The sequence below is a fragment of the Psychrobacillus sp. FSL K6-1415 genome (genome assembly GCF_038003185.1).
GTDB lineage: Bacteria > Bacillota > Bacilli > Bacillales_A > Planococcaceae > Psychrobacillus > Psychrobacillus psychrodurans.
The window spans coordinates 2,075,961-2,133,631 of sequence record NZ_JBBOOQ010000001.1 but is presented as its reverse complement, the minus strand read 5'-3'; the positions used below and the strand labels follow the sequence as shown (position 1 = coordinate 2,133,631).

Sequence of the window (57,671 nt, the reverse complement as noted above, 5' to 3'; positions counted from 1 at the left end):
TTGAATCCATTCCAGAAGATACCACTAATCGTGAAAAGATGGTGAAAGGCGCACATGAAACTACATATAATGAACAATTCGTAACCTATCTCGATGAGGACGAAAATGGAGATATGAAAAATAAAATAGCGTATATGACCTACTACGAACCATGGGATTGGAATGTTGGAATAGCCGTTTATGAAGATGAATTCTATGCCCAATTAAATAAATTGAAATATATTCTAATTGCCATCACGATAACCATTACAATACTAAGTCTATTGTCTTTTTATTTCCTAACAAAAAAGAAAATTAAATTCTTAGTGGACGTAAAATCTGCAGCATTAAATATTGCAAATGGTCAACTACAAAATAGTCAATTACATGAATCTAAGGATGAGATTGGTCAATTAGGTTACGCGTTCAATCAAATGTCATCACAGCTAAGACAACTCATAAGTGGTTTACAAAGTACTAGCGATAATTTATTGGAATCAGCTACTGAGCTATCTGCTGTATCTGAAGAAACGTCTGCAAGTAGTGAAGAAGTTGGAAAAGCCATTTCTGAAATTTCAAATGGTACACTAACACAGTTTAATGATTTAGAAAACACAAACCAACGGATAAATCATTTACAACAATCTATTAATACTATGAATGAACAGAGCCATGTAATAAAAGAGTTATCCATTAACTCTGAAAAAGCGACTCAGCAAGGCAGAGAGATTGTGCAACAACTTCAAAATTCTAATGAAGAATCTCTTAAAGCTTCTAGTCACATTAATACAGGAATAACAAGCCTTTCCTCTCGAGTGAAAGAGATTTCTCGTATCACTGACACAATTGAAAGCATTGCAGCTGAAACAAATTTGTTAGCACTAAATGCTAGTATCGAAGCTGCCAGAGCAGGGGAACATGGAAAAGGGTTTGCTGTAGTGGCTAGCGAAGTACGAAAACTTGCAGAACAATCTAATAAGGCTACACACCAGATTCAAGAAATGATCACTGGTATCGCAGAAGAAACACAAAAGACTGTACATGCCATGTCACAAACTACCCTGCATTCAGAGCAATTGAATCAAGTTGTTAACAAAACCGAAAAAGAATTCAGTAATATCGCAGCTTCAATTTTCCAAACTATACAAGCGGTAGATACATTAAATACCGAATTAGAACAAGTAACTGAAGAAAATAATAATATTACTATTGCTATCCGAAATGCCACAGGCGTATCGCAACAAACTGCTGCGACTGTCGAAGAAATCCATGCGTCCGTAGATGAGCAAATAAATGCAATTGCCAATGTAGCTAATTCTGCCGAACATCTTACGCACCTCAATCACCAATTAAATAGTATGCTCAATAAGTATTCGAAATAATGAACGGATGTTAAGAAGCTCTTTCCCAAAAAAATATTGAACAAAATTGTTATTGAAGAAATCAATAGCAAGTCCAATTTTGCGACTTTCTCATAGTGAGTTAGTCGCTTTTTTTATTATCAAGATTATTTAAGAAGTGTTCTATAGCAAGAATCACCATTTAAAGACAGTTAATGTTTAAATAAAATCACAATCAAGCTGGTTAATTGAGGTCCAATACTTATAGAACTTTACATTTTTATCTGATTGCACCACTAAAGATTATAGATGCAGCCAGATCGATATATGAACCCGATGAAACCAAAATTTTGTTAGATCAAAGTAGTTTAAGTAGATATAAAGATTTATCATTATTTTATATAAGTTTACTTTACTTTTATATAAACAAAGTTTATAATTTATTTCAAGAGGTGATGGTCATGAAGAAAGATTTTGGTGATTCAATAACAAATAAGGTTTATGAATATCGAGTACTTGCCAGAATGTCTCAGCAAGAATTAGCTGAGAAAGTTGGGGTTTCCAAACAAACCATCTTCGTAATGGAAAAAGGAAATTATATACCGACTATGCTGTTAGCCTTTCGAATTGCCCAATTTTTTAATGTGGATGTAAACGATATTTTTACTTACGTGAAAGGAAGTGATCAAAATGCAAATTAATTTCTCAGATATTTCTAACGCAATTTTTTATCCTTTAAAGTCCTGGGCTGAACAATCTACGGGAAATTGGAATTTACTCATTGGATTTGGTTTTTTACTACTCATGAGTAGTGCGATTTTTGCTTATGTATTTTATAAGAAAATTGGGAAAGAAGACGAACGGACGAATAGCATCTTTTTGAAAAGCAGTTACTGTATGCTGTGGACAATTATTCTATGTGACCTGATTTTTCCTAAAGATTATATGTGGACCATTTTTTTCTTGTTCAAATATGCGCTTACATTTTTAGCTGGTGGAATTTACCTAGCAATACAATATAAAAAAGATTTTTAGTAGTGCTATTTACACGATTTTAACACCCAAATTGTTCTTTTTCCAAAACACTTATGAAGATTTATCATTTTAAAAGGCTGGGACAGAACCTCAAAACAGCATTTTTCTCTGTGAGAAAAATGCTGTTTTTTGCTGTGCACAAAATTGATTTCCATTCCAGGGACGCTTTCCACGGGCATGGCCTGAGCCTGTAGTCTCAGGCGTCACGCTATTCCCGTAGGAGTCGCCCCTCCATTCCAATCAGTTTTATTAAATATCCATTATTTAGTAAAGGTTTCTCCTTGTCCAATAAAATTTCTGCTTCTGTCCCAATCTCTTTGTATGCGTGGTGAAACTAAGATATTCAGTTATGCGATCAGATAATAGGTATTCAATATCCTTCAAAAAATTCATCATATGTTAATTTACGGTTAAAAAATAGGCTCTTTTTTATACCACTGATGATTTGGGAATATAACTGATAATACAGTTGCAGCGATTGCACTTGGAAGTAAAATAAAAGCAAAAAATTGAAGCATCATCATCCCACTTACATCAAAGTGACTGTGGATTGGTCCTAAAATTTGCATTGCTGTCATTATAGCAACGTGGAATCCTATGGAAGTCCATATGTTTCCTGAAACCGCCCTTAGATAACCCAGTATCAGAGCAAATCCGGGAATGAATTGAAGCTGCTCGAATGAATAAATCGCCCCTATTAAATAGGCGAATAATGAAAAAAGTAATGACTGAATAATAAGTGTTATCCAATGAGGAAAATGTACATTTAAATAGCGATAAATATATCCTCTAAAAATAAGTTCTTCAGGCAACGCTTCAATCAAGAATACAGTAATGAATAAAATCAAGATACTAATCAATAAATTTTCTAAATCGGAAAATAATGTTACTTCAACCCATCCTAGTGTTAAACAAATAATTAAACCAACGGATGCAGGTACAACCCAAAGAAAAAATCCAAGTGTAAATAAAAAAATATTCGTTTTGAATGTTCCTTGTCCAATTGATTTCCAAGGTATTTTATCAACTTTAAGTGCTATTTGGATGAGGATAAAGGTTAATGCAGAAGTAATTACAGCAATAAAAAAATGATTTGTTCGACTATATCTTTCCGCTATAAACGTATCACTAAGGTAGGTTATAAAATTCCAAATAGTGATGCCTATTATCACTACTACTAAAATTCTTATCCACACGTTTTTCATATTAAATGTCTCCATTTCACCCATATACTCACTCTCATCTTTTTATATTTCAATTAAAAACACCGTTATTTAAGTACATATCTTTAATACATTTTCCTTATTTTAGCATATTTATTACACTAAGTATTCACCAATCTGGTCCGATAAACGAATAGCAACACTTGCGTTTTCAAACAACATTATTGTTATTTATCAGTAATATTTACTTATGTTTCTCTACATCACTATTTAAAGGTTGTTCTCTATGAAGAATGTCTTTTTGCGGCAGCAGAAACAAAAAATTGTATTTAGTGGAAATTTACGAATTGACTATATGGAATATAATGCTATAATTCAATTGTAAATCGTAAATAGTAATCATTACTATTTACGATTATATTACTCTATAAGGAAGGATCATTGGAAATAGTATAGGAGCAAACGATTGAAAATATGACTCGACTTAAAAAATAGGATCATATACTGACAACCACTGGAATCCGCTAGAAGGTGGAAGTAATTTAAGTTAGATCATGTTAACTCATTAAAACGCGATAATTCAAATTAATAAGGCTGAAGGGGAGAAATATGTTGTTAATGAAAAAGTTTAATTTAGTGTGTTTAATAGTATTGGTTATATCTATTTTGGCGGCTTGCTCAGCTGAAAGTTCTAATAATGAGAAAACGGGTGATGCTGCTAATAATGAAAACGAGATAATTTATGCATCTGCTAAAGATATTAATGACATGAACCCGCATTTGTACTCAGGCTCAATGCCGGCTCAAGGGATGGTCTATGAATCCTTGGTTGAAAACACGGAAGACGGGATTAAACCTTTACTCGCTGAATCTTGGGAAGTTTCAGAGGATGGGAAAGTATACACGTTCTTTTTAAGACAAGATGTGAAATTTCATGATGGGGTGCTGTTTAACGCAGAGGCAGTGAAGAAAAATATTGAGGCTGTACAAAATAATGCAGAGAAGCATGCCTGGATTAAGTTATCTACAAAAATTGAAAGTGTGAATGTAGTAGATGAGTTCACAGTTGAATTAGAACTGTCCGAAACATACTATCCAACTTTGGCTGAATTGTCTATGACAAGACCTTATGTATTCATATCACCCAAAGATTTTAAAAATGGGGAAACGAAAGATGGCGTAAGTGGCTATAACGGTACTGGTCCATATATGCTCACAGAACATAAAATCGATGAATTTGCCACTTTTGAAGCAAATGAAGACTACTGGAATGGAACACCTGAAATAAAAAAAATTACCTCAAAAGTACTTCCTGCTGGGGAAACGACATTGCTAGCATTACAAAAAGGAGAAGTCAATTTTGTATTTACAGATGATCGTGGAGCAGATAGTCTCGCTATCGAACCCATGAATCAATTAGTTGATTCCGGAGAATATCAACTTATAAGAAGTGAACCAATGAACACTAAAATGATAGTAGCCAATAGCAGTAAACATGATAATCCAATAAGTGAAATAGCGGTTCGTGAAGCCATATGGTACTCAATTGATAGAGAAACAATTAGTAAGGATATCTTTAATGGTACAGAGTCAGTGGCCAATACACTATTTTCACCAAATGTAAACTATGCCAATGTTGACTTAAAGGAGCGAGGCTATGATGTAGAAAAAGCCAAAGAAATTCTAGAAAAAGGTGGATGGAAACTAGAAAATGGAGATGAAGTTAGAACCAAAGAAGGAAAAAAATTAGTTATGAAGCTCTATTATGATAGCAATTCTTCCTCTCAAAAAACACAGGCTGAATTTATACAAGCTTCTATAGAAGAGATTGGCCTTCATCTGCAGATTATAGGGGAAGAGTCAACTTCATTAGCTAATAGAAGATCTACCGGCGACTATGATTTATTATTCAATCAAACCTGGGGTCTAGCGTATGACCCACAAAGTACAATCTCAGCTTTTACTTCTGAGGCATCTTATTTGCACACGACAAAAGGCATTGAACATGCAGATGAACTTTACAAGAAAATTGAACAAATTATGGTTTCTACAAATGAAGAAACTAGAAAATCATTGTACGCTGATATTTTGACAATTGTTCATGAAGAAGCAGTTTTTATCCCTATTTCAAATGGAAGTGTCACTGTAGTAGCCCCACAAAATTTAAAAGGAATATCATTCAAGCAAACTCAATTTGAGCTTCCATTTGAGTTGATGAACTTTAAGTAAAAATATTAATAATAGAGGGGATTTCTCCCTCTCAGCTTGACGACAAAAATATTTTTATAAACTGCTATGAGTAATAATAAATATCTTTAAAAAGGTTACTTTATCTAAATAAAAGTATATATAGTAGAAACCTTTAAGGAGTTGTTTATAAGGCAAGGACCACCACGAAGACTCCGGTGGGAACAGCTTGAGCAGAAGACCCCGCAGGAAAGACATTGGTCGAACTTTGTTTGACCAATGTCTTTGCGAAGAGTAACCGCAGAAGCATATGTTTTCCCAGGGACGAGGAGGCTGAAGCCAAGCCCACGGAAAGCGAAGTGGTGGTCCTTGCCGATTTTAGTATACAACTCTATGCACCAAAAATTGAGTTTGTCTACAGTCTGAGAGGGGATTTCCCTCTCTTTTACTAGCAAAAAAAGAATAAATGTTTAAAGTTTAATAGTTCAATGGAAAGGAGATTTGCTATGGGAAGTTACATTTTTAAAAGGATCCTCGTATCCGTCCCTTTACTTTTAATCATTTCGTTTTTGACGTTTGTCTTAATTAATCTCTCTCCCTTAGATCCAGCTGAAGTGGTATTACAAGCGCAAGGTGTTCCAGAGATAACAGAAGAATTATTAGAACAAACAAAAGAAGAGTTGGGGCTAGATAAGCCATTTATCTTACGTTATCTTGATTGGTTCATTTCCTCCTTACAGTTGGACTTTGGAGATTCATACATTAATGGTAAACCTGTATGGTCACTGATAGGTCCAGCATTTTTAAATACCTTAAAGTTAACGTTAATTTCATCTATTGCCATTATCTTTATGTCCATATTATTAGGAGTTACTTGTGCGTTAAAGGAAGGGCAAGTAATCGATAAATCAATAAGAGGATTATCGTTTGTTTTAACAGCAATGCCGTCCTACTGGTTAGCGACAATTATGATTTGGTATGTCTCCGTTAAATTAGACTTATTACCAACAAGTGGAATGGATTCGTATAGCAGTTATATCTTACCGGTTATTGTTATCACGATAAGTTATGCTGGTATATATTTTAGAAATATTAGATCATCCATGTTAAACAATTTAAATGAGGATTATGTCTTGTATGGAAGGGCATCCGGTTTGCCTGAGATGAAAATTATCATGCATATATTAAGGAATTCATTGCAAGTATCCATTTCAATATTTGGTATGGCAATACCTATCATATTGGGAAGTACAGTCGTTATAGAAAATGTTTTTGCGTGGCCAGGATTAGGAAGTCTAAGTGTGAAAGCAATTCTAGGTAGAGACTTTCCTATTATTCAAGCATATGTGCTTATATTAGCAGCTGCCTTTGTTTTGTTTAATACAATCTCCGATATTATTAATGCGTTTATGAATCCTAAGTTAAGGAATGATCTTTAAATGAGAATACTGAGAAACTTAAGTAGAGATAGGTTAGCTACGATTTCCTTATTAATAATTGCTGTCACAATAATTGCTGGTATTTTCGCACCATTATTTGCACCATTTGATCCTAATGAAATCAACATGAGTCTTAGATACGCTTCACCTTCATGGGAACACTTATTAGGTAATGACCATCTAGGAAGATGTATTTTATCCAGAATTATATATGGAATTCGACCAAGTGTATTATGGGTTTTAGTTGTTCTGTTTATATCTGTTTTAGTTGGTGCCATTCTAGGTTTTCTAGCTGGTTACTTTAGAGGGAAAATCGATGCAATAATTATGAGAATATGTGACACGATGCTTTCTTTTCCTGGATACGTTATGGCGCTTGCGGTTATTGGAATATTGGGGGTTGGCCTTGAAAATATCCTAATTGCATTTGCTTTGATAAAATGGGCTTGGTTTGCTCGAGTTATTAGAACTTCTGTTATGCAGTATGCCGAATTGGATTATGTGAAGTTTTCTAAAGCAACGGGTATTAGTGATTTTAAAATAATTTTCAAACATATAGTTCCGGTTACCTTCTCTGATATCGCAGTGATTTCGAGCGGATCTATAGGATCAATGATCTTGCAAATTTCTGGTTTTTCATTTTTAGGTTTAGGAATTCAAGCCCCAAATCCAGAATGGGGAATGATGTTGAATGAAGCGAGGGAAGTTATGTTCACAAGACCGGAATTAATGTTGGCTCCTGGATTAGCGATTGTCATTGTGGTATCGGCATTCAATTTTTTATCTGACTCACTTCAAGTTGCTCTAGACCCCAAATTAGTAATCTCTAAAAATAAGTACAAAGAAAATTCTCCTTTTTCTACTGTAAAGGTTCGAGAAAAAGAGGTAGCAAATTAGATGAAGAATATACTAGAGGTTAAAAACTTAATGGTATGGGATATAGTTTCTGGGAAAAAGATCATTCAAAATAGTTCATTCGATTTAAAAGCAGGAAGCTGCTTAGCGATTGTAGGAGAAAGTGGTAGTGGTAAGTCTGTAACTTGTAGGGCAATAATGAGATTAAACAGCACCTCACTTCAACAATCGGGGGATATACTTTTTAAAGGGGAGAACTTAAACCAACTATCCACAAAGGAGTTGAGAAAAAAAAGGGGAAAAAACCTTTGCATGATTCTGCAAAATGGGATGACTGCATTCGATCCCTCCTGTGTAATCGGTGTACATTTGAGGGAAACACTTGCTGAACATTTCGATTGGAGTAAAAACGAAGAGGAAGTAAGAATGAAAAGTGCCATGGAAAGTGTCATGTTAATAAATCCAACAGAAATTATGAACAAGTATCCACATCAGTTATCGGGGGGGATGCTACAACGAATTATGATTGCGTTGGCCATTGTGCTAGAGCCAGATATCATTATCGCTGATGAACCGACAACAGCACTAGATACCATCTCACAATTTGAAGTAGTTGACCAATTTATTAACTTACGTGAAAGAATTGGTTGTTCCATGATTTTTATTTCCCATGATTTAGGTGTTGTAAGGAAAATTGCTGATGAAGTATTAGTGATGAAGGATGGAAAAATCATTGAAAGAGGAAATACTGAAGAAATATTTTCAGGAGCAAAACATGAATATACAAAATACTTAGTTTCTACAAGAATGGCTCTGAGTAATAACTTTAAGAGGATTATGGGGGAGGGACAATAGTTGCTGAAAGTTGATAAAGTGCAAAAATCCTATAAAAAAAACGGGTTATTTTCTTCGGAAAGGCAGATTATTTTAAAGAATGTTAGCCTCGAATGTAGAAGTGGAGAGTGTCTTGGTATCATTGGAGAAAGTGGCAGTGGTAAATCAACTTTAGGGCGTTTGATGTTGGGAATTGAAAAGCCAGATTGTGGGACGGTTTTGATTGATGGTATGAATGTAGAAGACAGAAGAGTGAGATTAGGTAATATAAGCGCTGTTTTTCAAGACTACAAATCTTCCATTAACCCTTTTTTTACTGTTGAAGAGGCGATCTTGGAGCCATTGAAGATTCAAAACAAGAGTAAAAGGGAGAATATAGACAAGATTACTACTCTATTAAATCAAGTTGGACTGCCTTCGTCTTATCGAAACAAATATTCTCATGAGTTATCAGGAGGAGAGATTCAAAGAGTTTGTATTGCAAGAGCTATCTCAACAGAACCAAAATGTATTTTATTAGATGAAGCAATCAGTTCATTAGATGTATCTGTTCAAATACAAGTGCTTGAATTGCTCAAGGATTTAAAAAGAATCTACAATATGAGTTATGTTTTTATCACTCATGATATACAGGCTGCTGCTTATATTTGCGACAGAGTCATTATTTTTAAGGATGGACAAATAGAAGAAATCGTGGCAATTGAACATTTGAAGGACGTTAAATCTGTCTATGCAAGAAAATTACTAAAGTCGTTGATAACGTTTTAACCAGGTAAAGCCATAAGTACATAATTTTTAATAGTTTGGAGGAGAAAAACTTGTGAGTGGAGCTATGTCTTGGCCATTTATACGATTATATTTGCTGGTACTACTTTATTTTAGTGCCAATTCTATACTAAATGTTATTATTCCTTTACAAGGGGGGAGCTTAGGAGCAACTAATACAACAATTGGTTTGATCATGGGGGCGTATTTGTTTACTACCATGTTTTTTAGACCATGGGCAGGTCATTTTATTCAAAAACATGGACCCATAAAAGTGTTGAGAGTTATTCTTATTATTAATGGATTTGCATTAATATTATATACATTAACTGGGCTTGGTGGGTTTTTGATTGCTCGTATGTTACAAGGAGTCTCAACAGCTTTTTTTTCAATGGCATTACAGATCGGAATTATTGATGCACTACCAGAAAAAGATCGTTCACAGGGAATATCACTTTATTCTTTATTTTCTTATATACCAGGTATTATTGGACCTTTATTGGCATTAGGAATTTGGCAGGGAGGAATGGAGTACTTTGCAGTAGTGATGGTAACAATTGCTATCATAACTGGAGTATTTGGATACAGCACTAAAATGAATAATTCCGAAACCCGACCTACAAAAATGGCTGAGCAGGGTGGAAGTATGTTTAATTCATTTAGTCAGCTAGTAAAAAATCCACATTTATATAAATGTAGTGTTCTTATGTTAGTTGTTTCCATTATATTTGGAGCGGTTACTATTTTTACGCCACTATATGCTGAACAAGTAAAAAACGGCAATGCCGGTATATTTCTAATGCTAATGGCAGGGACTGTTGTCTTTTCACGGTTTTCCTTAAGAAAAAAAATTCCTTCTGACGGAAAATGGCATTCATCTTTTATAATGGGAACAATACTTCTTTTAGCAATTGGAGCACAATGCGTAAGTTTTGCAATAAATGGTGGGGTACTCTTTTTCTATTTAGGTGCTGTTTTAATAGGTATAGCTCATGCAATTCTCTACCCAACATTAACCACATTTTTAAGCTTTGTCCTGCCCAAGGCAAATCGCAATATATTACTAGGTTTATTTATTGCGATGGCAGATTTAGGTGTCTCCTTAGGTGGTCTCATTATGGGACCACTCTCAGACCTTTATTCCTATTCAACTACATATATGATTTGCTCGATTTTAGGTGTGTTAATGCTCTTCGTTGCCTATGATCGGCGAAAGATGTTTATCGGATAAATCTATATAGACTAAGCTGCTTAAAAATTATCATTATCCATATAAATTGTAATAGTTAGTTTTTGTGTGTTGAAATTTTCTCCAGGGGTCACTTTATCCATTATAAAAGGAATAAGTATTTATCAAATATTTATGCACTATGTAATATCCATATTATATTGGGAAATTGAAAGAAAGTCATAAATTCATTGAATACGTAGGTGTTTCTGTATTAATCAGAGACACTTTTTTAGTTAAGAGTAGCATAGTTAAATATAAGAATTTGACACAAACTCGCAGTAAAAGGAAATAAAAAACGAACACCCATTGATGTTCGTTGATAGTAATTATTTTTCAGTGGCTGTATTACCCATTGCAATTGAAATTCTGTTCCAACTGTTGATTTGATTGATGATTAGAATAAGGTCAACATATTGTTTCTCGTCATAATGTTCTCGTACCCGCTGATAAAGTTCATCTGGAACACGTTTTGTCGGTATTAATGTCACGTGCTCCGTCAATTCTAAAGCCACTTTCTCTGCTTTAGTGTAGAATTCACACTCTTCCCATGCACTAACACAGTATAATCGCTGTTCTGTTTCACCCATTTTTCGGGCATCGGTTGTATGCATGTTTAAACAAAAAGCACATCCGTTAATTTGAGAAGCACGAATTTTAATTAGCTCACGAATTTTTCGTTCGATCGCAGTTGTTTTCGTATATTTCTCCATTTCCATCATAATATCCATACCTGCTGGTGCAATTTCAGAATAAGGTAACCTTTGTGCCATAAAGCAAGACCCCTTTACATTTTAGATAAGGCTATTATACCCTAAAAAGAACGTTTGTACTATTTTTTGTACTTTTGACATTAATATAAGAAGAAATCCAATTGTAAAGTGTATTAGTGTTACCTTGTCGTACGTTCTTAATGTGAATTAAATTGGCATAAAAGCGGATTAACTGGATCTACGTCAAGATTCTGGACACAAAAAGATTAAGTTTTTTCTGCACAACCACCATTCATGGAGTGTTCCACATCCCAAGTAGATCGTCAAAGTGAAAAGAGCCTTTGACAATCTACTTGGGACGTGGAGAGATTAACCAATGGATGTTGTGCATGAAAAATGTGGAGGGGGATTGGCTTTTACCCTTAAGACTCAGGCTGCTGCGCGACACATTATTTCATACGCCTCTGGCGTTACAAAGCCGATGCTTCCATGAATTCGTTTACGATTATACCAGCCTTCTATATATTGAAATAGGGAGATTCTCGCATTCTCAAAATCTTCATATCGTTTCCGATAGACCTCTTCTTTTTTGAGTGTGGCATGAAAGGACTCGATGCATGCATTGTCATAAGGGCATCCTTTACGACTGAATGATGCAATCATTTCATATTTTTTTAACTGTTCTTGAAATGCCTCACTTGTATATTGGGTACCTAGATCCGTATGGATGATTAATCCCGGTGAAGGATTTTGGGAATCGACGGCACTTTTTAAAGCATCCAACACGATTTCTGTGGTCATCGTATGGGAAAACTTGTAGCCTACTATTTTCTTTGAATGCAAATCGAGGACAGACGCTAGATAACACCAGCCATCTCGAAGTGTATGGATATACGTGATATCTGCCACCCATTTTTCATTGATTGTGGTTGTTGTAAAATCTTGCTTCAACACATTTTCTCGTTCTTCCACTGGTGTCTGTGTGCTTGCTGGACGGTATCTCTTCACAATGTTTGACTGGATGCCTGCTTGTTTCATCAGACGTTGGACTCTTTTTATACTGCAAGAATAGCCTTCTTTTAAAAGTACTCGATGTATTTTGGGGGCGCCATAGATACCTTTGCTTCCTTTATGAATGGCTATTATACGATCCAATATTGCCTCATTGGCCACGTGGTAGCAGTTCGGTTTCTTATGAAATGAATGATAATAAGTACTTTTAGGCATCTTTAAAATGCGACACATCACTTGTACTGGATGATGCCCGCTTTCATTTGTAATGTAGTTGATCAGTTCTTCGTCCTCTATTTTCTCGCGAATATGGTCATAGCCTTTTTTAGGATTTCAAGCTCCTGTTTTAACCGGAGGTTTTCTTTTTGAATCATTTCTACATCGGATACAGTTAATTCCTTTGTCCCTTCGATTGTAGAGAACTGTTTAATCCATTTATAGATGGTTACTTCTGAAACACCATATTCGCTAGATAGTTGGCTGACCGGGGTACCTGAGCTGTGAAGCTCCACTACTGTTTGTTTAAATTCTTGGTTATACCGCTTTTTACTCATAATACAGACACGACCTTTCGTTAGTTCAATTTTAGTGACTTAACCAAGATGTGTCCATACATCTATTCTACATTCAAACCTTTAATTAATCTGGGAAGAAGTGAAGCTTCAGTTTACATTACCTATAAAGGTAGATGTATAAATGAATTTTCCACCAAACCTATAATTTGGTGGATTGTCGGAACCACTATATGGGGAGCCGAGGGAATTAGCCTCTCACGGATCGTCTATAAATAACACAATACGGCAACTTGCTGGAGCAATCGGTACAGCAATTATTATGACGGTTTATTCAATTCAATTATTGAATGTTTCTTTAGAATCTAAGCAAAGTTATATTAATGCCGCAAGTAGCACGTACTTCTATATGTTTGTTCTTTCAATAATTGCATTCATAATCACCTGGTTTACGCCGAAAAAGACAAATTAACTTAAATTACGAAAATAATAGTGACTCAAATATGTGAAAAATAAAAAGACTTAAATCCTATTTAGTTGGATTTAAGCCTTTTATTTGTATGATACAGTACTATTATTTGTTACGTTCGCGATTACCTCTTTTATACCACCATAAGCAAAGGACAAACCAACTATATCCAAGCATCCAACCAGCTAAAACATCAGAAGCAAAGTGACGTCCCTCTGTTATGCGAGAGAGCCCAATTAATAAAGTTAATATAATGGCTGAAATCCAAACGATGATTGAAGCCTTTTTCGAAATGATTGCAGTTTGATTGATTAAATAGGTGATTGTTAAAAGATACAATAAACCATGCACTGCATGTCCAGAAGGAAAACTAAAAGTGGAAAACTGATCTACAATCTCAGGACGTGGTCGTTCTATTACACGTTTTAAAAATTGGTATAAACCATATCCAGCACCAACAGAAAAAATGACAAAAACCGTCAATCTATAGTCACGTTTACGAAACCAAATAATGATTAAAACAATTATGGTGACAGCAAATATGAACTTAGTTTCACCTAAATAGTGAAACATTGTAATGAATTTATTGCCATAAAGTGAATCCGAGGCTATCCTGTCGAAGGATTGTATGAATGATGTCTCATAGGTCATCCATATAATACAGAATACAACGAAAGTACACACAGCTATAACATATTTAGACTTGTTCATATTAATATTCCTTCCATAAAATATACTTTTAAACAATTTAGCTCTCCACAAGAATTAAATAAAGTGACAATGCATATTATCATTTTTCCCATTATCATAAAATATAAATTAGTATGGCTAAGCTTGAATGAAAAATACAAATTATATTATAGATTAGTTTTAAAATACAAAAACAGTAGGAAGCTGATACTTTCTACTGTTTTGTTCTGTTATTTAGCTTTTTTTATTAACCTTTTTGGAAATTCAATTGATTTATTTTCGCTAACAAATGTCGAACCTAAAAGCAATGCACCACCTACTATTTGAATAAAGGTCATTTGCTCTTGCAAGACAATAGCAGAGATTAATAATGATGTGATTGGATCAGCATAGCTTAGTGCAGCAATGCTTTGTCCTTTTAAATTCTGCATACCAGAGAAGAATAATAAGAATCCAATACCAGTGTGTATAATCCCTAAGATTAATATAAATGGTATTGAAGAACTTGATACTCCCAAAATTCCGAATCCCTCCGTAAAGAAAACGTATGGAATGAGAATTATTGTCGCTGTTCCAAGTTGAAGGAACGTGGTTTCTAAGCCATCCATTTTCTTTATGAACTTATTCAGTAACATTAAAGACGCATAGAATACAGCTGCTAGTAATCCATAGCCAATTCCAATTAGATCATCTAATCCAGCTGTACTTAAACCACCATTACCAACAATGAATAACATACCTAGCATTGCTATACCAATGCAAATTAGTTTCTTAGCTGATAATTTTTCCTTAAGTACTAGTGGTGAAAGAATCAGGACAATAACAGGTGCAAAATAGTAACTTAATGCAGCGTTAGAAATGGTCGTATGCTTGTATGATTCGAACAGGAAAATCCAATTTCCGCTAAGTGCAATACTAGAAAGTACTAAAACTAGAGCATTTACTTTGACCATTGCCCATGAAATTTTCTTCTTCATCATAAACAAGACTGTAGTTAAAAATAAACTAGCAATTAAACCACGTAATAAAGCTATTTCACTCGAAGATAAGTCAATGTATCTTACAAAAACACCAATTGTTCCGAAGATTATCATTGATAATAAGAACTGAATTTTAGATTTCATCGTCTACTCCTTCGAATCTGCGAAAGAGTTCATATATTCGCAGATTCTTAATCTGTTTTTAATATAAGCTTATTCAATGCCGACTGGGCAGCAGGAGTAAACAGTGGTGGCGGTGATGTTGAAAATGGCTTCCGAATGCATCGATTTACAGTTGATAATTGCATGAAAATTCCCCCTATTTATTGATGAGCTAATTATACTAAATAAAAAATGATATGACTAACTCTCCTATAATAATAGATTTACTTAATCATAATGTTCTATTAGGAATCGGATAATTCAACAGTCGTTTTCTAAAATATGGCCTTCTTAATAGAGTTTTCATAGTCCCATTGGGAAATAAACAGGAAACGGCATATGTTCATTTAATGTGAATATTGCAAAAAATGGAACTTCGAATCATTAAAAACGTATTAAACTAAAGACGATTGATAGTGTAGAGGAAAAAGGAGGAATTGTATGAAAAAAACTGATTACAAACTAAATCTTATAACAGATTATATTAATGAAATTATCCATGAGCAGCAGGGAGTTGGATTAAGCATTGCAATTGTTAAAGACTCAAGTATTATCTATTCAAAGGGTTTTGGTTACTCTCAGCTTCAACCAGTAAAACGTGGAATAGATGGTGATACATTGATGAGTATTCAAAGTATTTCAAAAAACTTTATGGCATTATCAATTATGAAGCTTGTTGAAAATAACTTGATATCCTTGGATCATCCTGTTCTTAAATATTTGCCTTACTTTAAAACAATAAATAAAGAACAGAGTGACACTATCACCATACGTCATCTTTTATCCCATACGGCAGGGTTCCCTTCAAACTTAGGAATTGCCAATATGATCGCCCCGAATGTAAAAGAAATATTTTCAGATACACCCACAGAATTTCAAGAGGCATTAGATTATTATAACCTTACTGAAGATGAGATAAGAAATATTCGAACTCGAGATGATATAACGAAATGGTTTAAAAGAGTAGAGTTGGAATATCCTGTAGGTCAAGGTTGGAACTATTGTACAGATACATATGTAATACTTGCTGATTTGTTTGAAAAAGTGACAGGTTTTAATTGGGAACTATGTCTTAAAGATGAAATCCTCACCCCTCTGAATATGAATCGTACAACTAATGATTCACAAATAGTTAAAAAAGATAAGAACAGTGCCAGATATTATTTAGGCCAGGATAGAATAGAAACTCCTTTTCCAATAAACTCAATTTCAGCTCCTATAGGTTACTTGTATTCAACAGCAAATGATTTAGGGAAATATATGTTATTCCATTTGGATAAAAGCTCAAAAATTTTAAAACGAGATTTAGTTGAAGCAATGCAAAAACCTATTCATCTTGTAAGTGAGGAATGGCGTTTTGAAAGTGAAATCAGAAGTTACGGACTGGCATGGTTTACAGATAAATATAGAGGATTAAAAATAGTGGAGCATGGAGGCGGTCAACTAGCTGTAAGGTCACTGATGTCAATTGTACCTGAACTCAATTTAGGAATTGTAGTCTTACTAAATTTTGACGGGACAATTCATCACGATATTTGTAAAAAAGCAATAGACATTTTCATTGATTCATAAAATTATTACTATTCTAATTTTATAACGTAAAGAAGCGAGACAGAGAGAACCGAGTTAAAATAGTAGGGGTTTTTCTGCATCGAGAAGTTGCAGGTGAACGATAGCACAGCCCCGCAGGAAGATATTAGAGGGCAAATACTAAGTTCGCAACCTCGTGAATCAGAAATTTTTATAGGTGGTTAGTTTAACTAGAGAATAACTGATATATTAGATTTCGATAAGGGGTATTTTAATATGACACATTTGTTTATATCCAAACTTAAAGATTTAGAAGAAATAGTGAAAATTGATATAGAAGTGATTGGCAATGATAGCAGACGAAATTTCATAAAGAATGCTATTGAAGAGGAGAGATGTATTGCTATTAAAAATAAGTCCTCATTTGTTGGATTCTTGATTTTTGATATAAATTTCTTCGAATGTAGCTTTATATCTTTGATAGTTATTAAGCCAACTGAAAGACGTAAGGGATATGCAACATCCCTCATTGAGTATTTTGTAAGCATAGCACCAACAAAGAAAATATTCTCTTCCACTAATCAATCAAATATAACAATGCAAGAAGTATTCAAAGTAATTGGATTTATACAAAGTGGATTTGTTGAAAACTTAGATGAAGGGGATCCAGAGATAATTTACTTTAAATCAACAATCGAACCAGTTTAGTAATCGGTGAGCATGTATTTTGATTTTTAATAATTCTACTATTAGGAAAAGGAGTGTCAAAACAATATGAGTATAAAAAATTATATCCTATTCTTGGGGGGCATAATAGTTGGTATATTTCTGATTTTACCGTTCTTAAAATGGCTTGGGATACCACTATCATTTGCAAACGTATTAGTTTATATGTTCGGTGAACCTGATAATGCCAAGAAAATCATTGTATCTCTGTTTTTGATTTTACTTGTTTCCTTAATAGTTTTGATTCCTAAGAGTAAGTATATGAAATCATCATAATATTAAAGCTAACTCAGTATTTTAGCAGAATAAATATATAATGACTTCTAGTTGGTATTTGAGTTCTTAGAGCGAAATGAGGATAAATAATATGTATGTGCAAAGCTATTTTAATGAGAAAATTTGTTTAGAACATGCTTTAAAATTACTGATTAAAGTTGGTCAAGTGCATTTAAATGAAGTTGTTATACAAAGAACTTTTGAAGAAAAAGATTGCTCAGAAGAACATTATGAAGACTTACATAATTTTTTACAAAGAAATCACTTTAAAGAAAGGTATAACAAGGTTGTTATAAATAATCCATATAAGGCTATGCCTTCTGAATTTGATGCAAAAATTTGTTTGGTAGCGGCGTTATCATTTCTAACAGATATAGGTGAATTGAGAGGTGAAGAAGTGGCGGAAATTATCATGAACGAAAGTTATCGAGGTGTATACAAACTTTTAGAAAGAGGTATCCAAGGATAATATTGTTATCAAACTGATTTACTATTTTATAGCTGTCCATGTTTCAAGGTAGAGCATAAAAAGTAGTTATTGCATGCAACAGAACAGAAAAATTATAATTACTGAATACATTACAATTTCAGAGATCTTAGATTGAAAGTTTATTTGTAAAAGAGTTTTAATCTGCCAAGACAGCGGCTGAAGCTGAGCCCACGGAAAGCGTCCGTCCTTCGTTTACATCAACGGCGTATATACGCGTCTTTTAGAACCGGGCATCTTTTTGCCTGGTTTTTCAAATATTAGGGCACAATCGAAACATTTATGGAAAAGAAAACAATCTCCCTATTTTCAATGTAAATTGTGAACGAGTTTTGTTAATCCCGAGCTTACCTAAATAGTTACAGATATGCTTAAAAAGCATACTATAACATTATTAAAGGGAGGAGGGAATTTCAGTGACAAATACTTATTTAGATTTATTAGCTTATTTTGGGATTGGTGGTGCACATCCTGGTGGCTTTAATTTAACAAAAGCTATATTGGAAAATGAAAACATTCAACCAAATGAATCTGTGCTTGATGTTGGGTGTGGAACAGGGCAGACCGCAGCCTTTTTAGCTGAAAAGTATAATTGCCAAGTGACAGCGATTGACAATCACCCAATTATGGTTCAAAAAGCTTGGCAACGTTTTAAAAAAATTAAAGTACCGGTAATGGTGTTGGAAGAAGACGTGCACAATTTAGATTTTGTAGATAGCTCCTTTGATTTGATTATATCTGAGTCTGTTATTGTTTTTACTGATATTTCGAGGACGTTAAAGGAGCTTTCTCGAGTTTTGAAAAGTGATGGAAGCTTGATAATGATTGAGATGACTGCTGAACAATATCTGTCAGAAAAACAACAAAAATTAGCATGTAGTTTATACGGGATTAAGGAAGTATTAAATACCGAAGAATGGATACTACGGTTACATCAAGCTGGATTAACCCAAGTAGAAATAATAAATACTCCACCAGAACTTATTAAAAGTGAAATTAATGACACAAATCCTTCTATTCAAATAAATATGGATCTCTTTGACATATGGGAAAAGCATAACGAATTTTTACTTCATAACGGGGATTTCATCAACTATCGAGTATTTAAATGTCGAAAATGATAAGAAAAGATTATTCCTACTACAAAATTTTCACTTTCTAAACTAAAACAATACACAGAAAACAGTATGAAATATAAGTTTGTAGTGCTATAACTCACAATAATATATGGCGCATTTATTACACTTATAATAAACTACTCCAAGTTAATCCTCATCATTCTACAAATTTATAAAACAATAAATAACCTCAAACTTTCATTTTCTAGACGGTTGTCTATTACACAATCTTTTCAACTGCATATGTTAATAACGACATATTAAGTAGTCTTGAAAGGAGGATGAAAATGAATCGATCTGATTTATATAATCAATGTTGTAGGTTTAATGGACAGCGAGTGAGAATTACTTGTCATGATGGCAGGGTTCACGTAGGGGAAATTACAAGAGTTAACAGAAATATGGTCTGGATACGACCTGATGAAAATCTTGGAGGTTATGGTTTAGGATTTTTTGGTGGATATGGAGAATCTGGCTTTGGTTTTGGTATTGCGCTGGGTGCTATTGCTGGCATCGCTCTAGCTTCAGCATTTTTTTGGTAAGATAATCTTAATACATTTTTCTAGTTAATTCATTATTCCAACGGTTATAACTGGTGGTTTTGAAATTGATAAAAATTCTACTGCTTGAACTTGGTGTGGCAATTATTAAAGGCTAGACTCTGGAGTATATGTCAACTAGCTCTAATCTTTATAAAAATAAGATTTTCACAATAAAAGAGACAGTGCGAACTGTCTCTTTTATTAGTACCAAGTTGGAAACTCTGGAAGACACGGATGTCTGTGACAGAACTCAGCAATAATATTTGAAAGATTTTTTTCTAAAAACTTTCACATTGTAATAACGATTTTTCCTTGAGTATGCCCTTCTTCAAAATACCTGAAAGCGTTAGGGACTTCACTCATTTTATAGTATCTATCTATTACAGGTTTTAATTGACCGGCTTCTATAAGGTCCCTAATAAAAATCAAATCAGTTTGATTTGGTCTTTGCAAAAAGCTGCCCAATTTCTTACTTCCTATCATGGAAAGTAGTGGACCCAATATCATAGCTTGAGTCAATTGTGCTCCGGAACCACCGACCATTACATATTTACCATTCTGACTAAGAGAACCCTTATAAGCCGAAATTGGTTGATAACCGTTTACTGCAAGAATTATGTCATACAGTTCGTTATTTTTGGTGAAGTTTTCTTTTGTATAATCAATGACATTGTCTGCTCCAATAGATTTTATAATGTCTAAATTTCTTGTGCTACAGACCGCGGTTACCTCTGCCCCAAATGATTTTGCAATCTGTACTGCAAAAGTACCTACTCCACCAGATGCTCCATTTATCAAAACCTTTTGCCCTGATTTGATCTTGCCCTTATCTCGTAAACTCTGAAGGGCGGTTGTGGCGGCCATAGGCACAGCAGCAGCTTCCTCATATGATATATTACTTGGTTTCATCACCAATGAATTTTCAGGAACTGTTGCATATTCAGCAAAGCCTCCCCACCCACAGCCAGAGAGGTCACCAAATACTTCGTCACCTGGTTTAAAGTGTTTTACATTTTTACCAACAGATTCAACCTTCCCGGATATATCACCTCCGGGAATAATGTATTTAGGTTTAAAAAGTCCAAATGCAAATCGTGCTAGGAAGGGTTCTCCTTTTAAGAGAACTAGGTTTCCATAATTCAAGGAGGCAGCGTAGATTTTAATAAGCACTTGATTTTCGTCAGGAATAGGGTTTTTCACTTCTTTAAATTCAAGATTATCAGGTGAGCCATATTTATTAGAAATTATTGCCTTCATCGGTTTCCTCCTAAATGGTATGAGATTTTCCCATTTATCTCATTAGAAAATATGCTATAAAAAAATAAAAAGACCTGAAATTTGAACAAATGAAAACAAGTGAAAAAAATCCATAATACCCAAGGTAAAATTACCTTGGGTATTAATAATTTATTGGTGCTTGGTTTTAAATGCGATCATGAAATCACTTAGAGCTTTACATGTTTCTAGTGGAACCGAATTATAAGCAGAAGCACGACAACCTCCAACAGAGCGATGCCCATTTAAACCGATAAAGCCTGCTTCTTTTGCTTCAGATAAGAATTGTTGTTCCAATTCTTCGTCTGCAACGCGAAATGTTATGTTCATTAGAGAACGGCTTTCTTTTGAAGCATGGCCTGTATAGAAGCCGTTACTATTATCAATCACATCATATATCAATTTCGCTTTTTCCTCATTTTGTTGTGCGATTGCAGTCAAACCGCCTTTTTCTTCTATCCATTTTAACACCTCTCCAAGCATATAAATGCCGAATGTTGGTGGTGTGTTGTAAAGAGAGTTACTTTCAGCATGTGTGCTGTATTTTAAGACTGTTGGGATTTCTGAATTGGCTTTTGCGAGAAAATCCTTACGAGCAATAACCACAGTTACTCCGGAAGGTCCTAGGTTTTTTTGAGCACCTGCATAGATCATATCAAATTTACTAATATCAACAGGTTTTGACATGATATCACTAGACATATCTGCGATTAATGGAACTTCTCCTGTATTAGGAAACTCGGACCATTGTGTTCCGTAGATTGTATTATTCGATGTGACATGTACATATGCGTCATCTGTGTCGATATCAATTTCGTCAAATGTAGGAATATTACGGTATTGATTTTCTTTTGTACTTGCAATCTGAACAGGTTCACCAAAAAGTTTAGCTTCTTTATAAGCTTTTTCTGACCAAACACCAGTCATAATATAGCTTGCGGTTTTCCCGTTTTTTAAGAAGTTCATCGGAATCATAGTAAATTGAAGACTTGCGCCACCCTGTAAGAAAAGAATTTCATAGTCGGTTGGAATAGCGAAAAGTTTTCTTAAACGGGAAATAGCTTCATTATGGACTTTTTCAAAAGTTGCACTGCGATGACTCATTTCCATAATAGACATACCTGACCCTTGGAAATTAACTAATTCCTGTTGTGCCTTTTCTAATACTTCTAGTGGTAGCGCAGAAGGTCCTGCATTAAAATTATATGCGCGTTTATTTGAATGATTCAAGATGACCTCTCCTATCGTATAGTGGTTTGAATATATTTATCTATTATATACGTTTTTTATCCTACTATATAAAAAATTGTGTAATTTTTTAAAAGTTAATAAAGTATTAACATTCTAATTCTAATTTGAATTGATTTAATTAATATTAAATAGTAAATTCCGAACAAAGTAGATTTGGACTCCAATTAACTTTCATCTATTGAAGCTAGTGAAGCGAAGCAAAAACAGGCGAACACTTTTCGAGGTCACAGCTTGAATTTCCTTGACCAACAGGTTGTCGAAGAAGGATGGGTTACTTTCTGTGCTGTAAACATTTGTTATTAGGTTGGAGTCGTAGGCATGCGCTACAAGCAACGAAGTCCACTTATAAGGATGTTCCTATATGGTATTACAAATTATGTTTTCTGTTGAAGTAAGCAATTATGATAATGACTAAACTATCAAATATACATTATTCTAGTGAAAATATTTCAGTAACCGAATTATTTTGTTATACCATCTATCGGAATGTTCAAATATTTGCTAAAATAATAAAGTCTTAATATATATAGTGGGGGAAGAAAAGTGAAAGTATTTTTGGATTTAGGATGGTTTTTTAAACAAAGAAAAAAGCAGTATCTGATTGGGATTCTGATGTTATTGTTTGTTGCATTCCTACAGCTACTACCACCAAAGATAATAGGGTATGTTGTAGATGAAATCAGTCAAAATACGCTAACTACTGAATTTTTGGTTAAATGGTTAGGTATCTTAGCACTGGCGTCAATTGGGATGTATATTTTGCGTTATTATTGGCGAATTATGATTTTTGGTTCATCGATATTTTTAGCAAGACAGCTTAGAGAAAATTTGTTTCGTCATTTCACAAAAATGTCTCCTTCTTTTTATCAAAAAAAACGTGTTGGAGATTTAATGGCCCACGCAACAAATGACTTATCTGCTGTTCAACAAACGGCGGGTGCAGGTGTATTAACGCTTGTGGATTCACTAGCAACAGGAGGATTTGTAATCGCTGCAATGGCTATTACGATTAATTGGAAGCTAACATTAATAGCATTATTACCCCTACCGTTAATGGCTATTTTAACTAGCTATTATGGAAAACTGTTGCACCAACGGTTTCGTTATGCTCAAGAAGCTTTTTCTAATTTAAATGATAAATCACAGGAAAGTATTTCTGGAGTTAAAGTCATTAAAACGTTTGGACAGGAAAAAGAAGATACGGAAGATTTTGTTCAATTATCACAAGAAGTAGTAGATAAAAATATACGTGTAGCTAAGGTAGATGCATTATTTGATCCGACGATTTCTTTAGTTGTTGGGATGTGTTTTTTCCTATCCATTGTATTTGGTACTCGTTACATACTCGCTGATGAAATGACTATCGGTGATTTATTTGCGTTTACGTCTTATCTTGGTTTGCTCGTTTGGCCGATGCTTGCGTTTGGGTGGCTATTTAATATTGTTGAGCGAGGTCGTGCATCTTATGATCGTATCAATAATTTAATGGACGAAAAGATTGAAATTGATGATATTTCAGATGCTGCGAATGTAAAGCCAGAAGGAGATATTCACTTTCAAATTAAGGAATTCAAATTTCCAGGAGACGATCGAGCAGCATTACATCATGTAGATTTTACGCTTAAACGAGGGGAAACGCTCGGGATTGTCGGTAAAACAGGTTCTGGAAAAACTGCAATATTGAAGCTCTTAATGCGGGAATTTGAAGGATATACAGGGGAGATTCTTTACGGAAGGTATGCGATTGACAAATATAAAAAACGCAGCTTACGTGAAGCAATTGGTTATGTACCACAGGATCATTTTTTATTCTCTACAACTGTTGCAGGTAATATAGCATTTGCTAATGCAGGAGCAACTATGGAGGCTGTTAAGGAAGCTGCAAAATTGGCTTACATACATGAGGATATTTTACAGTTTACTAATGGCTATAATACGGTCGTTGGAGAACGTGGTGTATCGTTATCAGGGGGACAAAAACAACGTATATCAATTGCTCGTGCACTAATGATGGAGCCTGAATTACTCATACTAGATGATTCTTTATCGGCAGTAGATGCTAAAACCGAGGAAGCAATTTTAGAAGCATTAAAAGCTAATCGTATCGATGAAACAACTATTATTACCTCTCATCGTTTAAGCGCGATTCAGCATGCACATCAGATAATTGTGATGAATGAGGGAACGATAGTAGAAAAGGGGTCTCATGATCAATTAATGCAGCAACAAGGCATGTATTATGAGATGTATCAACTACAGCAGTTAGAATCATTAGTGGAGCAAGGGGGTGAATCTTAATGGATGAAAAACAACCGCAGCTGACAGGAAGAGACCAGTGGGTAGTTTTCAAACGTTTACTCAGCTACTTGAAACCACATAAAAAAACAATTGCAATCGCCTTACTTTTACTATTATTAACTGTTACAGGTGATATTCTTGGTCCATATTTGATCAAAACGTATATGGATGATTTTTTAACACCTAGATATTTCCCGACAGGTCCACTAGTAGGTCTTGCAATAGGTTATATTTTTATACAAATTGGAAATGTAATTGTCAGCTATTTTCAATTATTAACATTCCAAAAGCTAGCGCTGAAAATTATTCAACAGATGCGAATTGATGTATTTACGAAAGTACACAAATTAGGAATGCGTTATTTTGACAAAACTCCAGCGGGGAGTATTGTATCCCGTGTGACTAATGATACTGAAGCTATTAAAGATATGTTCGTTAGTGTATTGGTGGGATTTGTACAAAGTGGTTTTTTAGTAGTTGGTGTGTATATTGCAATGTTTATATTAAATGTGAAGCTCGCACTTGTGACAACTATTTTATTACCAATATTAGCTATAATTATCCTGACGTATAGGAAATATAGTTCGGTAGTTTACCAGGATCTTAGAGAGAGATTAAGTCAACTAAATGCAAAGCTAGCGGAATCATTGCAAGGCATGACAATGATTCAAGCATTTAGGCAGGAAGATCGGTTACAGGACGAATTCAATGAGATCAATGATTCACATTGGAATGCAGGTAAAAGAAACATCAAACTTGATAGCTTATTACTACGACCTGCTATTGATTTGGTTTATGCTTTAGCAATTATCATGGTACTTAGTTATTTCGGAATTACATCCATGAATAATATCGTAGAAGTAGGTGTTATATATGCCTTTGTAACATATATTGATCGTTTCTTTGAGCCAATTAATCAAGTAATGCAGCGGCTTTCTATTTTTCAGCAAGCAATTGTTGCAGCTTCAAGGGTTTTCAAGTTATTAGACGAGAAAGACTTAGCACCAAATCAACAAAACGTTGAAAATGCAAAAATTGAACAAGGAAAAATTGAATTCCAGAATATCACTTTCTCTTATGATGGAAAAACTGATGTGCTAAATAATATTTCGTTTACTGCTGAACCTGGTCAAACTGTTGCTTTAGTTGGTCATACCGGTAGTGGTAAAAGTTCTATTATAAACTTGCTTATGCGATTTTATGAATTTGAACAAGGTGATATTAAGATAGATGGTCACTCTGTGAAAAGCTTCAAATCAGAAGAGATGCGAGAAAAAGTTGGCCTTGTTCTACAGGACCCGTTCATGTTTTATGGGGATATTGAAAGTAATATTCGTCTTCATGCAAACAACATGACTGATACAGCAGTAAAAGAAGCGGCAGAGTTTGTGCAGGCAAATAATTTTATCGAAAAACTACCAAACGCTTATAAACAAAAAGTGACGGAACGTGGATCCACTTTTTCGAGTGGGCAGAGACAATTGGTAGCATTTGCTCGAACTATAGCTACTAATCCAAAGATTTTAGTGCTAGATGAAGCAACTGCAAATATTGACACAGAGACAGAAGTAGCTATTCAAAGTAGTTTAGAAAAAATGAGAAAAGGAAGAACGACTATAGCAATCGCCCATCGTTTGAGTACTATACAGGATGCAGAACTAATTCTGGTGCTGCATCATGGTGAAATAGTTGAACGTGGGACTCATCAGGAGCTATTAAACCAAAAAGGTTTGTACCATAAAATGTATCTACTACAGAACAATGTGGTTAATGACATAGCATAACCCTAAACCAGCTAGAGTTTTGACTCACAGCTGGTTTAGTTTTGTAAAAAAGCGGATAAATTGTAATGACTATTTATTTGTGAAAGGATATAGATGGAACAATTTTGAAGGGAGACGATCTGATGAAGGTAGGAGTAATTGGAGCAAACGGACAAATTGGACAACATGTAGTGAAGTATTTACAACAGAGTGACATACACTCTGTGACCGCGGTGGTCCGCAAAGAGGAACAAGCAGAGAAGCTTATTACTAACGACATCCAAGCAATCGTAGCTGACTTGGAAGGATCTGTTGAAGATCTTACAAAAGCACTTGCAGGAGTAGATGCCATTATTTTTATAGCTGGTTCAGGAGGCCATACAGGTCCTGATAAAACATTATTAATCGATTTAGATGGTGCAGTGAAAACGATGGAAGCTGCTAAACAAGTAGGAATAGACCGCTATATTATGGTAAGTGCATTCGATGCTGACAAACGTCAAAATTGGAACGAAGGAATGCGTCCCTATTATGTAGCTAAACACTACGCCGATCGAATGCTCGAATCAAGCGGTTTAAATTATACAATAGTTCGACCTGGTGGCCTTGTAAACGAAAAGGCAATTCGTAAAATTACAGTAGGACTAGAAGCAAAACCAAGTACCATTGCGCGTGAAGATGTGGCACATACCCTTATAGCTTCGTTAGAGAATAAAAACACATACTACCGAGCATTTAATTTAGTAAATGGGGAGCATTCTATTGAAACAGCGCTAAATAACCTTAGGTAGAAAACTATTTCCATCATATATTGGTCGTCTCTTGAGAGTATACTCGAGAGGCTTTTTTTAGCATTAGAGATGCTACTGAATATCGTATGAGGATTTTAGTTAAGAATGGCACAGTATCCACGCCTCGTTTTAGGGTCTTACTTAACTCATATCTAGTTGGAGTGGCAACTGTAACAAAAGTCAATAATGGAGTGGAAGTACATAACTAGAAGATTTACTATATGAAAGTCTTTTTTATATTTCAGAAATCGAATTATTTAGACTTCATGTCTTCCACAATGGTTGAAGATTTGCTAAACTTAAAAAGTCTTAAAATATATTCTGAAAAAGTATATATGTGAATCAATTTCATAATTACTTGTTTGATTTTTAAAAAAGCGATCCCGTTGATTGGAGTGGCAGGTGGCGACTCCAGCGGGAACAGCGTGAGCTGAAAGCCCCGCAGGAGCATATATTTTCGTAGTGACGAGGAGATTGAAGCCGTGCCCGCGGAAAGCGTCCGCCTAGAGCGGAAATGAGCTTTGTTCGGATTTCTCAACTTAATATGCATTTATGAAATTAACGAACTTACTTCTGAATATAGTATAAAGACTTAACTGTTTTAAAGAGTCAAAAAGCTGTCACAAGCAATTATGAGGTCAAAAAGAAAGAAATTTGATACGATAGGTACAGTAATTTGGAAAGGTTGACTGCCGTGAGTACAGATGTAAACCTCCTACTGGCATTTGGTGCAGGGTTTTTAAGTTTCATTTCACCTTGTACACTACCATTGTATCCTGCATTTTTATCATACATTACAGGAATGTCATTAGAAGAAATTAAAACAGACAAGAAATTAATGCAAAAAAGAGGAATGCTCCATACATTATTCTTCTTATTAGGTTTTTCTATCATTTTCATTGCGATAGGCTTTGCAACATCCCTGGTAGGTACATTTTTCATACAATATGATGATTTACTTCGTCAAATTGGAGCAATATTCATTGTCATATTCGGTTTAATCATTGTAGGTATATTTAAGCCTGAGTTTTTAATGAAAGAAAAAAAAGTTCATTTTAAAAACCGCCCTGCTGGATACTTAGGAACTATTTTAATCGGTATGGCATTTGCTGCTGGTTGGACACCTTGTACAGGACCTATTTTAGCTGCTGTTATAGTAATGGCAGGATCAAATCCTGATGCAGGTATGTGGTATATGCTAGCTTATGTATTTGGGTTTGCTATCCCATTTTTCGTATTATCATTCTTTGTTACACGCCTTAACTGGATACGTAAAAATAGTAATTTAATCGTAAAAGTAGGCGGATATATTATGATTGCTCTTGGATTAATTTTATTTTTTGACGGTTTAACGTATATAATTCGTATATTAAGTCCTATTTTCGGAGGTTTCACTGGATTCTAATGTAAGGGGGGCATTGCAATGCCAACAGTATTAGTAGTAGACGATGCAATATTTATGCGCACGACGATTAAAAGAATGCTAGAGAATCATCAGTTTGAAGTTGTTGGCGAAGCATCAAATGGACTAGAAGCAGTAGAGCAATATAAGACGCTCTTGCCAGATGTCGTAACGATGGATATCACTATGCCTAGGATGAACGGGATAGAAGCAGTAAAAGAAATTATAGCAGAATTTCCAGAAGCTAAGATAGTAATGGTTACTGCTTTGGGTCAACAAAAGTTAATCGTAGATGCACTAGAATTTGGAGCAAAAGATTTCATCACAAAACCTTTCGATCCAGATCAAATTGTAAATGTGCTACATAATGTTACTTCTGATATGTAAAACTTTAAAGTAAAGTAACTAATGAAATAAAAGATATGGGGAATAACAAATGCTAGATAAAATATCTCCAAATATGATGCTGATTGCTTCCACAGTGGTCGCAATTGGCATGGGAATACTCGTTACCACGGTTCGTGCAAAATCTGCTAAGAGACCAGCAAGTGTGAAAAAAATATTATTACCCCCAATGTTCATGTCAACTGGAGCATTAATGTTCATTTTTCCATATTTCCGTGTAAATTTGATGGAATTTATAGAAGCAATTGGTGTTGGAATGCTATTCTCTATTGTTCTTATTTGGACCTCTAAATTTGAAATTAGAGAAGGAGAAGTATATTTAAAGCAATCCAAGGCATTTATATTTATATTGTTCGGTTTGTTGATAGTCCGTATTATTGGCAAAATAATACTAAGTTCTACCATTGACATTGGTGCACTTAGTGGAATGTTTTGGATATTAGCATTTGGGATGATTGTCCCTTGGAGAATTGCGATGTACGTACAATTTAAAAAATTGCAAAATAAGATAAAAAAGTGAGCATCCAGTTATAGGAGGCTCACTTTTTTATTAGATTTAGTTAGTTGTTTTGTCCACTGATAGCTCGAAATACTTGTTAAAAGGGGTTACATCAATGTTCAATTCAGCAAGTTTTTTTCGTAAAAATTTATGATCTCTCTTTGGTGTTGCGATGATATAACCGCGTATTAACAGTTCCCGAGTTATAGATGTTGCTTTTTCCTCTAAAGCTAACTGTCCAATTTTTCCTGCTATTTTTTGTTTAGCAACAGGTCTAAACAAATCAGGAACAGGTGTAACTAATTCATTAAGCAACAGCTTTTGCTCATCATTCCAAAGATGGATTGTTTGATCCACATAATATTCTTCCCAATCTAAATCAGATTTTCCGTCTTTCTTAGGCAGTGACTTTCCAAACTTACGGAACATAAAGAAGCCGCCAATACCCATAAGTATCACTAAAAGTACTACCCAAAAAAGGATAAACCACATAAACCAACCTTCTAGCAAACTATTCACCTCATTCTCTTATATTCAGTATAAATCGTTCCTTAAAATATTTCATCCTCCATGTATACTTTCTTTTAAAAAAGTTCTATTTAGTAGTTGAAAGGAGGGACACACATGGCAAACCTAGAGCATAAGTATGCAGTTTTGAAACTCATTTTTGAAGGAGAAGTAACAGAAGCAGGCAAGATGATAACAAAGTCAAAATCTTACCGTAATGTTCGAGCAAATGCAACAGCAGACCAACTAGATAATGTTGCAAAAACACTTAGTTCATTTTCCGATAGACCATATATCGGAGCAGAGAAGATTGAAACCATGCAAGTAATCTAATAAAGAGAAAGGAGAGAAGGGGAAATGAGTAAAACACTTCAGCTACAGTTTGAAACAGCACATGGAAAGAACGTAACAATATCAGTAGATGAACCGAAAAGTAATTTAACAGAAACAGATATTCAAACAGGAATGCAAGCAATTATTGCAAGTAATGCTTTTCAGTCTGATGGCTCACCTCTAGCAGTTATTAAAAGTGCTAAAGTAGTGGACAGAACAGTTACCGAATTTATTTAACTTCTAAAGACTCTCCATAAAAGGAGAGTCTTTTTTAAAAACAAGAAAATGTAAAAAATGTCCGTGAATACTGAATTGATGGTATTTAAAAAGAAGAAAAAATACTATGATTTCCGTTTCAGGTGGACACGTCCACGGGCGTGGCAGAGCCTCCTCAGCTTAGTACAATGCTAGCGACAAATATGTCGTCAAACGATATGTGATTCTGGTCTTCTTCCTAAATATACGCTGCCTGTGGATCTCGCTTTTCTCGCTATCTCTTTGGAGTCGCCACCTTGCACTACAAGCAATGAAATGAGTACTACCTATCGAGAGGATTAAGCATAGCTTATCGTTAAGATAATTGAGATGGATTAAGTAAATGTATAGATGAAACTATTCTGTTTAATTACATTAATTAATATTAGAAATACAAAGAAATAGTTAGTGTTGACCAAAAAAGAAGCGGAATAAGATTGTAGAAAAAAGAGCTGCTTGTCGTGACGTTAGTTAAGACAAGCAGCTTTAAAAATCAGTCGGTAATAATATATTAAAATGTTTGTCCAAAGCCTACTCAATAGGATAGAAACAGATTTTGAATTAAGGACAAGGTTTCTAATTGCCCGGTTTTTATTAAAGTATAAAAATGAATGGATGTGAATAATATGGAGCAGTGGCTAAGTGTAATTCAAGATATTGGCTTTCCTATCTTTGTGTCTTTCTATTTGATGCACCGAGTGGAAAACAAACTAGAAGAGATAAAAAACGTACTGTTATCACTTAATTAGTAAATTTATTCACAAAACTGTTGAATTAAATAAGACAATGTAGTTGAAGGTCGAAACTTGTTTCGCTAAGATTAGGCTATGAAGAGAAAAGCGAGGTCTCATAAATGAAAAAGTTATTTGTTATATTATGTATTTCCTTATTTGTTCTTGTAGGTTGCGGGAGCAGTGGCAATTTTGAAGCACAAACAAACTGGGAAGTTTCAGATTTTGAATATGATAATCAGCGTGGAGAAATGGTTTCTTTAGAAGATTTAAAAGGAACGGTATGGTTATCGACATTTATTTTCACTAATTGTGAGACTGTATGTCCACCAATGACATACAATATGAGTGACATTCAAAAGATGTTAAGTGAAAAGGGTATTGAGGATTACAAAATTGTTGCATTTAGTGTCGACCCAGAAGTTGATACTCCAGATAAACTCCAGGAATATCTCGGAAATTATGATGTAATAGATGAAAGTAAATGGGAACTCTTAACTGGCTATTCACAAGAACATATTGCAAGTTTTGCAGCGGATTCCTTTAAAACTCTAGTAAAAGACGACCCGAACAATAACCAAGTTATTCATGGTACATCCTTCTATTTAGTTGACCAAAATGGTGTAGTTGTAAAAAATTATAGTGGTAATACCGATGTACCGAAAGAGGAAATTGTAATTGATGTGGAAACATTAATTGAAGATGGAAAATAAAGAACAGCCTTTCCTAATGGAGAGGCTATTTTTTTATTATGCGTTATTTTGCTTTTTTAGTAAATCTCTAATCTCTTCTAGTAATACCTCTTTTGAATCAACAGGAGGTGCATTTTCTGTAACTGCTACAACATCTTCTTTACGTTTAAATTTTGATAATAATCGTATAAATATAAAAATAGAGAATGCAATTACTAGGAAATCAAAGACCGATTGTATAAAATTGCCGTACAAAATTTCTGTTTCCTTATACTTGAATGATAATGAAGTGAATTTTATACCATTTAAAAGTAAGCCAACTAAAGGAGTTATAATATTTTCAACTAAAGATGAAACAATCTTTCCAAAAGCTGCTCCAATGACCACAGCAACTGCTAAATCTAAAACATTACCTTTAAAAGCAAATTCTTTAAAATCTTTCCACATATTTTTCACCCCCATACTGTCATACTACAAAAAATCCAATAGTTTGTATATACCGACATTATCTGTATTTAGACTATTGTTTGTAATGAATTTGTGCTATTGTTTTTATAGAATCTAAGCAAGGCGTTATACATATACCTGTGAAAAAACAAATTGAAAAGTATCTGTTATTATTTATATAATTATTAGGTTGTTGTGTATACTATTATCTGATGTAATGTAATTTAGATTTCTCATAGAAAGTTATCACATATAACATATCTAGAGGGATTATCTTATGGATAGTTAACTTTATGAAAAAGAGTTTATAACCTGAACAAAACAAATTATTAAAAAATATTATCTAGCTTTACATGGTCTATAGACAATGGTAAAACAAAAGCGATTATACAATCCATTACTTCACTTGCACATTACTTAGATTAAAATTTTTACAGAAGGTTAGAAAACCTCTTCCAGGTGACTAGTTTATAGGAAATGGATTGACCTATTTACAAAAGTATTTTTTCACTAAACCTTTAATAATAGACTAGCTTTTACAGTAATATAAGCAGAATAGGTGAATGAATAGATGAAGAAACAAAAAGGAATTTCCTATAAAACAAAGCTTTGGATGATTGTGTTACTTCTTCCATTTACTGTCACAATCTATATACTTGCAATTATAGGATGGAAAGAACTTGTGAAAATACCCGTTGTACAGGAATGGGCAGAAACGCTACAAAAAAGTACAGTAAAATTGGATGTGCCATCTGAATATATTGAGTTGTATAAAAAAGCAGAAGAAAATTATGGTGTCCCTTGGACATTATTAGCAGCACATCATCGCATTGAAACTAGATTTTCGACAATGGACCCTTTACTATCTCCAGTTGGTGCTGAAGGACATTTACAATTTATGCCTTGTACTTTTGTTGGTTGGTCGCACCCCAGCTGTGGGGGATTGGGTAAAGGAGAGATTCCAGAAAAGGATAAAATAAATCCAGCTGTTATTGAAAAGTATGGTGGCTATGGGGTAGATGCTAATAATGACGGTAAAGCAGATCCATATGATCTAGAGGATGCTGTTTATAGTGCAGCCAACTATCTCGCAGCAAGTGGTGCTGCAGATGGTGAAATAGAAAAAGCCATTTTCAACTACAATCACAGCGAGAAGTACGTAGAAGATGTTCTTTATTTTTATAACTTGTATGAAAATCAGTTAAAAGAAATTCAAGCAGCATATTACCCAACTGAATGAAATGAAGATTCCAGCTAGAAAGTACTAGCCAACGAGACTAAATTTCAATTGCGCATTATCCTAAAAAAAGGAAGTACTCATAATGAGCACTTCCTTTTTTCATTTTTAAGCTTTACGCATAGCTTTTAAGATAAAGCTTAAAATTAGGACTAAAATAATTGCGCCGATTAATGCTGGAATAATTGCCATATCCCAAATTACTGGACCCATGTCGGAGAATATTAATCCGCCAATCCATGCACCGATAATACCTGCTATAATATTACCAATAATTCCGCCTGGTATATCTTTACCTAAGATAAGCCCAGCCAGCCAACCGATTACTCCACCAATTATTAAGTATAAAATAAATCCCATTTTTTCCATCTCCTTATGAATGAATTATTGCTTCACACTCTTTATATATCCATTCAGGAGAGATAATAAACCTATACCAATTATTTTTCCTTACATTTGAACTTAGTGACCTTAAAAAAGACCTAGCCCACTCGTAACCGGCAGAATTTTAGCTTGAAACTTCATAACTGACTTCCCCTAGAAAAGGAGTGCCATTATTGAAATACATTCATCACTTTTCAAGTGATGACATTGGCGTTTGCACTTTTGTTATTTAACTGAACCACTTACAAACTGTTCATCTTTATAATACATATTTTTCACTAAAATATTTGGTCCTAAGCATTTAACAGCAGGACAATGGCAATTAAGTGATTTCGAAAGAGGAGAAGCTAGCCATTTATCAAAAATTGCTGGAAGCGTATCTGTTTGAATGTTTCCAAGAGCAGGTGCATCTCCAAAATCAGTGACAATAACTTCACCAGTAAATATGTTAACGTTCAGCCTAGATCGACCATCTGGATCATTCCTAGTGGAAACATTCTTCGTTTGGCGTAGTCGTTCTAATAATTGAATGCTTTTTTCATTTTGACTGCATGGATAAAAAGGTAATGTTCCAAATAACATCCATACATTGTCATCTCTGAAATCTAATATTTGTTCGATTGCTTCATGCGTTTCTTCTAATGTTAGTGACGTTAATGCGCTAGCAAAATCGGAAGGGTACATAGGGTGAATTTCGTGTCGAGCACATTTCATATCTTCTACTATTTGCTTATGAATATACTCTAAATAGGGAAGTGTTTTTTTGTTCAACATTGTTTCTGCTGAAACCATCACTCCAGCCTCGGAAAGCATACTGCTATTGTCTATCATTCGTTGGAATAGGTTAGCTCGCTGTTCATATGTAGGTTTTCGTTCCATCATGGCAAATCCAGTTTCGACAAATTCATCTACAGTTCCCCAGTTATGAGAAATATGTAATACATCTAAGTAAGGCGCGATCATTAAGTAGCGTTCTGGTTCTAATGTTAGATTTGAATTCATCTGCGTACGAACGCCTCTATTATGAGCATACTTTAGTAATGGAAGAACATAATTGTTAATGGATTTTTTGGAAAGCATAGGTTCTCCACCAGTAATACTTATAGTTTTTAAGTGAGGAATCTCTTCTAATCGTTGGAGGATAATTTCTATTGGAATTGCATTAGGATCTTTCGTTTGTAATGTATAGCCCACTGCACAATGGGCGCAGCGCATATTACATAAAGTTGTTGTAGTAAATTCAATATTGCTCAATATTAGTTTTCCAAACTGCTCCATGTCTCGGTAGGCTTCCCACGGATCATTTATTGGATTCATCGTTTTCATTTCAATCATTATTTAAACTTCCTTTCAATAGTATATTGTCGCATATTTGAAGTGAAAAGAAAATAAGAGCCGATACTTGCTTGTTTATCATTTATAATGGGTATAAAGAAAGTACAACGTAAGGAGTGGAGGAATTATATGTTTATAGAAAAAATTAATGAAATAAGAAAGAATTTGTTTGTACAAATCGATTCACTAACGAATGAGCAATTTAACGAAAAACCAGATGAGGATTCTTGGTCACCGAAAGAAATAATAGATCACTTAGTGAAAATGGAACATACTATTATTAAAGGGATTAAAAAAGAGCTCGATAACCCAGCTAGTCCAAGGGCAAAGAAAAAACCAATACAATTATCAACATTACGAATAGTTAAAGTGAAGGCTCCAACCCATACCGTACCATCCAGTGAATATAAACGAACGGAAGAAATGAAAGCACAGCTTCACCAAGCAAGAATGGAACTCCTTTCTATTTATAAATCAAGCAATCTTTCCTTGTTAAAAGAAAAATCTCTAAAGCACCCTATATTTGGACAAGTTCCTTTAATACAGTGGTTTGAGTTTACGGGATTGCATGAAAAAAGACATGCCAAGCAATTAGAAAAGACAATCGAAAAAATAAAAGGTCATTAACAATAATTATGACTTATAATAATTTTAATCTAATTTACTTATCAAGTATATTCAAGTATGATTAGTAGTGGAGAAAAGTCACTAGATAGACACTTTTCAATAGATCTTAGGAGGAATACACATGGCAAAAAGTAATTTACACAATAGCCGTACTTCGTTTTCTCTAAATGGTAAAGAGTATAACTACTATCGTTTAGCAGCATTAGAAGAAGCTGGCATCGCAAAAGTTTCACGCCTTCCTTATTCAATTAAAGTATTATTAGAATCTGTTCTACGTCAATACGATGGATATGTGATCAAAGAAGATCATGTAAACCAATTAGCAAAATGGGGTAAGGATGCTAATACTGAAGCAGAAGTACCATTTAAACCTTCTCGCGTTGTGCTTCAAGATTTCACAGGAGTACCAGTAGTTGTGGACTTAGCATCACTTCGTTCAGCGATGAATGAAATGGGTGGTAACCCAGACAAAATCAACCCTGCAATTCCAGTTGACCTTGTAATTGACCACTCAGTACAAGTTGATAAATATGGTACTGCATCGGCTCTACAAGCTAATATGGATCTTGAATTTGAGCGTAATGCAGAGCGTTACAACTTCTTAAAATGGGCTCAAACTTCATACGATAATTTCCGTGCTGTTCCTCCAGCTACAGGTATCGTTCACCAAGTTAACTTAGAGTACTTAGCACCTATCGTACATGTGAACGAAAAAGCAGATGGTTCACTAGAAACTTTCCCAGATTCAGTAGTAGGTACTGACTCACATACAACAATGATCAATGGTCTTGGAGTACTTGGATGGGGTGTAGGTGGTATTGAGGCAGAAGCAGGAATGCTTGGTCAACCTTCATATTTCCCAATTCCGGAAGTAATCGGAGTAAAATTAGTTGGAGACCTTCCAAACGGAACTACTGCAACTGACTTAGCACTTAAAGTTACTCAAGTATTGCGTCAACAAGGCGTTGTTGGTAAATTTGTAGAGTTCTTCGGACCTGGTGTATCTAAATTACCATTAGCTGACCGTGCAACAATTGCGAACATGGCTCCAGAGTATGGTGCTACATGTGGTTATTTTGCAATCGATGAAGAATCTATCAACTATTTACGTCTAACTGGCCGTGACGAAGAACACATTGCTGTTGTAGAAGCTTACTTGAAAGCAAATGACATGTTCTTTGATCCAACTCTAGAACCTGTTTATACAGACGTTGTAGAGATCAATCTTGGGGATATCGCAGCAAACCTTTCTGGACCTAAACGTCCACAAGATTTAATTCCACTTACAGATATGAAGGCTCGTTACCGTGAAGCAGTTGTAGCTCCACAAGGTACACAAGGATTCGGTTTATCGGAAAAAGAATTTGATAAAAAAGCTACTGCTAAATTTGCAGAAGGTGATGTAGAAATCCCAACAGGTGCTGTAGCAATTGCTGCAATCACTTCTTGTACAAATACATCTAACCCATACGTAATGTTAGCTGCTGGTTTAGTTGCTAAAAAAGCAGTAGAAAAAGGTCTTACAGTTCCTGCTTACGTTAAAACTTCTCTTGCACCAGGATCTAAAGTAGTAACTGGATATTTAGAGGATTCTGGTCTAAACACGTACTTGGATCAAATCGGTTTCAATACAGTTGGTTACGGTTGTACAACTTGTATCGGTAACTCGGGTCCATTATTGCCGGAAATTGAAAAAGCAATCGTTGAAGAAGATCTATTTGTAACGTCTGTTCTTTCTGGTAACCGTAACTTTGAAGGTCGTGTACATCCACTAGTAAAAGCAAACTATTTAGCTTCACCACCATTAGTAGTTGCTTATGCTTTAGCTGGAACTGTAGATATTGATCTAGAAAAAGATTCTTTCGGTACAGACAAAGACGGCAACGAAGTATACTTTGCTGATATTTGGCCATCAACAGAAGAAGTAAACGAAGTTCTTTCAACTGTTGTTACTCGTGAATTATTCCAAAAAGAATATGCACGTGTATTTGATGAGAATGAAGCTTGGAATGCAATTGAAACATCAACTGAATCTCTGTATTCATTCAATGATAAGTCAACTTACATTCAAAACCCACCATTCTTCCAAGGACTATCAAAAGAACCTGGTGCAATCCAATCACTTGATAAAATGCGCGTAGTTGCTAAATTCGGTGATTCGATTACAACAGACCACATTTCACCAGCTGGTGCAATTGGTAAAGATACTCCTGCAGGTAAATACTTGCGTGAAAATGGTGTTGAAATCCGTGACTTTAACTCATACGGTTCACGTCGTGGTAACCATGAAGTAATGATGCGTGGTACATTCGCTAACATCCGTATCCGTAACCAAGTAGCTCCTGGTACAGAGGGTGGATATACAACTTACTGGCCAACAGGCGAAATTATGCCTATCTATGATGCAGCTATGAAGTATCAAGAATCAAATACTGGTTTAGTAGTACTTGGCGGAAAAGATTACGGTATGGGATCATCTCGTGACTGGGCAGCCAAAGGAACTAACTTATTAGGTATCAAAGCTGTTATTACAGAAAGCTTTGAGCGTATACATCGTTCAAATCTAGTAATGATGGGCGTATTACCACTTAATTTCTTACCTGGTGAAAACGTTGATACATTAGGCTTAACTGGTAAAGAAGAAATCAGCATAAATATCGCAGAAGGTGTGAAACCTCGTGATATTTTACAAGTTACGGCTAAAGCTGAAGATGGTTCTGAAAAAATCTTCAATGTGCTTGCACGTTTCGATTCAGAAGTAGAAGTAGACTACTACCGTCATGGTGGTATCTTACAAATGGTATTACGTAACAAAATGTTAGAAGTATAAGAAAAACACTAAAGAGACTTTTCCTTCATAGGAAGAGTCTCTTTTTTGGGTTCTCAACACTTTTAAGAGAGAATGATACCGCTGAGATGATAAGACTGGTCAAATTTTAGAAAGTGATCAAATTTTTTGTAATCACTTTTGAATTAGAAATGCTGTTATTCTAATGATAAATGGGGGGACAGTAAAATTTCTCTGTACTAGCGTCCAGTAATATTTACGAATTAACAGGAACAATATGTAGCTTCGTCTAAAGAATCTATTCATTTCGCAGAGCAATATTGTCTTTGAGAATGTACAGGTTAACGACTCGAAGTAGTAACGTAGAGGCAAGTAAACAATAGGTGAGAGTATGTAAAGAAGAAATAGAATAGATATGACTTTACTTTTTTCATTGTAAACATAGATAGAATTTTAGTTTATACTTAAAGGAACAACAAAAGGGGGAGTCTCAGTGTTTGGAAATTTATTTAAAAAGAAAGATCCCATCGAGAAATTTTGGCAGTACTTTATAGATCATGAAAAAGAACTATATAATTTACGAGATGAGGACATAGAAAGATTATTTGGAGATTTACATAGATTGTTAAACAAAGTAAATAACCAACTAGCGTTCTCCACACCATTACCATTAATTGAAGGTAGAAGGGAATTTACATTTAGTGGTTCACGTATCACAAAAAACTTTCCCGATGTTAAACGTTTAGTTGAGGCAGCTCCGGAAATGGATAAGTTTACAATCTTCGCATTTAACCAACCGAATGATGATGAAGATGGAGTAACACATAATGATGTAAAGCTTTCTCGAGACGATGTCTTTTTTGACTATACATATAATCAGGAACCTGATGAACTCTTTATTACACTGTATATTAAAGGGTTTGAAGAAGAAAATGATGATTACTATGCAGTAGCTTTGGATTTGCTAGACCTAGTCATAGGGGAATATGTGCTCGGTACTCAAATTACCGAAGTCGAGTTTAATAAGCTAAATACAGAAGATGAACTATTACCAATCAATGATTTATCCAAAATACTAAAAGATGTTAGAAGAAATAAGAATGATATGAAAAAAATGTAAAGTATTCTTAAACAGTATTTTTATTTTCTTTTTAGTATAATGGTCACTGAGGTGACCATTAATGTTTTTAAGTGAAAAACAAATTGAAGTACGTTATGCGGAAACAGATCAAATGGGCGTAGTATACCACGCAAACTATGTCATTTGGTTAGAAATCGGTAGAACCCAGCTTATTAAAGACTTAGGATTCTCCTATGCAGGTCTGGAGCAGGACGGATACATATCGCCCGTAACGAATGTGAACGTAAACTATAAAACTCCTGTTAAGTATGGCGAAACGGTTGTTATTAGAACATGGATTGAAAAACACAGTAAGCTTCGAACAACATACGGATATGAAATTGTTCATGAAGATGGAACTGTAGCCTCTAACGCTACATCTGAGCATGTAATAGTAAAGAAAGATAACTTCCGGCCTGTATCTCTAAAGAGGGTTCATGAGGCTTGGGATGCAAAGTATGTTGAAATAGCCAAGGTGAATGTTTAATGGCATTTGGAATTAAACGTCACGAGTTGAATGAATGGAAAATGGATGTAAAGAATGGAAAGATAGCATTTTTAACACACTATTGGATCGACGATCGATTTCCTGGCTGTAACACTGTGACTAAAGTCGGCTGCAATGATGTGGCAAAGTTAATCGAATGGGGCCAGCAGTACGGCTTAAAGGCAGAATGGATCGACTATAAGGAAGCATATCCTCATTTTGATTTATTTGGCAAATATGAATTAGAAATTATGAAAAAGGAAGGATTGAAGGATCAGTTAGATAGGTTTAAGCATTCCTTTAGTCGTTAAGGTAAATAAAAACAGCTTGTGATATGTAAAATCACAGGCTGTTTTTATTTACTACTAGCAGTTTATAGATACAATTAGTGAATTATTTCATTCTAAACATTTAGATTTGGATTGGCGTCTTGAGTACTTTTTACTGGGTCACCATAAGCAGTAGTATCTTTCTTTTTTGATTTAATATTTAATCTTATACTGCTATCATTTTGGGTGCTTTCAGCAATTGGTGAAGTAGCTTTAGCATACATATTATTGCTTGAAGGAGAACTATCTTTTATAGGATCACCGTAAGCAGTATAGGTAGAAGTATCTTTATTATCCAAACTTTCGTTTGAATTAATTTTGCTTTTTTGTTGGCCCATTTGTGCGTACTCTCCTCTCTTGTTACAAATATCAACCTTATAATCTCCAAGTGAGAAAAAATTATACTTGATAAAACTTTGAATAAAAATTATGATAAAGTACGTTTATATCCTAAGAAACTACGAAGAAACTCTCCAAACAAAAAAAGCGTAACCTCTAAGGGTTACGCTTTTTTGTATGCATAAGATAATTCATCTCTAGTAGAATCTAACTCTACATATAAATCATGTCCATCAAAATACCATTCGTCCGTTTCTTCTATAAAAAATAGGATATCATCTTTTTTATAGGTCACAGTAGGCTCAAAAGGTATGTCCTTAGTGACACCTAAGGAAAATCCTTCATGAAGAGGACTCGACCCTCCGTAACGAGCAAAAAAACGAATTGTATCGCCTTTTACAGCTTCCATTTCTGTATGAAACCAATTCATTGCTTCAGTAGATATTAGTATTTTCATACGTACCACCATACTTTCATCAGATTAGATCCAAGTTACTTTTGGTTCGGTACCAGCTTTAATACGTTTGATATTTGCTCGGTGACGATAAAATATAAATAGTGCTAGCAATAACACAATAATTATTAGCGGCCAATCATTATCTATCGTAAAGTAATAGATAACACTATAAAGGACAGCAACAATCGCTAAAATCATTGAAGTTAATGATACCATTTTCGTCAATTTCAAGATGATAAAAAATCCAATAACTAAAATGACAAAAATTGGCCAATTATAACCTAGCAGAAGACCACCTGAGGTTGCTACAGCTTTTCCACCCTTAAACCCAGCAAAGATTGGGAACATATGACCCACAACTGCTACAATACCAAGAATAAGTGGATGAACATTTGCAGCTTCAAAAATTGCCAATGAGCCTAACAGAGTTGCTGCAGTCCCTTTCAGAATATCCAAAATAGTAACAACTAATCCAGCTTTTTTACCAAGTGTTCTAAAAGTGTTTGTACCACCTAAATTACCGCTACCATGCTCACGTATATCTATATTGTAAAATAGTTTACCAACCCATAGTCCGGATGGGAGAGAACCAATAAGATAAGCGAGTAAGAGTAAAAGAATTATAATCATAGAATACTCCTTTAATATAAATCTATATTATCCTTAACATTTTAAGTGTACCATGTACATTTGTTAGTATTCAATGCCCTAGCTAGAAAGGTTTTTCAAATCTTTTCTTAAGTCGTGATACAATTGAATAGATAAACGAAAGAAAATTACATAAAACCAAATAAATTGTTATTATTAGGTTATAATCAATGGTAGTCGAACTAGTAGAGCAGATGGGGTAGCTATACGCTTACTCCAATTTTTTATTCCCTAATTCTATTAGTCAAGAAGGAATACTGTAAGGAAATAGAGAATGCATGAAAAGGTGGTTTGCATTCTTATAAATCTTTCCTTACAATTATATTCTGACATTAAATACTGAAAAAATTGACATAATGAGTATCCATTTGTACGCTTAAGAAATAATAAAGAACAGATGTTTTTTTTTGGAGGGAACGTATTTGAGTAAAGTTGGAACAGTAAATAGCTATAGTGATGATGATATCCAGGTCTTAGAGGGCTTAGAAGCAGTTCGTAAAAGACCAGGTATGTATATTGGTTCAACAGATGCAAGAGGTTTGCATCATTTAGTATATGAAATAGTAGATAATGCAGTAGATGAAAGTCTTGCGGGTTTTGGAGATCATATCATTGTAACAATTCATGAGGATCAAAGTATAACCGTGCGTGATTTTGGCCGAGGAATGCCAACTGGTACACATAAAACAGGAATACCTACTGCAGAAGTTATTTTTACTGTTTTGCATGCAGGTGGTAAGTTCGGTCAAGGTGGATATAAAACAAGTGGAGGACTTCATGGTGTAGGTGCATCTGTTGTCAATGCACTTTCAACGTACGTAGATGTGGAAATCCACCGTGAGGGTAAAAAGTTCCATCAAAGATTTGAAAATGGTGGTAAAGTTGTTCAATCGTTAAAACAAATTGGAACAACGAAAGAGACTGGGACATCAGTACGTTTCTTACCTGATGCCACGATTTTTTCTGTATCCAAATACAATTACGAAACATTATGTGAAAGGTTAAGAGAATCTGCTTTTCTATTAAAAGGACTAAAAATCGAGTTAATAGATGAGCGTACCGAGGCACATGACGTATTCTTTTATGAAACAGGTATAGAAGCGTTCGTTTCCTATTTGAATGAAGAAAAGGACATCCTGCACCCTGTATTTTACATGGAGGGCATACAAGATGAGATTGAAGTAGAATTTGCCTTTCAGTTCAATGATGGATATTCGGAAACCATTCTTTCATTCGTAAATAATGTACGGACACGTGATGGCGGAACTCACGAAACAGGAGCAAAAGCAGCTTTAACTAGAGTTTTTAACGAGTATGCACGTAAAACTAATCTGTTAAAAGAAAAGGCGAAAAACCTAGAAGGCTCAGATATAAGAGAAGGTATATCTGCAATTATATCCATTCGTATCCCAGAAAATATTTTACAATTCGAGGGTCAAACTAAAGGGAAACTTGGAACTAGTGAAGCTAGAGGTGCTGTCGACTCTGTTGTTTCTGAGAAATTACAATATATTTTAGAAGAAAATTCAGAGTTAGCATCTTCTCTAATACGAAAAGCAATTCGTGCACAACAAGCAAGAGAAGCTGCTAGAAAGGCACGTGAAGATGCTCGTAACGGGAAAAAGCGTAAACCTTCTGAGTTACTATCGGGTAAGCTAACTCCTGCCCAATCTAGGAACGCTGCGAAGAATGAACTTTATTTAGTCGAAGGAGACTCGGCAGGTGGGTCTGCAAAACAAGGTCGAGATCGGACATTCCAAGCAATCCTTCCACTGCGAGGAAAAGTTATTAATACAGAAAAAGCAAATCTAGCAGATATTATGAAAAATGTTGAAATTGCAACGATTATTCATGCAATCGGTGGAGGCGTAGGGGCAGAATTCCAACTTGATGATATTGCATATGACAAAATAGTCATCATGACGGATGCAGATACCGATGGTGCACATATTCAAGTACTTTTATTAACTTTCTTCTACCGTTATATGAAACCATTAATTGAAAATGGAAATATATATATTGCATTACCACCACTTTACAAAGTTTTTAAAGGTGTAGGTAAAAAGGAAGTTTCTGAGTATGCATGGACAGAAAAAGAATTGGAAGCTGCTTCCCGGAGGATTGGAAAAGGATACATACTCCAACGTTACAAAGGTCTCGGGGAAATGAATGCTGACCAATTATGGGACACAACGATGAATCCCGAAACCAGAACACTCATTCGTGTGACCATTGAAGATGGTGCACGAGCAGAAAGACATGTGACAACTCTTATGGGAGACAAAGTAGAGCCCCGTCGAAAATGGATAGAAGCAAATGTTAACTTCAGCTTAGAAGATGATTCGAATATATTAGAAAATGATAGATTACACACGGAGGATGAATTAGCATGACACAAACCGAAAGTTATCAAAATTTGCCATTAGAAGAGGTGATCGGTGATCGGTTTGGTCGTTATAGCAAATACATCATTCAAGATCGTGCACTGCCTGATGCCCGAGATGGTCTTAAGCCCGTTCAACGCCGTATCTTATTTGCCATGTTCCAAGAAGGCAATACAAATGATAAACCATTCAGAAAATCAGCTAAAACTGTTGGGAATGTAATTGGGAACTATCATCCACATGGTGATAGTTCCGTTTATGAAGCAATGGTTCGAATGAGCCAGGACTGGAAGCTACGCCATATGACCGTAGAAATGCATGGTAATAATGGTTCTGTTGACGGAGATCCCCCAGCTGCGATGCGTTATACAGAAGCAAGACTGTCAGCTATTTCTCATGAACTACTTCGCGATATTAATAAAAATACAGTTGACTATATTCCAAACTTCGATGATTCTGATTCCGAACCGGTAGTATTACCAGCAAGATTCCCAAATTTAATCGTAAATGGATCTACAGGTATATCGGCTGGATATGCAACTGATATTCCACCCCATGCGTTACATGAAGCACTTGATGCAGTACTGATGAGAATTGAAAATCCTGCTGCCACTGTAGATGAGTTAATGACCGTTATCAAAGGTCCCGACTTCCCTACAGGTGGAATAATACAGGGCGTAGAAGGTATTAAAAAAGCATACGAAACAGGAAAAGGTAAAATTGTAGTTCGTTCCAAAACGGAGATAGAAACTATAAAAGGTGGTAAGCAACAAATTGTTATTACCGAAATTCCTTTTGAAGTGAACAAAGCAAATCTAGTGAAGAAAATTGATGAACAAAGACATGATAAGCGTCTAGAAGGTATTGCGGAAGTTCGAGATGAATCCGACCGCACTGGTTTACGCATTGTCATTGAAATGAAAAAAGAAATAGATGCACATGGTATTCTTCAATATTTGTTAAAGAATACTGATTTACAAGTAACTTATAATTTCAATATGATTGCCATTCATAATCGAAGACCAACAATGATGACACTACCACTTTTGTTAGATTCGTATATCGACCATCAAAAAGAGGTAGTAACTCGACGAACGATTTTCGATCTGAAAAAAGCTAAGGATCGACTACATATTGTAGCGGGTCTCATGAAAGCACTCTCTATTTTGGATGAAGTAATTAAAGCAATCAGAGCATCTAAAGATAAGAGAGATGCAAAAAATAACTTAATTTCATTATTTGATTTTTCAGAAGCACAAGCTGAAGCAATTGTTTCCTTGCAATTATATCGATTAACTAATACAGATATTACAGAACTCAAAAATGAAGAAGAAACACTCAATAAATTAGTTAAGGAATTAGAGAGCATCCTTGCAAAAGAATCAGTTCTTTTAAAAGTCATTAAAAAAGAACTTTTAACAGTACGAAAACAATTTGCAGAACCACGTAAATCAATAATTGAAGATGAAATTGAAGAGATTAAAGTAACATTAGATGTCCTTATACCAAGTGAAGAGGTATTTGTTACTGTGACGAAGGACGGCTATATTAAACGGACAAGTACACGTTCATATACAGCCTCTAATGGCCAGGATTTTGCTATAAAGGATTCGGACTATTTACTTTATAAAGAGCCAATTAATATGCAGAGTCATCTGCTATTATTTACTTCTAAAGGCAATTACATTTACCAACCTGTACATGAATTACCAGATATTCGTTGGAAGGATCTTGGTCAGCATATTTCGAGCATTGTACCTTTGGATTCTCAAGAAAGAATTATCCAAGTCATGGGAATCGATTCCTTTGACAAAGATTTGAGCGTTTTAACAGCTACCAAGGATGGACAAATAAAACGTTCATTGCTCTCTGATTATGTTGTACAAAGATACGCAAGACCGATTAAAACGATAAACCTGAAGAAAAACGACGAGCTAATCATGGCAGAACTCGTCGCACCATCCGATGATGTATTAATAACGACATATGCTAGCTATTCAGTTCGCTTCTCTCTAGATGAAGTGCCAATCACCGGCGTGAAAACTGGTGGGGTTAAAGCCATTAATCTAAAAGACCAAGATTTTGTAGTAAGTGTCAATCCGATTTCACAAGAAAGCAAAGAAGATATTATGCTAATCACCCATAGAGGTGCTGTTAAAAAGATGGTCATAAATGAAATTGAGTCTGGCGTCAGAGCTAAGCGTGGGGTGCTCACTTTAAGAGAGCTTAAATCGAATCCTCATCGCGTATATGATGTATTATTAGTAGAAAAAAATGACCTACTTGTTATTGAAACAGAGAAAGGTCAGGAAACAATAGAAGTAAATGCTTTCCGCCCATCGGATAGATATTCTAATGGTTCATTTGTTGTTGATACAGACAAAGATGGTCCTTTAGCTCGTGTGTGGAAACAGTCAAAAGAAGAGAATTTATAAACACAAAAGACAGGCAAATGTAAGTATTTGTCTGTCTTTTTTTATTGATGAGAACAAGGCTCTCACATGTGGAATTGATTCTCTATTAAAAAAAGGTTATTCAAATCTCAACCATGTTTAAAGGGGCTAATGAAAGTACGCGAAACGAAAATCAATGTTATTAAGAAATACATCAATATAAAAAGCATTTCCATCAGGTATCATACCTTTTGTGAAATGCTTCTTGTATTTTGTATATTGCTGCTGTAGTTTTCCTTTTTTTGATTTAGTCATTCGGACATGTGTACTAAAGTTAACCTCATTCCTTGCTATTGTTACATCTTTACCTAGATTACGCAATTGGTGCTCGCGTTTACGTTTAGCTGCGGATTTAGCCACTAAAATCACTCCTATTTAATATTTTTTCTCTTTAAGGGTATCTCATTCGAAGTAAAAATACAAACTTCACACTTTCTTCATAGCTTTGTGGTATAAGTAGTAGGTAGTAAATAAAACGTATAAATTTTTTGGAGGCAAATTATGAAAAAAATACTTTGGATGACAATTGCTTGTGTCTTATTATTTAGCAATCACGCACTAGCACATACTGGCTTGGAAAGCTCAATTCCAGCTCAAGGAAGTACAGTAACAGAAAGGTTAAACGAGATAACACTTACGTTTTTAACAAAGATCGAAGAAACAAGCTCATTTACAGTAACAAATTCATCGGATGAACCAATTGAAGTAGACGGTATTACTGTAAGTGAGAATGTGCTAACTGGTAATGTGACAGATAGCTTAGAAAATGGGACATATAAAATCAATTGGAAAATAATAGGTGCTGACGGCCATCCAATGGAAGGAGTAATTGATTTCGTACTAGAGGCACCTGAAGAGGTTGAAGCGGTAGAACCTATTACTGAACCAATTGATATAGTTGAACCGAATGAACCTAGTTCGGAAGAGTTGGACACAACAGTAGAAGCAGATAATGAAGAAGAGGGATCCAATTTCACTATAGGAATTATTATTGTTTTAGTCATTATCTTGGCACTTGCTGCTTGGTGGATGACTCGGAGAAATAAAAAATGATATTTATTTTAACAACTATTAGCGAAGCACTTTTATATGTGTGCTTCGCTTTGTTGGTGGGAAGCTATATTATTTCTTTATTCCCAGACGATTTAATTCCTACTATTGTTGTTCCTAGAAAAGTGAAATTATTTGCGGTAATTGGCATAGCGTTATTTTCTTTTGTTCCACTTATTAGTCTAATCATGTATTTATATGAAGACTATGGTTTATTAGATTCTTTACAATCCATTTTATTGACCTTTGAGGTAGGTAAATCATGGTTGTTTATGTTTATTGTAACGGTTTTTTTAGGACTGTATATTCTTTTCTTTCATGAAAAAAAATCAGCCTATTATTCAATAGTGGGAATTTTATTAGTTTTTGTTGCAATCATTGGTGTGAGCTGGTCAAGTCATGCCAACTCTATTGAAAGCTTGAAGGGGTTAATCACTCATTTTTTACACTTTGCATCTGTTGTCATTTGGGTCGGTATATTGTTTGTAGTAGCTTGGTTTTCCCAAAATACGAATAACTGGCTTTCGTTTTTAAAATGGTTTCATATAACTGCACTTTACTGTTTTGGGATAGTTATAATCACTGGACTTTCACTGATGAGTTTTTCAACCCCATTAGATGCATATTCTGATACTTGGATGATTTCATATGGCCAAAGTTTACTTATCAAACATTTACTTATTATTCCTCTAATTGGATATGCATTTATAAATGGTGTTCTCATGAAAAAACGATTACTTAAAAACAAAAACTTCGATGCACGGCCTTGGACAAAAGCTGAGTTTTTCATACTTCTGCTAATTTTTGCGGCGACTGGTGCTATGAGTCAACAATCACCACCACATAATCTTTTCGAAACAATAAATAATGAAGGTTTCTCTTCTTTAATTTTACTGTTTCATGACGTTATTGCTTTTTCAGATATAACTGTACAAATGGTATTTAATACAGAAGGAGTAATCTTACTATGTATCTCTACTATATTTCTTGTAATAACTCTATTCTCATTCGTTAAAAAGCAGCCAGCCATATTTGGCTTCATTATGAGTCTATTCGTCGTAATAGCGGCTTATTTTGGCCTGATGTTAAGTATTCAAATTATTTAATCGAGTTCTTTTAAAAGCATTTCCAACGGTGTATAATCCATCTTGGAAGTGTTTTTATTTATAGGAAAATGGGGAATATGGATGAACAAAGACATTGTGATAACTGAAATGCTACATTCTGATTGGGATTATGTAAGAGAAATTTTCATCGAAGGTATTAGAACCGGCAACGCTACATTTAGAACAGAAGCCCCAACCTGGGAAGAATGGGATGAGGATCACTTAACTAATAGCAGATTTGTCGCTAAAATGAATGGGGAAGTAGTGGGATGGGTTGCATTAACTCCAATTTCCAGTATGCGAGCTTTTTTAGGAGCAGTAGAAGTAAGTATATATATTGCTTCAAATGCTGCTGGAATGGGAATTGGTAGTCTTTTGCTTGAACATATAATTGACTCCAGTGAGCAAAACGAAATATGGACAATTCAAGCAATGATTTTCCCAGAAAATATTGCTAGTATAAACTTACATAGGAAATTTGGTTTTGAAACTGTAGGTATTAGAAAACAAATTGGGAAATTAAACGGAGTTTGGCGCGATGTGGAATTACTTGAGCGTAGAAGTTCTAAAGTCGGTGTATAAAAGCATGGATTTGAACTTATACCCAGATGTACGTTTAGTATAATAGTTGATATAAAGATTAGTAATCTAATGTGGGGTGCACTCTTCTTCTATTTCTGACCTTGAAAAGTAGACAGGAAGGGGGTGCTACTTCTGACTGAGTAAATACGATTAGTATTTCAACGCCAAACATTACGCTTATTACAGTGAATTTTCAGATGACATGTAAAAGTAATCGACCTATGAGTTAACTATCAAATGAATGACTTTTACCAAACTGCCGATGCCCCCTGAATGAAACTGATCTTTTGCCGTTTAGATGCAACCACATCTAAACGTTTTTTTATATACCTTACTATCTTGGATGATTAAGTTGGCAGTGCATGTGAAGGAATTGAATTTAATAATTTTTTCTAGTTTTATGTCATTCATTTCTTCGATAACAGAGTTATAGGTATGATTAAAAGGTTTGGATTTGTACATAATAGAAGAAGTTCTATAGACATATTTCAATTTACTAAACGGAAGAAAAATAGAGGTTACAATGTACTTATAAAAAAATAAGCTCCGCCTGTACTAAGAGGTTTAATGTAATGAGAAGTTAGGAAGGTGAACATGTGTATTTACCTATAATTTTTCAGGCAAACCAAATGACGCACTGTTCCTGTTCATTAAAAGATAGAGTGAATGATAACCCCCAAAAAGATGAGGAGAGACTTAAATGAAGGCAATAGCTATAAAGCAATATGGTGGAAAAGAACAATTAAAAGAAATAGATATTCCAAAACCAACTCCTAAAGAAAAACAAGTGATCGTGAAACTACACGCTACCTCTATTAATCCTATTGACTGGAAACTTCGTGAAGGATATCTAAAGGCAATGATGCCATTTGAATTTCCTATTATTTTAGGATGGGATGTTGCTGGCATGGTTGAGGAAGTTGGGGAACATGTTCAAGACTTTAAAGTTGGGGATAGGGTTTTTGCTCGTCCCGAAACGACTAACAGAGGAACATATGCGGAATATACAATAGTTGACACTCATTTACTTGCTAAAATTCCAGATAATATAAGTTTTGAAGAAGCAGCCTGTGTTCCTCTTGCTGGCTTAACTGCTTGGCAATGCTTATTTGACTTTGGAAACATCCAAAAAGGGGATAAAGTTCTTATTCATGCAGGAGCGGGAGGGGTCGGAACGTTTGCCATCCAACTAGCAAAAAGTGTTGGTGCATATGTTGCAGCTACAGCTGGAACACATAATGTTGAGTTTTTAAAATCACTCGGAGCCGATGAAGTCATTGACTATAAAAAACAAGACTTTGAAAAAGTTCTTTCAGAATTTGATTTTGTACTTGATTCACTTGGAGGAGAAAACCAAGAAAAAAGCTTTACTGTTTTAAAAGAAGGTGGTAAGTTAGCTTCTATTGTTTCTGAACCTAATCAAGAAAAAGCTAAACAGATGAATATTAAATCGGGAAATGTTTGGCTTGTTCCCAATGGACAACAGTTAGAAAAAATCGCTAACCTGTTGGGACAAAATAAATTAAGAGTAATTATTGGGCATAAATTCCCTTTTTCAGAAGAAGGTATTAAGGAAGCCCATGCCCTAAGTGAAAGTCATCATGCTAAAGGAAAAATTGTTATTCAAATAAAGTAAACAATTTAAAAGTATGTTGTTAAATAAAGAATAGCGGGGTACAATTCTATTTTTTCGTCGAGAAGCTATTTTATCCTCTCAGTAATTACTATAAAAGTGTAATCGCAGAAGAACGAAAAATTCCAATTTTTCAACATTAACATTGAAAAATTGGAATTTCCTTAGGGTAATCAAAACGACCAAGATATGTTAATTGATAAACATCTTTTCCTCCTTTAGTATAATTTTTTTACCAAAAACCAGATAAAAAACGTCTTTTAAGGCGGACTCCACTTAATGCTTCTTCCCACAAAGCATGATTCTCTTCCCATATATCAATATTAGGAAATTCTAAAATACATACTTTTTCAAGTGGACTTGATTTTTCGACTAACCCTGACACAGTGCTATGATTGATTAACAAGATGCTAAAATCGTGTTTAACTAACTTAGACAATATATCTTGAAGGTGTGCTGCTTCTGCTAAGGTTCCTTCCGTACGAACAAACAATATTCTTTTCGCAGATTTCATTTTCTTAAGAAATCGTTGAATTCTTCTATCATATTTCTCCATGACTTCGGGGTATGAGCTTAAATTTTCAAGTGTATTTTTATCGATACTAAAATCATGATTTGACACAATGTTATATCTATCATCTGATACACAGATGTTGTTATCGGCATACCCAATTACCCTCAAGTTTTTATAATCTAGAAAACTCAAAAAACGATTCTCTATTAGTCCACTAACATTTGACAGATTTGGACTAGCTACCCAGTCAAATACACCAGAGTAAGGTCTTAAATTGTGTTTTTTTAATTGGATAGAAGTTAAACAAAGATCCCCTAAACTAAATATTGCATCATATTTTCCTTTAAGTTGTGACAATTCCAATATTTCACCCCCTAACTTTAAATATTTCTCTACTATACTAGTAAATTCACTTATTCAATGCTGCGAAGGGCATCTTCCTAATTTCCGAAAAAATAACGAGATAAGATTCCTGAAGTATATTGAAGAGGTTTTGAAACATCTATAGAAATGGATCAATTTCATAAAGAATAATATATAGTTAAATCCGAACAACGCAGATTTCCGCTCTAGGAGGACGCTTTCCGCGGGCACGGCTTCAATCTCCTCGCCACTATGAAAACATATGCAACTGCGGTTACTCATCGCGCTGTTCCCGCTGGAATCGCCGCCTGCCACTGCAATCAACGGGATCACTTTTAAAAAGAAGAATAGTATATTGCGATATTTAGTAAACATTCGTATTTTTAAATAAAACATGTAATTATGAATTGACTCAAATATATGGATGGGGAATAGGTGGAAAAGTATAATTTATTCATTTTATAGGTTGGCAGAGTACAAGAAAACCACCAAAAAGAGGATTTATTTTATCCTAAACCATTTCTAGATGAATAAAGTATTGTAGAATTAAATCCCTTTTGGAATACAGATTCGTAAGTGGAGAAAAAAAGTAAAGGCAGAAGTGTCTTATTAGTCCAATTAAACATACTATAAGGAAATTGGGATTGGGAATGTTACAAGGAGGGGCTTTACTTGGTAAAAAAAGTACTACTATTCGGAGATATTGGTATCGATGATACAGTTGCTTTAATTTACGCAAGTTTAACTAAAAAAATCGAGATTGTTGGTATAGTTGCTGATTATGGTAATGTATCTAGAGAAGATGCAGTTTCCAATATCTATTATTTGATGAAATTATTTGACTTTCCACAAGGTATCCCTGTTATTCGGGGAGCAGAAGTACCTTTAACAGGTGAACAGCCCACTTTCTATCCAGAAATACACGGGGAGCGTGGACTAGGACCAATTATTCCGAATGATGATCACAGTTTAAAAATAGAAAACTTTTTAGAAATAGTGAATCTAATTGAAAATTATAAGGATGAACTAATTATTGTAAACATTGGTCGCCTTACTTCACTTGCGACGATGTTCATACTATACAGGGATCTTATGACAAACGTAAAAGAGTTTTATATTATGGGTGGAGCTTTTTGGATTCCTGGAAATGTTACAACCGTTGCAGAAGCAAACTTTCATGGGGATCCTGTTGCTGTGAATATCGTCTTGACGTATGCTAATAACGTTACAATTATTCCATTAAATGCAACTCAAAAGGCAATTGTGACACCTGAGATGGTTGCGTATATAGAACAATTCGGGAAAACTAAAATTTTCAAACCATTAATGGATTATTATACAGGTTTTTATAAAGAACGAGACCCGTCCATTCAAGGAGGTCCCGTCCATGATGCCCTAACACTAATGGCAGCAATTCATCCTGAAATGTTCATGTTTGTGTCTTATCCTGTTGTAATTGTTGATGACTTGGATGGACCAACTAGAGGACAAAGTATTGCTGATACTCGGCCGTATACAAATAATAATGGTGAAAAAAAACATCGTATAGCATTCGATATTCATTATGAAATGTTCTTCTACAATTTTTTGTCTGTTATGACAGGTCAAGATTTAAATAATGGATTAACTTAAGTATGAGTATATAAAGAATTTGAGGTCAATTAACATTACTCAAAAACTCCGTTTCTTAATATGACAAAATCTATATCGACATTTACTTTCATATTTTTATACATTTCATGCCATTTTTCCTTTGTCAGTTCAGAATTTCTCACTTTGCTTCTATAATTTTCTCCAAAGCCAAAAATATCAGATTCTACTTCCTGAGCATGAGAAATAACCCTGGATATTTCATTTGATAGGTTTTTACTGATTGCTTTTTCTAGTTTCGTTACACGTTCAGGATCACCAAGATTTACATCTGGATATATTTCTAATACTCTTGCTTTTAACTTTAGATTTAGGTCAAATTCAGGCGTGGAAGTGGAAGCATCTTTTAATTTCAATTCTCTTTTTGAGCGAATGGCATCAAATACAATTGAAATTTCGCTCGAAGGGTTTTTCAGTAAACCGGGGGGGATTTGATCTTCCTTTAACTTAGTCTCAAAAAATCCTGACTTAAAACTATCTCTTACCAGCTTTACATAAAAACTATCCTTTACTGGAAGTGAACTTACCATTGTGCCACCTTTGAATAGAGCAATCCCACTCATTTCAATATGTTCTTCGTTTCTTTTTATAATTGGCATAGCAATATCCCTACCGATGGAATAAAAATCGTGTGCCGTTTCATGCAGAGTAGGAGAGATCATATATTCCTGACTTATGTTTTGTTCTAATAGCCTAAATATATGTTGCCCAATATCATCAATATTTTTATATTCATAATTGAGTAATGGTGCCGTTTCATCTTCTACCACAGCCATATATAGACCATTACTTACATTTGCATTTTCTAAGTTTAAATCAATATAGTAATGGAGGTTTTCTTTAGCCAACTTTTCACCGAACAAAATGACCCTCATTTGACCAACCGTAATTTTTTTAGATAGTTGTCGATTAGCTTTCATCCGATTACCCTTACTAGTGTCATTTTCTGTTGTAATTATTTCCACATTACTTTGAAATTCAGGATTCACTTCGCGAATAACTGCAGTAATTTCCATTTTATCTTCGGAGCCCAAATCATAGCCAACTAAAGTCGTCAACCCTATTTTATCAAGAATATTTGTCTCAGCACATCCCGATAAAAGACTAGATAAAAAAAGAAGCATGAGACAGTAATTATACTTTTTCATCTTTTTGTCCCTTCCTTGATGTGATTTTTTTCTTCAACATAGTAATCATGAATAAGAAAATAGGATAAACAAATACGATAAAGAAAGCAATTTGTCCAAAATGAGTGTTAATTGAATTTATCTGTGTGCGAGTCTGAACTATTAATGTACCAATGAAAATAAGTAAAGAGAATATCCAAACGAATTTAGTTCCGCTTATTTTAACTAATCGTATTGTCCCCCGATAAGCAGCCCAAAGATAAAGACAAAGATTAGGTAAAATGATCAACATCCAAAAACAAACCGCAACAAACTCAAATCGCTCCATAAATGGAAAACTGATAAAACTAAACAATGTCAATGTCGCCCATATTGTTTTAAGTAACTTTCCTTCACTATAATAGGTAATCGATACCATCATGACGGAAAGATAAATAATGGTCGTAGCTAACAAACCTAAATGCACATACTTTTTGACTTTTTTCTTTTCTTTGATGAAAGGATAAATCACATTTAAGATTTCAAAGCCAATAATCGTAAAAGTCATAGATTGTGCTCCTTTAAATATAGAGCTTAAGTTTGTCTCCAAAATAGGAAATAGTGCTTCCGATGAAGAAAACTTCATAGGAAATATTAACATTGGAAAAATCCAAAGTGCGAGTATAACACTAAAAAAAGAAACGCCGACCACTACCCGAAGTCCACCTGTAAACGCATAAATAATAATAAGTAATAAGGTAGCTGAGAGAAACCAAGTACCTAAGTTTGGAAAAATCCATGCTTGGATAACTTCAATGTAATTTCGTAAAACGGAGAAAAATGCGATAAAACAATAAACTACATAAAGGGCATTTAAAAAATTCCCAATCCAAATTCCAAAAATATCTTGTTGAATTCCATAAAGGTCATTGGAACCGTAAACCTCTAGTGTCTTAATCATGCAAAAAGCAACGATGTGGGTTGCAAGACCTGCAAGTAAAACTGAAATCCATGCATCGTGCTTTGCATCTTGATATATAATACGTTGGAACCCCTGTATCCCTACTCCAACTTGAGCACTATGAATCACAAAAAAAAGTAAATATGCATTAATCATATCTTTAGAACTAAGTCGTATTGGATTCTTCACTCATGTCACCTACAGTTCAACTTTTTTCAGGCTTTATAGGTTGGGGATCAAATTTTTCTTCATTTGTCGGTCTTGTAAGAGCCGGTCTTTTGACAGTGAACGGTATAGGCATTCTTATAATACTATTTCGCATATCTTTCAGCCTTGGCGGATAAAAAGGGGATAAATATGGCGCACCCATACTAGATTGACGCAAAAGATGAATGAGTATAAAACAAAAAGCAAGCATAATACCATAAAATCCCCAAAACCCTGCTAGTATAATAATTGGGAAACGAATGAGTCTGATAACATTGCCCATCATATAACTTGGTGTTGTAAATGATGCTAATGCGCTTAAAGCGACAAAAATGAGTAGTATATTGCTTGTAATTCCTGCTTGGACAGCTGCTGTCCCAATTACGATACCGCCAACAATCCCAATAGTTTGTCCAATTTTTGTTGGTAATCTCGCTCCAGCTTCTCTAAGTAATTCAATAATAAATTCAAGAAGTAATGCTTCAAACACAGGTGGAAATGGAACTAATGCTCTCGATTCACTAAGTGGAACCAGGAAGGCTTGCGGGATTACTTCATAATGAAAGGTCAGTGCTCCTACATATATCGGTGTCAAAAATACTGATAAAAGAATGGCAGTGAATCTTAATAACCGAGCAAAAGTAGCAATATGCCATCTCAGGTTTTGATCCTCTTGACTTTGAAAGAATTCAACAAACGACTGAGGACATATGATAGCCATAGAGCTACCGTCCACAATGAGACCTATTTTGCCATTTAAGAGACCGTCGCAAAACCTATCAGGTCTTTCAGTCAATAGCATTTGTGGAAAAACCGACAATGAGTTATCATCAATCATCTCTGATAGAACAGCACTGTCGATTAATGCATCTAATTCGAGACTTGTGATTCTTTGCTTCAACGAATTTATCATTTGATCGTTAGCAATACCATTCATGTACAATAACGCAACTGATGTATTTGTGCGCTTTCCAATTGTAAATTTTTCATTACAAAGGTCAGAACTCGCAATATAGCGACGGATTAAGGAAATATTGGTAGAAAGGCTTTCATTAAATCCTACCTGAGCACCTATTACTTGTGATTCATTTTCAGGTGCTGCCAAACTACGAGATTCTCTTGTGGTGATATTTGCTATTACTGCTTGAGGGTAACCATCCAGATGTATAAGGACAGATCCATGAATAATTGATTCAATCGTTTTCTCTAGTTGACCATATA

The 57,671-nt window shown here is 34.7% G+C and carries 56 protein-coding genes and 1 pseudogene (2 of these 57 cut by a window edge); 38 read left to right on the top strand and 19 right to left on the bottom strand.

Features of this window, described 5'->3' with window-relative positions; all coding sequences use genetic code 11:
- The 3 genes from MKY60_RS09975 to MKY60_RS09965 all read left to right on the top strand — a co-directional run.
- Positions 1-1,361: the 3' portion of a methyl-accepting chemotaxis protein gene (locus MKY60_RS09975; protein WP_340929691.1), read on the top strand. It extends 391 nt beyond the left edge of the window; 1,361 of the gene's 1,752 nt are visible here — the last part of the coding sequence; its start codon lies off the left edge, out of view; its stop codon occupies positions 1,359-1,361.
- A gap of 419 nt (positions 1,362-1,780) precedes the next feature.
- Entirely contained in the window at positions 1,781-2,020 is a 240-nt protein-coding gene (locus tag MKY60_RS09970) for a helix-turn-helix transcriptional regulator (protein ID WP_090569400.1), read from the top strand.
- Entirely contained in the window at positions 2,010-2,354 is a 345-nt protein-coding gene (locus tag MKY60_RS09965) for a DUF2178 domain-containing protein (protein ID WP_241599237.1), read from the top strand. The genes MKY60_RS09970 and MKY60_RS09965 overlap by 11 nt, the downstream gene beginning before the upstream one ends.
- A gap of 410 nt (positions 2,355-2,764) precedes the next feature.
- On the opposite strand, the gene MKY60_RS09960 is transcribed toward MKY60_RS09965, so the two are convergent.
- On the bottom strand, positions 2,765-3,559 hold the full coding sequence (locus MKY60_RS09960) for a CPBP family intramembrane glutamic endopeptidase (RefSeq protein ID WP_340879688.1): 795 nt from the start codon (positions 3,557-3,559) through the stop codon (positions 2,765-2,767).
- 576 nt (positions 3,560-4,135) lie between these two features.
- On the opposite strand from MKY60_RS09960, the gene cntA reads away from it, so the two are divergent.
- From cntA to cntE, 6 genes are all read left to right on the top strand, one after another.
- Entirely contained in the window at positions 4,136-5,746 is a 1,611-nt protein-coding gene (gene cntA, locus MKY60_RS09955; RefSeq protein WP_340929689.1) for a staphylopine-dependent metal ABC transporter substrate-binding lipoprotein, read from the top strand.
- A gap of 464 nt (positions 5,747-6,210) precedes the next feature.
- The gene (gene opp1B, locus MKY60_RS09950) at positions 6,211-7,143 is read left to right on the top strand and encodes a nickel/cobalt ABC transporter permease (RefSeq protein WP_340929688.1); all 933 of its coding nucleotides are present in this window, start codon (positions 6,211-6,213) and stop codon (positions 7,141-7,143) included.
- The gene (gene cntC, locus MKY60_RS09945) at positions 7,144-8,040 is read left to right on the top strand and encodes a staphylopine uptake ABC transporter permease subunit CntC (protein ID WP_340879685.1); all 897 of its coding nucleotides are present in this window, start codon (positions 7,144-7,146) and stop codon (positions 8,038-8,040) included. It begins immediately after the preceding gene.
- Positions 8,041-8,853 (top strand): staphylopine uptake ABC transporter ATP-binding protein CntD, encoded by an 813-nt coding sequence (gene cntD, locus MKY60_RS09940; RefSeq protein ID WP_340929687.1) that lies wholly within the window; start codon positions 8,041-8,043, stop codon positions 8,851-8,853.
- Positions 8,854-9,600, top strand: a complete 747-nt coding sequence (locus MKY60_RS09935) for an ABC transporter ATP-binding protein (protein WP_340929685.1) — start codon at positions 8,854-8,856, stop codon at positions 9,598-9,600.
- A gap of 52 nt (positions 9,601-9,652) precedes the next feature.
- The gene (cntE, locus tag MKY60_RS09930; protein WP_340929684.1) at positions 9,653-10,828 is read left to right on the top strand and encodes a staphylopine family metallophore export MFS transporter CntE; all 1,176 of its coding nucleotides are present in this window, start codon (positions 9,653-9,655) and stop codon (positions 10,826-10,828) included.
- A gap of 326 nt (positions 10,829-11,154) precedes the next feature.
- On the opposite strand, the gene MKY60_RS09925 is transcribed toward cntE, so the two are convergent.
- Entirely contained in the window at positions 11,155-11,598 is a 444-nt protein-coding gene (locus MKY60_RS09925; protein ID WP_241599260.1) for a carboxymuconolactone decarboxylase family protein, read from the bottom strand.
- A gap of 369 nt (positions 11,599-11,967) precedes the next feature.
- A protein-coding gene (locus tag MKY60_RS09920; protein ID WP_340929681.1) for an IS3 family transposase occupies positions 11,968-13,103 on the bottom strand; the annotation gives its coding sequence in 2 pieces (ribosomal slippage) (positions 11,968-12,878 and positions 12,878-13,103; 1,137 coding nt in all).
- 199 nt (positions 13,104-13,302) lie between these two features.
- Here MKY60_RS09920 and MKY60_RS09915 point away from each other — a divergent pair.
- Positions 13,303-13,533, top strand: a pseudogene (locus tag MKY60_RS09915) (MFS transporter); the annotation flags it as partial.
- A gap of 102 nt (positions 13,534-13,635) precedes the next feature.
- Here the strand turns inward: MKY60_RS09915 and MKY60_RS09910 are convergent.
- Positions 13,636-14,241 (bottom strand): phosphatase PAP2 family protein, encoded by a 606-nt coding sequence (locus MKY60_RS09910; protein ID WP_340929678.1) that lies wholly within the window; start codon positions 14,239-14,241, stop codon positions 13,636-13,638.
- A 209-nt stretch (positions 14,242-14,450) separates the two neighbouring features.
- On the bottom strand, positions 14,451-15,344 hold the full coding sequence (locus MKY60_RS09905; RefSeq protein ID WP_340929675.1) for a DMT family transporter: 894 nt from the start codon (positions 15,342-15,344) through the stop codon (positions 14,451-14,453).
- 459 nt (positions 15,345-15,803) lie between these two features.
- Here MKY60_RS09905 and MKY60_RS09900 point away from each other — a divergent pair, with 459 nt between their 5' ends.
- The 5 genes from MKY60_RS09900 to MKY60_RS09880 all read left to right on the top strand — a co-directional run bounded on the left by MKY60_RS09900 (position 15,804) and on the right by MKY60_RS09880 (position 20,041).
- Complete coding sequence (locus MKY60_RS09900; protein WP_340879680.1) at positions 15,804-16,934, top strand: serine hydrolase domain-containing protein; 1,131 nt, start codon at positions 15,804-15,806, stop codon at positions 16,932-16,934.
- A gap of 234 nt (positions 16,935-17,168) precedes the next feature.
- A complete protein-coding gene (locus tag MKY60_RS09895; RefSeq protein WP_340929673.1) occupies positions 17,169-17,600 on the top strand; it encodes a GNAT family N-acetyltransferase in 432 nt (143 codons plus the stop codon).
- Between the two features lie 385 nt (positions 17,601-17,985).
- Positions 17,986-18,363, top strand: coding sequence for a hypothetical protein (locus MKY60_RS09890; protein WP_340929672.1), 378 nt, complete (start codon positions 17,986-17,988; stop codon positions 18,361-18,363).
- A 434-nt stretch (positions 18,364-18,797) separates the two neighbouring features.
- The gene (locus MKY60_RS09885) at positions 18,798-19,502 is read left to right on the top strand and encodes a class I SAM-dependent methyltransferase (protein ID WP_340929670.1); all 705 of its coding nucleotides are present in this window, start codon (positions 18,798-18,800) and stop codon (positions 19,500-19,502) included.
- Positions 19,503-19,786: 284 nt separating this feature from the next.
- On the top strand, positions 19,787-20,041 hold the full coding sequence (locus MKY60_RS09880; protein WP_090569343.1) for a hypothetical protein: 255 nt from the start codon (positions 19,787-19,789) through the stop codon (positions 20,039-20,041).
- A 288-nt stretch (positions 20,042-20,329) separates the two neighbouring features.
- Here the strand turns inward: MKY60_RS09880 and MKY60_RS09875 are convergent, their stop codons facing one another.
- Positions 20,330-21,298, bottom strand: coding sequence for an NAD(P)-dependent alcohol dehydrogenase (locus MKY60_RS09875; RefSeq protein WP_340929668.1), 969 nt, complete (start codon positions 21,296-21,298; stop codon positions 20,330-20,332).
- A 150-nt stretch (positions 21,299-21,448) separates the two neighbouring features.
- Positions 21,449-22,546, bottom strand: a complete 1,098-nt coding sequence (gene serC / locus MKY60_RS09870) for a 3-phosphoserine/phosphohydroxythreonine transaminase (RefSeq protein WP_090569337.1) — start codon at positions 22,544-22,546, stop codon at positions 21,449-21,451.
- A gap of 564 nt (positions 22,547-23,110) precedes the next feature.
- Between serC and MKY60_RS09865 the strand changes: the two genes are divergently transcribed.
- The 6 genes from MKY60_RS09865 to MKY60_RS09840 all read left to right on the top strand — a co-directional run bounded on the left by MKY60_RS09865 (position 23,111) and on the right by MKY60_RS09840 (position 29,746).
- A complete protein-coding gene (locus tag MKY60_RS09865; RefSeq protein ID WP_340929667.1) occupies positions 23,111-24,865 on the top strand; it encodes an ABC transporter transmembrane domain-containing protein in 1,755 nt (584 codons plus the stop codon).
- Entirely contained in the window at positions 24,865-26,649 is a 1,785-nt protein-coding gene (locus MKY60_RS09860) for an ABC transporter ATP-binding protein (RefSeq protein WP_340929666.1), read from the top strand. Before MKY60_RS09865 ends, MKY60_RS09860 begins: the two co-directional genes overlap by 1 nt.
- A 122-nt stretch (positions 26,650-26,771) precedes the next feature.
- Positions 26,772-27,419, top strand: a complete 648-nt coding sequence (locus MKY60_RS09855) for an SDR family oxidoreductase (protein ID WP_340929665.1) — start codon at positions 26,772-26,774, stop codon at positions 27,417-27,419.
- A gap of 694 nt (positions 27,420-28,113) precedes the next feature.
- Positions 28,114-28,824 (top strand): cytochrome c biogenesis protein CcdA, encoded by a 711-nt coding sequence (locus MKY60_RS09850; RefSeq protein WP_090569325.1) that lies wholly within the window; start codon positions 28,114-28,116, stop codon positions 28,822-28,824.
- An 18-nt stretch (positions 28,825-28,842) separates the two neighbouring features.
- Positions 28,843-29,208, top strand: coding sequence for a response regulator (locus MKY60_RS09845; protein ID WP_093495772.1), 366 nt, complete (start codon positions 28,843-28,845; stop codon positions 29,206-29,208).
- A gap of 49 nt (positions 29,209-29,257) precedes the next feature.
- Positions 29,258-29,746, top strand: coding sequence for a CcdC family protein (locus tag MKY60_RS09840; protein ID WP_093495771.1), 489 nt, complete (start codon positions 29,258-29,260; stop codon positions 29,744-29,746).
- A gap of 36 nt (positions 29,747-29,782) precedes the next feature.
- Here MKY60_RS09840 and MKY60_RS09835 read toward each other — a convergent pair whose 3' ends face one another.
- The gene (locus tag MKY60_RS09835) at positions 29,783-30,217 is read right to left on the bottom strand and encodes a DUF2621 family protein (RefSeq protein WP_093495875.1); all 435 of its coding nucleotides are present in this window, start codon (positions 30,215-30,217) and stop codon (positions 29,783-29,785) included.
- 132 nt (positions 30,218-30,349) lie between these two features.
- On the opposite strand from MKY60_RS09835, the gene MKY60_RS09830 reads away from it, so the two are divergent.
- The 4 genes from MKY60_RS09830 (at position 30,350) to MKY60_RS09815 (ending at position 32,264) form a co-directional block, all read left to right on the top strand.
- Positions 30,350-30,565, top strand: a complete 216-nt coding sequence (locus MKY60_RS09830) for a DUF1659 domain-containing protein (RefSeq protein ID WP_090569316.1) — start codon at positions 30,350-30,352, stop codon at positions 30,563-30,565.
- Positions 30,566-30,589: 24 nt separating this feature from the next.
- Complete coding sequence (locus MKY60_RS09825) at positions 30,590-30,802, top strand: DUF2922 domain-containing protein (RefSeq protein WP_093495770.1); 213 nt, start codon at positions 30,590-30,592, stop codon at positions 30,800-30,802.
- A gap of 644 nt (positions 30,803-31,446) precedes the next feature.
- The gene (locus MKY60_RS09820; RefSeq protein ID WP_093495769.1) at positions 31,447-31,569 is read left to right on the top strand and encodes a YvrJ family protein; all 123 of its coding nucleotides are present in this window, start codon (positions 31,447-31,449) and stop codon (positions 31,567-31,569) included.
- 104 nt (positions 31,570-31,673) lie between these two features.
- Positions 31,674-32,264 (top strand): SCO family protein, encoded by a 591-nt coding sequence (locus MKY60_RS09815; protein WP_090569305.1) that lies wholly within the window; start codon positions 31,674-31,676, stop codon positions 32,262-32,264.
- 36 nt (positions 32,265-32,300) lie between these two features.
- Here the strand turns inward: MKY60_RS09815 and mscL are convergent, their stop codons facing one another.
- On the bottom strand, positions 32,301-32,690 hold the full coding sequence (gene mscL, locus MKY60_RS09810) for a large conductance mechanosensitive channel protein MscL (RefSeq protein WP_241599291.1): 390 nt from the start codon (positions 32,688-32,690) through the stop codon (positions 32,301-32,303).
- Positions 32,691-33,261: 571 nt separating this feature from the next.
- Between mscL and MKY60_RS09805 the strand changes: the two genes are divergently transcribed.
- Positions 33,262-33,930 carry a lytic transglycosylase domain-containing protein gene (locus MKY60_RS09805; protein WP_241599294.1) on the top strand — a complete coding sequence of 223 codons (669 nt, stop codon included), beginning with the start codon at positions 33,262-33,264 and terminating at the stop codon, positions 33,928-33,930.
- 105 nt (positions 33,931-34,035) lie between these two features.
- Here MKY60_RS09805 and MKY60_RS09800 read toward each other — a convergent pair whose 3' ends face one another.
- The gene (locus tag MKY60_RS09800; protein ID WP_090569294.1) at positions 34,036-34,287 is read right to left on the bottom strand and encodes a GlsB/YeaQ/YmgE family stress response membrane protein; all 252 of its coding nucleotides are present in this window, start codon (positions 34,285-34,287) and stop codon (positions 34,036-34,038) included.
- A 249-nt stretch (positions 34,288-34,536) separates the two neighbouring features.
- On the bottom strand, positions 34,537-35,637 hold the full coding sequence (gene yfkAB / locus MKY60_RS09795) for a radical SAM/CxCxxxxC motif protein YfkAB (protein WP_445678003.1): 1,101 nt from the start codon (positions 35,635-35,637) through the stop codon (positions 34,537-34,539).
- Between the two features lie 138 nt (positions 35,638-35,775).
- Here yfkAB and MKY60_RS09790 point away from each other — a divergent pair, with 138 nt between their 5' ends.
- The 5 genes from MKY60_RS09790 to MKY60_RS09770 all read left to right on the top strand — a co-directional run bounded on the left by MKY60_RS09790 (position 35,776) and on the right by MKY60_RS09770 (position 40,979).
- Positions 35,776-36,273, top strand: coding sequence for a DinB family protein (locus MKY60_RS09790; RefSeq protein WP_340929661.1), 498 nt, complete (start codon positions 35,776-35,778; stop codon positions 36,271-36,273).
- 121 nt (positions 36,274-36,394) lie between these two features.
- Positions 36,395-39,103, top strand: coding sequence for an aconitate hydratase AcnA (gene acnA, locus MKY60_RS09785; RefSeq protein WP_340929659.1), 2,709 nt, complete (start codon positions 36,395-36,397; stop codon positions 39,101-39,103).
- Between the two features lie 451 nt (positions 39,104-39,554).
- Complete coding sequence (locus tag MKY60_RS09780) at positions 39,555-40,181, top strand: hypothetical protein (RefSeq protein WP_241599304.1); 627 nt, start codon at positions 39,555-39,557, stop codon at positions 40,179-40,181.
- A 61-nt stretch (positions 40,182-40,242) separates the two neighbouring features.
- Positions 40,243-40,668 (top strand): acyl-CoA thioesterase, encoded by a 426-nt coding sequence (locus MKY60_RS09775; RefSeq protein ID WP_340929656.1) that lies wholly within the window; start codon positions 40,243-40,245, stop codon positions 40,666-40,668.
- Complete coding sequence (locus MKY60_RS09770; protein ID WP_093495761.1) at positions 40,668-40,979, top strand: hypothetical protein; 312 nt, start codon at positions 40,668-40,670, stop codon at positions 40,977-40,979. Before MKY60_RS09775 ends, MKY60_RS09770 begins: the two co-directional genes overlap by 1 nt.
- Before the next feature lie 92 nt (positions 40,980-41,071).
- Here the strand turns inward: MKY60_RS09770 and MKY60_RS09765 are convergent, their stop codons facing one another.
- The 3 genes from MKY60_RS09765 to plsY form a co-directional block, all read right to left on the bottom strand.
- A complete protein-coding gene (locus MKY60_RS09765) occupies positions 41,072-41,335 on the bottom strand; it encodes a hypothetical protein (RefSeq protein WP_340929654.1) in 264 nt (87 codons plus the stop codon).
- Between the two features lie 164 nt (positions 41,336-41,499).
- Positions 41,500-41,793, bottom strand: coding sequence for a HesB/YadR/YfhF family protein (locus MKY60_RS09760; protein WP_090569271.1), 294 nt, complete (start codon positions 41,791-41,793; stop codon positions 41,500-41,502).
- Between the two features lie 24 nt (positions 41,794-41,817).
- Positions 41,818-42,423, bottom strand: a complete 606-nt coding sequence (gene plsY / locus MKY60_RS09755; RefSeq protein ID WP_093495758.1) for a glycerol-3-phosphate 1-O-acyltransferase PlsY — start codon at positions 42,421-42,423, stop codon at positions 41,818-41,820.
- Positions 42,424-42,863: 440 nt separating this feature from the next.
- On the opposite strand from plsY, the gene parE reads away from it, so the two are divergent.
- A complete protein-coding gene (parE, locus tag MKY60_RS09750) occupies positions 42,864-44,834 on the top strand; it encodes a DNA topoisomerase IV subunit B (RefSeq protein WP_093495757.1) in 1,971 nt (656 codons plus the stop codon).
- Positions 44,831-47,260 (top strand): DNA topoisomerase IV subunit A, encoded by a 2,430-nt coding sequence (gene parC / locus MKY60_RS09745; protein ID WP_340929652.1) that lies wholly within the window; start codon positions 44,831-44,833, stop codon positions 47,258-47,260. The genes parE and parC overlap by 4 nt, the downstream gene beginning before the upstream one ends.
- 126 nt (positions 47,261-47,386) lie before the next feature.
- On the opposite strand, the gene MKY60_RS09740 is transcribed toward parC, so the two are convergent.
- Complete coding sequence (locus MKY60_RS09740; RefSeq protein ID WP_340879667.1) at positions 47,387-47,638, bottom strand: hypothetical protein; 252 nt, start codon at positions 47,636-47,638, stop codon at positions 47,387-47,389.
- A gap of 141 nt (positions 47,639-47,779) precedes the next feature.
- On the opposite strand from MKY60_RS09740, the gene MKY60_RS09735 reads away from it, so the two are divergent.
- The 4 genes from MKY60_RS09735 (at position 47,780) to MKY60_RS09720 (ending at position 51,652) form a co-directional block, all read left to right on the top strand.
- The gene (locus MKY60_RS09735) at positions 47,780-48,331 is read left to right on the top strand and encodes a copper resistance CopC family protein (RefSeq protein WP_340929650.1); all 552 of its coding nucleotides are present in this window, start codon (positions 47,780-47,782) and stop codon (positions 48,329-48,331) included.
- A complete protein-coding gene (locus tag MKY60_RS09730; protein WP_340929648.1) occupies positions 48,328-49,434 on the top strand; it encodes a copper resistance D family protein in 1,107 nt (368 codons plus the stop codon). The genes MKY60_RS09735 and MKY60_RS09730 overlap by 4 nt, the downstream gene beginning before the upstream one ends.
- Positions 49,435-49,515: 81 nt before the next feature.
- Positions 49,516-50,016 carry a GNAT family N-acetyltransferase gene (locus MKY60_RS09725; protein ID WP_340929647.1) on the top strand — a complete coding sequence of 167 codons (501 nt, stop codon included), beginning with the start codon at positions 49,516-49,518 and terminating at the stop codon, positions 50,014-50,016.
- 700 nt (positions 50,017-50,716) lie between these two features.
- The gene (locus tag MKY60_RS09720; protein WP_340879663.1) at positions 50,717-51,652 is read left to right on the top strand and encodes an NADP-dependent oxidoreductase; all 936 of its coding nucleotides are present in this window, start codon (positions 50,717-50,719) and stop codon (positions 51,650-51,652) included.
- Between the two features lie 229 nt (positions 51,653-51,881).
- Here the strand turns inward: MKY60_RS09720 and MKY60_RS09715 are convergent, their stop codons facing one another.
- Entirely contained in the window at positions 51,882-52,526 is a 645-nt protein-coding gene (locus MKY60_RS09715; RefSeq protein ID WP_340929644.1) for a DUF1796 family putative cysteine peptidase, read from the bottom strand.
- 672 nt (positions 52,527-53,198) lie between these two features.
- On the opposite strand from MKY60_RS09715, the gene MKY60_RS09710 reads away from it, so the two are divergent.
- A complete protein-coding gene (locus tag MKY60_RS09710; protein ID WP_340929642.1) occupies positions 53,199-54,158 on the top strand; it encodes a nucleoside hydrolase in 960 nt (319 codons plus the stop codon).
- A gap of 35 nt (positions 54,159-54,193) precedes the next feature.
- On the opposite strand, the gene MKY60_RS09705 is transcribed toward MKY60_RS09710, so the two are convergent.
- The 3 genes in view from MKY60_RS09705 to MKY60_RS09695 are tightly spaced (at most 16 nt apart) and all read right to left on the bottom strand, a layout consistent with a single transcriptional unit that may run on beyond the window.
- The gene (locus MKY60_RS09705) at positions 54,194-55,324 is read right to left on the bottom strand and encodes a Ger(x)C family spore germination protein (RefSeq protein WP_340929640.1); all 1,131 of its coding nucleotides are present in this window, start codon (positions 55,322-55,324) and stop codon (positions 54,194-54,196) included.
- On the bottom strand, positions 55,311-56,432 hold the full coding sequence (locus MKY60_RS09700) for a GerAB/ArcD/ProY family transporter (protein WP_340929639.1): 1,122 nt from the start codon (positions 56,430-56,432) through the stop codon (positions 55,311-55,313). Before MKY60_RS09700 ends, MKY60_RS09705 begins: the two co-directional genes overlap by 14 nt.
- 16 nt (positions 56,433-56,448) lie before the next feature.
- Positions 56,449-57,671, bottom strand: partial view of a spore germination protein gene (locus MKY60_RS09695; RefSeq protein ID WP_340879658.1) — the 3' portion only. It continues 298 nt past the right edge of the window; only the last 1,223 of its 1,521 coding nucleotides appear in the window; its start codon lies beyond the right edge, outside the window — the gene reads right to left on this strand; the stop codon is at positions 56,449-56,451.

Excerpts from the sequence above, each read along its gene's own strand:
- opp1B (WP_340929688.1), top strand. The coding sequence starts at position 6,211 with ATGGGAAGTTACATTTTTAAAAGGATCCTCGTATCCGTCCCTTTACTT.
- MKY60_RS09895 (WP_340929673.1), top strand. The coding sequence starts at position 17,169 with ATGACACATTTGTTTATATCCAAACTTAAAGATTTAGAAGAAATAGTG.
- MKY60_RS09960 (WP_340879688.1), bottom strand. The coding sequence starts at position 3,559 with ATGAAAAACGTGTGGATAAGAATTTTAGTAGTAGTGATAATAGGCATC.
- MKY60_RS09880 (WP_090569343.1), top strand. The coding sequence starts at position 19,787 with ATGAATCGATCTGATTTATATAATCAATGTTGTAGGTTTAATGGACAG.
- MKY60_RS09820 (WP_093495769.1), top strand. The coding sequence starts at position 31,447 with ATGGAGCAGTGGCTAAGTGTAATTCAAGATATTGGCTTTCCTATCTTT.
- MKY60_RS09825 (WP_093495770.1), top strand. The coding sequence starts at position 30,590 with ATGAGTAAAACACTTCAGCTACAGTTTGAAACAGCACATGGAAAGAAC.
- cntA (WP_340929689.1), top strand. The coding sequence starts at position 4,136 with ATGAAAAAGTTTAATTTAGTGTGTTTAATAGTATTGGTTATATCTATT.
- parC (WP_340929652.1), top strand. The coding sequence starts at position 44,831 with ATGACACAAACCGAAAGTTATCAAAATTTGCCATTAGAAGAGGTGATC.
- MKY60_RS09835 (WP_093495875.1), bottom strand. The coding sequence starts at position 30,217 with ATGTGGTTTATCCTTTTTTGGGTAGTACTTTTAGTGATACTTATGGGT.
- acnA (WP_340929659.1), top strand. The coding sequence starts at position 36,395 with ATGGCAAAAAGTAATTTACACAATAGCCGTACTTCGTTTTCTCTAAAT.
- MKY60_RS09970 (WP_090569400.1), top strand. The coding sequence starts at position 1,781 with ATGAAGAAAGATTTTGGTGATTCAATAACAAATAAGGTTTATGAATAT.
- MKY60_RS09860 (WP_340929666.1), top strand. The coding sequence starts at position 24,865 with ATGGATGAAAAACAACCGCAGCTGACAGGAAGAGACCAGTGGGTAGTT.
- MKY60_RS09720 (WP_340879663.1), top strand. The coding sequence starts at position 50,717 with ATGAAGGCAATAGCTATAAAGCAATATGGTGGAAAAGAACAATTAAAA.
- MKY60_RS09775 (WP_340929656.1), top strand. The coding sequence starts at position 40,243 with ATGTTTTTAAGTGAAAAACAAATTGAAGTACGTTATGCGGAAACAGAT.
- MKY60_RS09800 (WP_090569294.1), bottom strand. The coding sequence starts at position 34,287 with ATGGGATTTATTTTATACTTAATAATTGGTGGAGTAATCGGTTGGCTG.
- MKY60_RS09725 (WP_340929647.1), top strand. The coding sequence starts at position 49,516 with ATGAACAAAGACATTGTGATAACTGAAATGCTACATTCTGATTGGGAT.
- MKY60_RS09765 (WP_340929654.1), bottom strand. The coding sequence starts at position 41,335 with ATGGGCCAACAAAAAAGCAAAATTAATTCAAACGAAAGTTTGGATAAT.
- cntD (WP_340929687.1), top strand. The coding sequence starts at position 8,041 with ATGAAGAATATACTAGAGGTTAAAAACTTAATGGTATGGGATATAGTT.
- MKY60_RS09730 (WP_340929648.1), top strand. The coding sequence starts at position 48,328 with ATGATATTTATTTTAACAACTATTAGCGAAGCACTTTTATATGTGTGC.
- MKY60_RS09910 (WP_340929678.1), bottom strand. The coding sequence starts at position 14,241 with ATGAACAAGTCTAAATATGTTATAGCTGTGTGTACTTTCGTTGTATTC.
- MKY60_RS09770 (WP_093495761.1), top strand. The coding sequence starts at position 40,668 with ATGGCATTTGGAATTAAACGTCACGAGTTGAATGAATGGAAAATGGAT.
- MKY60_RS09735 (WP_340929650.1), top strand. The coding sequence starts at position 47,780 with ATGAAAAAAATACTTTGGATGACAATTGCTTGTGTCTTATTATTTAGC.
- MKY60_RS09815 (WP_090569305.1), top strand. The coding sequence starts at position 31,674 with ATGAAAAAGTTATTTGTTATATTATGTATTTCCTTATTTGTTCTTGTA.
- MKY60_RS09840 (WP_093495771.1), top strand. The coding sequence starts at position 29,258 with ATGCTAGATAAAATATCTCCAAATATGATGCTGATTGCTTCCACAGTG.
- MKY60_RS09805 (WP_241599294.1), top strand. The coding sequence starts at position 33,262 with ATGAAGAAACAAAAAGGAATTTCCTATAAAACAAAGCTTTGGATGATT.
- plsY (WP_093495758.1), bottom strand. The coding sequence starts at position 42,423 with ATGATTATAATTCTTTTACTCTTACTCGCTTATCTTATTGGTTCTCTC.
- MKY60_RS09875 (WP_340929668.1), bottom strand. The coding sequence starts at position 21,298 with ATGAAGGCAATAATTTCTAATAAATATGGCTCACCTGATAATCTTGAA.
- MKY60_RS09790 (WP_340929661.1), top strand. The coding sequence starts at position 35,776 with ATGTTTATAGAAAAAATTAATGAAATAAGAAAGAATTTGTTTGTACAA.
- MKY60_RS09760 (WP_090569271.1), bottom strand. The coding sequence starts at position 41,793 with ATGAAAATACTAATATCTACTGAAGCAATGAATTGGTTTCATACAGAA.
- MKY60_RS09705 (WP_340929640.1), bottom strand. The coding sequence starts at position 55,324 with ATGAAAAAGTATAATTACTGTCTCATGCTTCTTTTTTTATCTAGTCTT.
- mscL (WP_241599291.1), bottom strand. The coding sequence starts at position 32,690 with ATGTGGAAAGATTTTAAAGAATTTGCTTTTAAAGGTAATGTTTTAGAT.
- MKY60_RS09925 (WP_241599260.1), bottom strand. The coding sequence starts at position 11,598 with ATGGCACAAAGGTTACCTTATTCTGAAATTGCACCAGCAGGTATGGAT.
- yfkAB (WP_445678003.1), bottom strand. The coding sequence starts at position 35,637 with ATGAAAACGATGAATCCAATAAATGATCCGTGGGAAGCCTACCGAGAC.
- MKY60_RS09965 (WP_241599237.1), top strand. The coding sequence starts at position 2,010 with ATGCAAATTAATTTCTCAGATATTTCTAACGCAATTTTTTATCCTTTA.
- MKY60_RS09855 (WP_340929665.1), top strand. The coding sequence starts at position 26,772 with ATGAAGGTAGGAGTAATTGGAGCAAACGGACAAATTGGACAACATGTA.
- MKY60_RS09905 (WP_340929675.1), bottom strand. The coding sequence starts at position 15,344 with ATGAAATCTAAAATTCAGTTCTTATTATCAATGATAATCTTCGGAACA.
- MKY60_RS09845 (WP_093495772.1), top strand. The coding sequence starts at position 28,843 with ATGCCAACAGTATTAGTAGTAGACGATGCAATATTTATGCGCACGACG.
- MKY60_RS09890 (WP_340929672.1), top strand. The coding sequence starts at position 17,986 with ATGTATGTGCAAAGCTATTTTAATGAGAAAATTTGTTTAGAACATGCT.
- MKY60_RS09830 (WP_090569316.1), top strand. The coding sequence starts at position 30,350 with ATGGCAAACCTAGAGCATAAGTATGCAGTTTTGAAACTCATTTTTGAA.
- MKY60_RS09900 (WP_340879680.1), top strand. The coding sequence starts at position 15,804 with ATGAAAAAAACTGATTACAAACTAAATCTTATAACAGATTATATTAAT.
- cntC (WP_340879685.1), top strand. The coding sequence starts at position 7,144 with ATGAGAATACTGAGAAACTTAAGTAGAGATAGGTTAGCTACGATTTCC.